Genomic DNA, 56,071 nt, shown 5'->3' on the forward strand with positions numbered 1-56,071 from the left:
TGTTCGCCCAGGGTGGCGGTTTCGTGGCCGCCCGGTGGCAGGGGGTAGGCGCTCACCTCGTCGTAGAGCGCGCGCAGGGGGGCGGAGCGCATCAGGGCCAACTGGCGCTCCATCTGGGAGAACAGGTGGCCGCGCCACTCCCGGAAGTTGCGGATGCGGGGAGCCAGGCCGTCGGGGTGCAGGGTGAGCCGCATGGCGTTCAGCGGCGGCTGCAGCAACGACGGGGCGACGCCCGCCAGCAGCAGGGTGATGCCGCGGTTCGCCGCCTGGACCTGGTAGATCCCGTCGACCACCAGCGCGGGGAACGGTTCGTAGGCGGTCAGCAGGCGTTCCATGCCGGAGCGCAGGGCGGCCATCGACGGGGCGTCCAGCGGGGTCTCCGGGAAGGCCGGGGCGTAGCCCGCCGCGATCAGCAGGGCGTTGCGCTCCCTTACGGGGACGTCGAGGTGTTCGGCGAGCCGGAGCAGCATCTCCTGGCTGGGGCGGGAGCGGCCGGTCTCGATGAAGCTGATGTGGCGGGCGGAGGAGTCGGCGCGCAGCGCCAGTTCGAGCTGGCTGATCCGGCGCCGGTCGCGCCATTCGCGCAACAGCGCGCCCACACCCGTGGTCGTCTCCGGTGACGACGCCGCAGCAGTAGTCATGGGAGGGACGGTAGCTGAGGGGCGGAGGCGGTGGGCGGGGTCGGCAGCCGTGGGGGAGGGGCCGGACGGGCGGGCGCGGGCCTACGGGACCAGAGCCCGGCGGGAAGACACCTAGGGGAGAGCCCCACGGCAAAAGCCCTAAGGGAAAGATGGGGGTCGCGGGCGGGTGTGGTGGGCCGGTCGTCGGGGAGGGTGTGTGTGCCGGGCCGGCATTGCGGGGGAAAGGGGTGTCGGCGTGTCAGGCTGGGAGCGGTGAGGGGCCGCGGCCGGCCGGCGGCGGTGCGGAGGGCGTACGTATCGGGAGCCGGCTCATCGGAGGGCCGGCACACGGCGAGAGGCGGGCGTGATGAATGCTCAGGTGGAACCGCTCAGCGAGAAGGAGATCGAGGAGCGTCTCGCGGAGCTGCCGGGGTGGTCGGTCGAGGGTGAGCTGCTGCGCCGGGAGTACCTCTTCCACGGGCATCTCCCGGCCGTCGCCATGGTCGTCCATATCGCGCAGATCCAGGAGGAGCTGGGACACCACACCGACCTCACCCTGGGCTACAACCGGATCGGCATCGCGGTGAACACCCACAGCGTCGGCGGCCGGATCACCCAGCTCGACTTCGGTCTCGCCCGGCGTATCGAGGACATCGCGCCGGGCCACGGGGTGCGCTGACCCGGCGGGGCGGGTCGCCGCCCACGGGCTCAGCTGCCGGTGCGGGGCCGCACCACCCGCCCCGCACGCGCCAGTTCCACGTTGAACTGGGCGCCGGACAGCAGCGACAGATGGGAGAACCACAGCCAGATCAGGAACACCACCGGCCCGGCGAGCGAACCGTAGAGCCGGTTGAAGGTGCCGACGTACGAGGCATAGAGGGCGAATCCGGCGGAGGAGATCAGCCAGAGGAGCACGGCCACCACACCGCCCGGGGCCGCTCTGCGCACCCCGCGCGAACTGGGCGGTCCGGAACGGAACAGCACCATCGCCAGCACGGTGGCCAGAAGCAGCAGCAGCGGCCACTTCAGCAGGTTCCAGGTCGCCTCGCCGGCCTCCCCGAGACCCACCGCCCGGCCCAGCGCGGTCGCGATCGGCCCGCTCACCAGCAGCGCCACCGCGCTGCTGATCAGCAGCGCCATCAGCAGCAGCGCCGTGCACAGGATGCGCGGTGCCTTGCGCCACGGCGGCCGGTCGTCCTTGGTGCGGTGCATGGCGTGCAGCGCACGGCGGAACACCGCCAGATAGCTGCAGGACGACCACAGCGCACTGACCAGGGCGCCGCCCAGCACCACCCACGCGGCCGTCTGCTGGTGCGCCATCCCGACCAGCGCCCGGTGGACGGCCGGGCCCGAGTCGGCCGGGGCGAGCGAACTGATCTGGTTGATGAGCTGTCCGGTGGCCGGCGGATCGGCGAGGCCGATCAGCGACACCGTGACGATCAGCGACGGCAGCAGCGCCAGCACCGAGTAGTACGTCAGGCTCGCCGCCCAGTCCGTCACATCGTCGTGCCACACGGACAGCGGCGTACGGCGCAGCGCGGTACGGCACTGGGCCAGGGTCGGCAGCGTGGCCGGCTGTCGCGGCCCGACCGCCCCGAGTGCCCGGTCCAGCTGTGTCCGGTCCAGCCCTCGGCGCATCCCGCTCCCGCCCATGTCGTATCCGTCCTCTCCGTCGGTCCGCCCTGCATCATCTCCCGGCCCGGATGCCGTCCACGACACACGGCCGGCCGGTGGCCCGCTCACGTCAGCCCGCGTGCCCGCCTGAACCGCGCCAGCCCGTCCGCCAGATCCACCACCGGCTCCGGGTAGTCGCAGGCCGCACGCTCGGGCCCGGACAGCTTCCACGGCTGGTGCACCGCCGCGCCCGCGAGCCCCGCCAGCTCGGGCACCCAGCGCCGTACGTAGTCCCCCCGGGGGTCGAACCGCCGGGCCTGGACCAGCGGGTTCAGCACCCGGTTGGGCCGGGTGTCGGTGCCGGTGCCGGCCACCCACTGCCAGTTGAGCTGGTTGTTCGCCATGTCGCCGTCGACCAGCAGATCCAGGAAGTGGCGCGCGCCCACCCGCCAGTCCACATACAGCGTCTTGGTCAGAAAGCTCGCCACCAGCATCCGCGCGCGGTTGTGCAGCCAGCCCTCGTACAGCAGCTGCCGCATCCCGGCATCGACCACCGGATAGCCGGTACGGCCCTCCTTCCACGCCGCCACCTCCGCCTCGTCATGGCGCCAGCGGTCGTCCCTGGCGCGGTAGTCGGCGCGCGCCGCGCCGGGGCGGGCCGCCAGCACCTGGTGGTGGAAGTCCCGCCAGGCCAGCTGCCGTACGAACGCCTCGGCGCCGGCGCCGCCCCGGCCGGCCGCCTTGTGCACCAGCTCCAGCGGGGAGAGGCACCCGAAGTGCAGATACGGCGAAAGCCGCGAGGTGGCGTCGCCCGGCAGATCGTCCTGCCGGTCCTGGTACTCGGCCATCCCCGACCGCTGCCAGGCCCCGAACCGGCGGCGCCCCGCCCGTTCGCCGCCCTCCGGCAGGCCGGGCGACGGCGTGCCGTCCGGGCACAGGTCCCGCGCGGACGGCAGCTCCCCGGACCGCACCTCGGCGGGGACCCGTACGGAGCGCGGCGCGGGCAGCACCGACCGCCTCCCCGCGGCCTGCCAGCGCCGGAAATACGGGGTGAAGACCGCGAAGTGGTCCTTGTCCGGGCCGGTGGGCAGCACCGCGCCCGGCGCCAGCGCCGTGATCACCGCGTCATGCACCACCAGCGAACGCCCCGCGGCCGCCAGCTCCGCGGCCAACCGCCGCTCCCTGCGCAGCGCGTAACCGCTCACCCCGGCCGCGAGATGCACCTCCCCGGCCCCGGCGTCCGCCGCCACCCGGCAGGTCTCGGCGACCACGTCCCCCGTACGGATGACCAGCCGACCGCCCCGTTCGCGCAGCCCCGCATCGAGATCCGCCAGCGCGTCGGCCAGGAACGCCGCCCGGTTGGGCACCAGGAACCCGGCGTCAGCGATCCCGGTGTCGACGACGAACAGCGGTACCACCCGGTGCGCGGCGCGCAGCGCGGCATGCAGCACCGGCTGATCGTGCAGCCGCAGATCGGAGCTGAACAGGCAGATCGCTACATCCATGCCCTACGTCTACACGAACCGGCGCGGGGCGAGACGCCCGTAGTGGGCGTCCGCGGTGGGCGCCCGCCCGTCAGGCGAAGGGCAGTCCGCGCCACGGCGAGGCCGGGTCCTGGGTGAGGACGCGGTGGAGATGCACCGCCTCCGCGTACGGCGGCCCGAACCAGCCGTTGTCGAACGCCAGCATCCGGCCCAGGGCGTAGCCCGCGGCGAACTCCTGCCACGAGCCGTACACCTCCCTGGCCCGCGCGGCGGCCTGCTGCACGGCCTGTTCGGCCTGGTGCGGAGCGCACAGCCGGGCGCCCAGGCCCCAGCGGACCAGGTTGACGGCGTGCGCGTGGTCCAGCGCGGCCAGGGACACCACCCGGCCGTCGGCGGGCAGCAGCCCGTCCGCGCGGAACCGCTCCTCGTAGCGGGTCACCAGCTCGGGTACGGCGGGGGCGTCCGCCGCGTCAGCCGGGCCCGCGGTCTCCTGGCCGTTCGCGTCCTTCGTGTCTTTCGCGGCCCCGGCATCCCCGGCCCGTGCCCGTGCGCGCAGCGCCGCCTCGGTCTCCGCCGGGACGAACTGACCGCCGAGCAGCTGGTCCAGACGCTGCTGCCAGCCGGCCGGGTCGGTCACCGACCACTGGTCGCGCAGGGTCTGCGCGTCCGCGGCGTGGTCGAGGAAGGCCGTACCGAGCTCGTTCCACGGCACGCTGTGGTGCACCGCGATCGGCGCACCGCACGCCAGGCCCTGTGCGACGGGGCCGTGCAGCGGACCGCCGTAGTGGGTGACGAGCAGTCCGCCGGGCCGTACGCCGCCCTGGGCGCGGTGCCGCAGCCACCCGGCGCGGTGGGTCCGCGACGCGGGCAGATAGGCGGCGCACGGCGTCCCGGGGTTGACCGCCAGCCGCCACTTGTCGTTCGGCCAGTCCTCCGCCAGCTCCTCGACCGAGACGCGGTCGAAGGACTGCTGCGGCTGCCACAGCGGCAGCATGCCGCGGGTCAGGACGGGAATGCATTTACCGCCCGCCGCCGGGTCGTCGTAGACGGGCAGCGGGTCCTGCCCCTGCTGCGGTACCGCCAGATACAGGTCCTCACCGGCGATCGCCGCGACCTGACCCTCCCAGTCCCCACGCGCCGTTGCTTCGCACAGCCGCCGCTCGGTATCCGTCGGCGGCGCCCATCCCGGAGTAGCCACAGGCCCAGACCCTACGATCACCCCTTCCCGCGCGGGAACCTGGGGCTGCCGGAACGGCACCGGCCAAGGCACGCGCACCACCCGTCACGGAGGCTCGACGGCATGACCGACCACGACCGGCCCGGCCCCGGGCACCAGCATCCGCACGACGGCGCCCACCCCGACTGGGAGGTGCTCGGCCCGCACCTGGAACGGGGCGCCGAGCTGTACCTGCCGCTCTACGAACAGGCCGTGTCCTGGCTGTGCGAGCCGCCCGGCGGTCTTGTCCCCGGCGGGGTGCTGAGGGTGCTCGACATCGGCAGCGGCCCCGGCGTCGTCAGCTGTCTGCTGGCCCGCGCCTTCCCGAACGCCGAGGTGGTCGCGGTGGACGCGACCGGGGCACTCCTGGAGCGGGCCCGCGACCGGGCCGACCGCCTCGGTCTCGGCGACCGGGTCCACACCCACCTCGCCGAGGTCCCCGACGGACTCGACGCCCTCGGCGGCGCCGACCTCATCTGGTCGAGCAGGGCGCTGCACCACGTCGGGGACCAGCGTGCCGCGGTCGCCGCCCTGGCCGGTCATCTGCGCCCCGGCGGACTGCTCGCCGTCGCCGAGGGCGGCCTCCCCGCGCGCCATCTGCCGCGCGACCTCGGCATCGGCCGCCCGGGGCTGCAGTCCCGGCTCGACGCGGCCGGTGAGGAGTGGTTCACGCGGATGCGTGCGGGGCTGCCCGACGCCGCCGGCGAGGCCGAGGACTGGCCGGCCTTCCTCGCTGACGCCGGTCTGCGCGCGCCGTGTTCCCGCAGCTTCCTGCTGGATCTGCCGGCCCCGCTGGGCGCCGCGGCCCGCGCCCATGTCGTGGCCACGCTGGCCCTGGCCCGCGACTTGTACGGCGAGCGCCTCGACGAGGACGACCGCGGGACGCTCGCCCGCCTCACCGACCCCGAGGACGCCGCCGGTGTGACCCGCCGCCCCGACGCCTTCGTCCTCTCGGCGCGGACGGTGCACACGGCGCGGGCGCAGTAGCCCACGGCCCGGACCGGCCGCGCCCGGGTGCCGCCGGTCCGCTGTGCCCGGGTCAGCCCTGGTTCATCGGCTTGGGGTTGATCACGGCGAAGGTCGCGCCCTGCGGGTCGCGCACCACGGCCATCCGGCCGGCGACCATGTCGAAGGGCCGCTGAAGTGCCGCGCCACCGGCCGCCGTCACCTTGTCGACGGTCTCGTCGGTGTCCGCCACCGAGAAGTAGGCGAGCCAGTGTGACGGGGTGTCGGCCGGCATCTGCTCGGACATCGGCTGCATACCGCCCACCGGACGGTCCTGCACCGTCAGGGAGTAGTAGTTGTCGGCGCCTTCCATGGGGGCGCTCTCGATGCCGAGGGCGGTCTTGTAGAACGCGGCCGCGGCGGACGGGTCGGTGGTGTTGAGCTCGTTCCAGATCAGCGCGCCGTGTTCGTTGACGATGCCGGCGCCGGGGAAGTCCCCGGGCTGCCAGATGCCGAACACCGCTCCGGTGGGGTCGGCCGCGATCCCCATCCGGCCGAGCGTCATCACGTCCATGACGGGCAGCAGGACCGTGCCCTCGGCTCCCCGTACCGCCTCGGAGGTGGCGTCCGCGTCGGCGGCGGCCAGATAGGTGGTCCACACGGTCGGCGGCGCGGGCTGGCCGCCCATCGGGACCGCGGCCATGATGCCGGCCACCGGTTTGCCGTTGAGTTCGCAGACCGCGTAGCCACCGGTGTCCGGGGGCCCGATCTCGCCGGTCCACCCGAAGACCTGGGAGTAGAAGTCGATGGCCGCTTGCTGGTCCGGGGCCGCGAGGTCGATCCAGCAGGGCGTCCCGGGCTGGTAGGGAGCTGTGACGTCGGGCATCAAGGCCTCCTCGATGGGGCACCTCCGCCACCCTTGCGGGCACGGCGGAGGAGCGGAACGCGGAGGGGTACCGGCCCCGGTCGGCACGCCTCGGGGACCACCCCACACTCACCCTCCACCCTCACCGCCGTCCGCCGAGCCCGCCACTCGGGTACCGCGCGGCGCCGCCCGTACGAGCGGGCGGCGCCGGAACGGAACGGGGATCAGGCCACGTCGAAGGTGGCCGGGTCCGGGCCGAGGCGGTTGCCGGATTCCAGGCCGGCGAGCGCGGTGAGATCCGCGTCGTCCAGCTCGAAGTCGAAGACGTCGATGTTCTCGGATATGCGCGAGGGGGTGACGGACTTCGGGATGACCACATTGCCGAGCTGGAGGTGCCAGCGCAGCACCACCTGGGCGGGAGTCTTGCCGTGCTTGGCGGCGAGCTCCGCGATCACCGGGTCCGCCAGCAGGCCCTTGCCCTGGCCCAGCGGCGACCAGGCCTCGGTCACGATGTTGTGCCGGGCGTGGAAGGCGCGCGCGGCGGCCTGCTGGAACTGCGGGTGCAGCTCGATCTGGTTGACGGCCGGGACGACGGAGGTCTCGCCCAGCAGCCGCTCCAGGTGCTCGGGGTGGAAGTTCGACACGCCGATGGCCTTGGCGCGGCCGTCCGCCTGGATCTTCTCCAGGGCCTTGTACGTCTCCAGGTAGGTGTCCCGGGCCGGGAGCGGCCAGTGGATCAGATACAGGTCCACGTACTCCAGGCCGAGCTTGGCGAGGGAGGTGTCGAAGGCGCGCAGCGTCGCGTCGTAGCCCTGGTCGGAGTTCCAGAGCTTGGTCGTGACGAACAGCTCGTCACGGTCGATACCGGAGGCGGCGAGCGCCTTGCCGGTGCCCTCCTCGTTGCCGTAGATGGCCGCGGTGTCGATGCTGCGGTACCCGGCGTCCAAGGCGTGGCCGACGGCGGTGGCCGCCTGGTCGTCCTCGACCTGCCAGACGCCGTAGCCGAGCTGCGGCATCGCGACGCCGTTGTTGAGCGTGATGGACGGAACCTTGCTCACGGGGGAATCGATCCTTACGTCGGCTTTCGTCTTCAGGGATGTCAACGATCATCCGCGGTCGCGCATTCCCGGGCAGCCGGACGGAATGCACGGGACGCGGGGTGTTCCGGGGCGGCCGCCATGACCGGGGCAGGGCGGCGGCCCGTGACGGCGGGTGCGGAGCGGGGAACGGCGGTGAGTTCGCAGAGCGCGAACGACCCGGCGCACAGCACCACCAGTCCGGCGCACAGCTCCAGGGCGCCGACCGGACCCGGCAGCCCCTCGGGGACCGCGGAGGCGCCGCGGACGAGCCCGTCGGTCACCGTCTGCCCGAGCCACGGACAGCCCCCGCAGGCGAACGCCGAGGCACTGCCGCACCAGGCCGGGGCCAGCGCGGCACGGACCCGGACCCGGGGCAGCAGACCCGGCAGGACCAGCAACACCAGCCCGGCGGCGCCGGCGAGCGACAGCAGGCCCGCGGCCCAGTGCGACGCGTGGGTGAGGACGGTACGGGCGGCCATGTCCGCCGCCGTGACACCCAGGGCCGAACCCGCGCCCCACAGCACCTGGACGGTGCCCAGCACCGCGAGCAGCGCCGCGGCCGGCAGCAGGAAGATCCGCTGCATCGCCCGGGTGCCGGTGTCCGGCAGCGCGCCCAGCCGCCGCCGCAGCAGGCCGCCCCAGCGCTGGTGCGCGTACAGCGCGAAGGCGCCGAACAGCGTCACCGCCTCGACGGTGAAGCCGCCGTAGACGACGCCGTAGACCCAGGGGGCGAGCCAGTCGCCGGCCGCGACCGGGTGGGGGACGCCGGTGACCAGCGCGGTGACGCTGCCGCCGGCGAGCCCCGTCAGCAGCGGGATGAGCAGTCCGGACGCCATCCACAACGGGAACGTCAGCAGCCAGGCCGGGGCGCGGCGGCCGGCCGGCCGGGTCAGGGTGTGGGCCACCACGGCGGCGACGGCGTCCAGGAGGAACGTAAGGACATTGGCCGCGATCCAGGTGGTGCGGCCGACGCGGGAGGTGTCGACGACGCCGATGTCGAAGCCCAGCACCCACAGCAGCTTGAGCGCGAGATACGGCACACAGGCGACGACCGCGAGCCGGCCGAGGAGAGTGAGACGACGGGAATCCATACCAGGAGCCTCGTCGGGACCGGCGCCGACGGCCTCCGTCCGACGGACGATCCCGCTCCGCCGGACGGGGGAACACCGCCGCGCCGTCCGGCAGCCACGGCCCCGCCCGTCACGTCCGGTACAGCGCGTCCACCTCGACCGTGTAGGCCGTCTCGATCGCCTTGCGCTTGAGCTTCAACGACGGTGTCAGCAGCCCGTGTTCCTCGCTGAACTGGTTGGCCAGTATCCGGAACGTACGGATCGACTCGGCCTGGGAGACCAGCGTGTTGGCGGCGACGACCGCACGCCGGATCTCGGTCTCCAAGTCCGGGTCGCGCACCAGGTCGGTGGGCGGCAGCTCCGGCTTGTCGCGCATGGCCAGCCAGTGGGTGACCGCCTCCGGGTCCAGCGTCACCAGCGCGGCGATGAACGGCCGGTCGTTGCCGACGACGATGCACTGGGCGACCAGCGGATGCGCCCGTACCCGCTCCTCCAGGCCCACCGGCGAGACGGTCTTGCCGCCGGAGGTCACCAGGACCTCCTTCTTGCGGCCGGTGATCGTCAGATAGCCGTCCTCGTCCAGCGCGCCCAGGTCACCGGTGGCGAACCAGCCGTCGTGCAGCACGGCATCGGTCGCCTTGGTGTCGTTGTGGTAGCCGTGGAAGACCTGACCGCCGTACAGCCAGACCTCGCCGTCCTCCGCGATGTGCACGGTGGTGCCCGGTACGGGGGTGCCGACGGTGCCGAAGCGGGTCCGCTCCGGCGGGTTGGCGGTGGCGGCCGCGGTGCTCTCCGTCAGGCCGTAGCCCTCGAAGATCCGCACGCCGGCGCCGGCGAAGAACAGCCCGAGCCGGCGCTCCATCGCCGAGCCGCCCGACATCGCGTGCCGCACCCGGCCGCCCATCGCCGCCCGGACCTTGCTGTAGACGACCTTCTCGAAGAACTGGTGCTGCATCCGCAATGAGGCGCCGGGTCCGGAGCCGGTCCCGAAGGCCTTGTTCTCCTGCGCCTCGGCATAACGGACCGCGACCTCGACGGCCTTGTCGAACGGCCCCACCTTGCCGTCCGCCTCCGCCCGGCGCCGGGCCGCGGCGAAGACCTTCTCGAAGATGTACGGCACGGCCAGGATGAACGTGGGCTGGAACGTCTGGAGGTCGGGCAGGAGCGCACGGGCCGCCAGCTCGGGCTGGTGGCCCAGCTTGACCCGGCCGCGGATCGCCGCGACCTGGACCATCCGCCCGAAGACATGGGCCAGCGGCAGGAAGAGCAGCGTGGCCGCCTCGTCGCCCGGCTTCGAGTGGAAGACCGCCTCGTAGCGCAGCACGATGTTGTCGGCCTCGGCCATGAAGTTGGCGTGCGTGATCAGACAGCCCTTGGGGCGGCCGGTGGTGCCGGAGGTGTAGATGATCGTCGCCGTGGCGTCCGGGGTGACCGCCATCCGGTGGCGGTGCACCACGTCGTCGTCGATGTGCGCACCGGCCGCGGTCAGTTCGGCCACCGGGTCGGCGTCCAGCTGCCACAGCTTGCGCAGCTGCGGAAGCCGGTCGATCACCGAGCCGACGGTCATCGCATGGTCCTCGTGCTCGACCAGGCACGCGGAGACGCCCGCGTTGTGCAGCATCCAGAAGACCTGCTCCGCCGACGAGGTCGGATACAGCGGCACGGACTGGACGCCGATGGACCACAGCGCGAAGTCGAAGAGGGTCCACTCGTAGCGCGTACGCGACATGATGCCGACGCGGTCGCCGAACCGGACACCCTGGGCGAGCAGGCCCTTGGCCAGGGCGAGGACCTCGTCCCTGAACTGTCCGGAGGTGACGTTCTGCCAGTTCCCCGCGTCGTCCTTACGCGCCAGGGCGACGCGGTCGGGGTCGGTTTCGGCGTGCTCGTAGACGGCATCCGCCAGCCCGCCGACCCGGGGCGCGGTCGCCAAAGGCGGGACGGTGAACTCGCGCAATGACCCAGCTCCTCGTGGTGTTGCTCACAAGGCCGCGACCGTACCCCACCGTGACGGCATCCGGCAGGGTCGTACCACGTGGCGAACGCGGCCGCACAGGAACTGGCCAACGGGAGAAAACGGGTGACTCGGGAGAAGCGGGTACACGCGCCAGCTGGTTCAACGCCGGACGATCACGGCGCCGGGACCATATCTGCACCAAATCTCTGCACGTGACAGCGGGTCGGCCGGTCCGCGCCGCGCCCTGCCGACGGTCAGGGCAGCTGCAGGCGGTCGCCGCCCGCGAGGATCGCGTCCGCCAGGGCCACCGCCGGGCCCCGCGCCGCGCGGTCGCGCTGTCCGTACAGAAGAACGAAGTCCACGCCGCCCAGTTCCGGAAGTCCAGCACGTGGCTGAATATGAACCAGACCTGGCGGGATCATGCCCTTCGTATGAGCCATTACGCCCAGGCTCGCCCGAGTTGCGGCAATCAGTCCGTTGAGGCTTCCGCTGGTGCAGGCGATCCGCCACTCCCGCCCCGCGCGCTCCAGCGCCTCCAGCGCCCGGGCCCGGGTCAGCGCGGGCGGCGGGTAGACGACCAGCGGCACCGGGCGCTGCGGATCGAGGCGCAGCCGCTCGGCCCCCACCCACACCAGCCGGTCGCGCCACACCAGCCGTCCGCGTGAGTCCTCCGGGCGCCTTTTGGCCAGCACCAGATCCAGCCGGCCGGCCGCCAGCAGCTCGTGCAGCGTCCCCGACAGCTCGACGGTCAGCTCCAGATCGACCTCGGGGTGGTCCCGCCGGAACTCCTCCAAAACCTCCGGCAGCCGGGTCAGCACGAAGTCCTCGGAGGCGCCGAAGAGGAGCCTGCCGCGCAGCCGGGTGCCCGCGAAGAAGCTCGTGGCGCGCTCGTTCGCCTCCAGGATCGTGCGGGCGAAGCCGAGCATCGCCTCGCCGTCCTCGGTCAGTGCCACGCCATGGGTGTCCCGGGCGAACAGCCGGCGCCCGGCGGCCTCCTCCAGCTTCCGTACGTGCTGGCTCACCGTGGACTGCCGCAGCCCGAGCCGGTGCGCGGCCTGGGTGAAGCTCAGCGTCTGCGCCACGGCGAGAAAGGTGCGCAACTGGGCGGGGTCGAACACGGGCTCTCCGTTCTTGGCCGCGCCGCCGGCCGTCTCCCCGGGCGGGGCTTCGGGAAGCCTGCCGCGGGGCGCTCATCGGACGGTGTCTCTCGGTCGGGGCTCATCGTGCAGTGCGATAACAGTGACCACGGTAAGCGGGGTTCCCGATCGGTGCAGGTCACGGCAGGCTGGGGGAATCCGTTCAGGCCCCGTGCCCCGAGCCGCCGTACGACCGAAGAGAGACCATGCGCCGCCCGCCCCTGCCCCGTTCCCTGTCCCGGCTGCCCGTCGACGGCTACATCCTGGCGCTGGTGGGCACCGTCGCGCTGGCCGCGCTGCTGCCCGCCGGCGGCGTGGCCGCCACCGCCGCCGAGGGAGCCTCCACCGGAGCCGTCGCGCTGCTCTTCTTCCTCTACGGCGCCCGGCTCTCCACCCGCGAGGCGCTGGACGGACTGCGCCACTGGCGGCTCCATCTCACCGTCCTGGCCTGCACCTTCCTCGTCTTCCCGGTGCTCGGCCTGGCCGCCCGCGTCCTGGTACCGCAGATCCTGCCGCCCGCCCTCTACACCGGGCTGCTGTTCCTGTGCCTGGTGCCGTCCACGGTCCAGTCCTCGATCGCCTTCACCTCCGTCGCCCGGGGCAATGTCGCGGCGGCGATCTGCGCCGGCTCGTTCTCCAGCCTCGTCGGCATCGTCGTCACCCCGCTGCTGGCGGGCCTGGTCCTGCACGGGGACGGCGGGGGGTTCTCCGCCGGGGCACTGGTCTCGATCGTCTGTCAGCTGCTGCTGCCGTTCCTCGCCGGGCAGTTGCTGCGCCGCTGGGTCGGGAACTGGCTCACCCGGCACAAGAAGGCCCTCGGTTACGTGGACCGTGGCTCGATCCTGCTGGTCGTCTACGCCGCCTTCAGCGCCGGCATGGTCCAGGGCATCTGGCACCAGGTCTCGGCGCTGCGGCTGCTGTGCCTGCTGGGGGTGGAGGCCGTGCTGCTCGCGGTGATGCTGTCCGCCACCTGGTACGGCTCGCGCAAGCTCGGCTTCCGGCGGGCGGACCGGATCGCGATCACCTTCGCCGGCTCCAAGAAGAGCCTGGCGTCCGGTCTGCCGATGGCCAGTGTCCTCTTCGGCGCGCAGGCCGGGCTCGCGGCGCTGCCGCTGATGCTGTTCCACCAGATGCAGTTGATGGTGTGCGCGGTCCTCGCCAAGCGCCTCGCGGCCTCCGCGGCCCCGGAGCCGGCGGTGGCGGGCGCCGCTGCGGGAAGTGCCGGGCCGGCGGAGGCCGCGGGGGACGCGGACGCGGTGGCGGGCGGGCAGCGGCGTTAGCGGAGCCTCGCGGTTCGGCTGACGCACTCCCGTCCCGTACGGGGGAGTTGTGTGCGCCCAGCCCAGCCCAGCCCAGCCCAGCCGGGCGTCGCGGACCGCCCCGCCCGCAAGACGCCCTCGGCCCGCCCGGACGCGAACGCGCCGGGCGGGCCGAGGGCGTCGTCCGTCGTGCCGCTCAGTTCCTGGCGCCCCCGCGCACCCGGTCCAGCGACAGCCCCAGGACCAGCGGGCCGTTCACCGGGGCGTTGTCGGTGCGTACGCGGGACAGCTCGGCGTCGGTCAGCGCCCGCCGGTAGACGCGTACCTCGTCCAGCGCGCCGGTGAACTGGGCGCGGCTGTCCGGCTTCTGGCCGAGGTGGACGCCGAAGACCGAGCCACGGCTGGCCGACCCCGGGACGTCGGGGGCCACGGTGGTCTCGCCCCCGTCCACGGTGAGCAGCAGCCGGCCGCCACTACGGCGCAGCGCGAGATGGTGCCAACCACCGTCGTTGTGGGCGGCGTTGGTCACCGCCTGGGCGGTGGCGGCCGGCCGGGCGCCGTCGACGGCCGTGCGGCGGGCGACGACCCGGTGGTGGGCGGGGTCGCCCGCGACCGAGATCTGCGGGGAGCGGGTGCCCACCCCGCCCATCCACAGCAGCGGCTGTTCGCCGGTGGTGGCCTCCGAGCGGAACCACAGGCTGCAGGTGAAGTCGTCGCCGCCCAGGGGGAGCGAGCCGCGGAAGGGCAGGCGGACCGCGTCGTCGGCGCCGTCGAAGGACAGGGCCTGCCCGAAGCGGCCGCCGGTGCCACGGGCGCCGCCCAGGACGAGCGCGGGCCGGGCACCGGGGGCGGTGTCGCGGGTCGTCGGGTCCGGGGCGCGCCGCGGACCGAGCCAGTCCTCGGTGAAGCGGGCGAAGCGGATCTCGTCCCGGGCGTCGGCCGCACCGCCCTCGTACATCAGGCCGGTGACCTCACGGGAGACGGCGACCAGGTCGGAGTAGCCGGACCAGTCGGTGGCGACCCGGGCGCCCCGGTCGACGCCCTCCCAGGTGCGGCCCTCGTCGTAGGAGGAGCGGAGGGTCATGGTCCGGCGCCGGTCGGGGTCGGCGGGCGCCGCGAACAGCGTGCGGCCGGTGCGCGAGCCCGGCAGACGCAGCGCCGAGCCCTGCACCATCGGGGTGTAGAGGCCGGGGAGGGCGCGGAACGGTGCGGCGAAGGAGCCGCCGCCGTCGCGGCTGACCGCCGCGGTGCGGTGGCCCAGATCGGTGCCGTCCTGTTCGCGGCCGTTGACGTAGACCGAGCCGTCGGAGCGTTCCAGGAGGGTCATCTCCGAGGGCTTCTGACGGAACGTCCCGTCGGCGGCGACCGGCCAGCTGTCCAGCGCGCCGACCTTCCAGGTGGTGCCGCCGTCGTCGCTGTGGACCAGCGCGGCGTGGTTCGCGGTGACCCGTCCCTCCGCGTAGCTCTCGGCGTTCATGCTGAACAGCAGCCGGCCCGCGTGCCGTCCGTGGGTGAGCTGGATGCCGTGCACCGGACCGGTGGCGTACCAGGAGTTCCACCGCGGGGGGCGGATGCTCGCGGTCAGGTCCCGGGGCGGGGACCAGGTCGCGCCGTCGTCGTCGCTGTACTGGAGGTGCGGGGTGCGGTCACAGGGGACGTCGCAGCTGAGGCCGTCGGTGCGGCCCTTGTTGTAGGTCTCGGCGAGGACGATCCGGCCGGTACGGCGGTCCACGACGGGCGCCGGGTTGCCATGGGTGTCGCCGCCGCCGCGGTTGATGACCTGGAGCGGGCCCCAGGTCCGGCCGCCGTCGGCGGAGCGCTTGAGGACGAGGTCGATATCGCCCGCGTCGCCGCAGTCGTGCCGCCGGCCCTCGGCGAACGCGAGCAGGGTGCCGTGGGTGGACCGCACGACGGCCGGTATACGGAAGCAGTGGTAGCCCTGCTCCTGGGACGCCTTGAAGAGGACCTGCTGCTCGAATCCGCCTACGGGGGCGGCGGTTCCCGGCGCACCGTGCGGCGCGGCCTGGGTGGGGACGGTCGGGAGGAGGGCGAGGGCGGTGGCGGTCAGCGCGGCGAGCAGGGCCACGGCGCGGCGGCGCCGGGGTCTGCCGCGGGGGCTGGGGTGTGCGCGGAGAACTGACGTCATGGTCCGGCCTGCCCTTCGAGGCATCGGCGTCGGGTCATCAGGACATCCCACGTCCTATGTGCATCGCGACGGAAGCTACTGCCGTGCGCGGACCGCGACAAGGAGCGTGCGGCGCTTCTCCGTGCCGCACCCGGAATTCACTCTCCCGGCCCGCAGGAACTGCGCCGGGTGCGGCAGATGCGGCGGATGCGCCGCCGGGGCCGGGAGGGCTGGATGCGCCGGGTGCACCGGATGTTCCGTACCGGCCCGCCCGGCCTCACGGCCGCAGCACCACCTTGCCGAGGTTGGCCCTGGCCTCGATGATCTCGTGGGCCTTCGCGGCCTCCGCCAGCGGCAGTTCGGCATGGACGGCCGCCCGCAGTCGGCCGGCGCCGGCCAGCTCCCACAGCCGGGTGCGGTGCTCCTCGTACAGCTCCCGGTGGACGGTGGAGAAGTGGCGCATCGTCAGCCCGGTGATGGTCTTGGCGCCCGCCAGCAGCTCATACGCCGGAACCGTGCCGCCGCCCGAGTTGAAGAAGACCAGTCGCCCGCCGGGGGCCAGCGCGGCCAGCGCGCGGGGCAGCAGATCGCCGCCGACACCGTCCAGGACGATATCGGCCGGCGCGCCCCAGGACTCCTGGTCGTAGGTCACCACCTCGTCGGCCCCCAGCTCACGGAGGAACTCCGCCTTGGCAGCCGAGCTGACGGCGGCCACCACCCGCGGCACCCCCTGGAGCTTGGCCAGTTGGACGGCGAGATGCCCGGTGCCGCTGGCCGCGCCGGTGATCAGCACGGATTCGCCGTCCCGCGGTGCGGCGGTACTGAGCGCGGCGAGCGCGACCTGCCCGCTGCGCACCAGCGCCACCGCCGCCACCGCGCCCGCCCCGTCCGGGACCGGGCTCGCCAGGAAGGCGGGCGCGAGGGCGAGTTCGCTGTAGGAGCCGGTGAGGGTGAGGGAGGTGACGCGGTCACCGAGGGCGAAGCCGGTGACGTCCGGGCCGAGCGCGACGACCGTACCGGCGATCTCGCCGCCGGGCGCCCCGGGCAGCGGATCGCCACCGCCCTTGCCGTCGCCCCGCACCCGCCGGACGCACGGCAGGGTGACGCCGATCGCCTCCGTACGGACGAGGAGTTCCCCCGGACCGGGCACCGGAGCCGCCGCGTCCTCTTCGACGCGCAGCACCTCGGGACCGCCGTAGGTATGGAATCGGACACGGCGCATGGGCGGGCACCTCCGGGGTTCGAGGGCCGGCGGGCGTCGGCCGGATTTCATTGGGCTTCCCAACGATAGCCAGACTTCATTGGCGCCACCAACGATTTTTCGTTGGGTGCGCCAATGGATTTCTCGATACCGTGACCGCATGGCCGACACCCCGTACGCCCCCAGCCGTATCCGCGCGCTCCCCAGCTGGCTGCTGGGCCGCGCCGCCGCCCGTGGACACCGCCTGGTCGCCGAGGCCCTCGCCGCCGAAGGCCTGCGGATGACGCATCACGCCGTGCTCGCGGCGGTCGCCGAACTCGGCCCGGTCTCGCAGGCGGAACTCGGCCGGACGCTGGCCATCGACCCCAAGGACATGGTCGCGGTCGTCAACGACCTCCAGCGGGACGGACTCGTGACCCGCACCCCCGACCCCGGCGACCGGCGCAAGAACGCCGTCGAGATCTCCGCCGACGGCCGGCGGCGGCTGCGCCGCACCCAGCGGCTCGGCGACGAGGCCAACGCGGAGCTGACCGCGGCCCTGACCCCGGCCGAACGCGCGCAGTTGATCGACCTGCTGACCCGGATCGCGCGGCCGGCGGAGTGACGCGGCCGGCCGGTGCGCGGGCCGCCGCCTCAGCCGGTGGCGGCCGCCGTGTCGTCCAGGGCGAGCCGGTGCTCACCCGCGTACACGTTCATGGAGCTGCCGCGCAGAAAACCGACCAGGGTCAGTCCGGTCTCGACGGCCAGATCGACGGCGAGCGAGGACGGCGCCGACACCGCGGCCAGCACGGGGATGCCCGCCATCACCGCCTTCTGCGCCAGCTCGAACGACGCCCGGCCGGAGACCATCAGCACACAGGAGGACAGCGGCAGCCGCCCCTGCTGCAGCGCCCGTCCGACGATCTTGTCGACGGCGTTGTGCCGCCCCACGTCCTCCCGGACGTCGAGCAGTTCGCCGTCCGTCGTGAACAGCGCCGCGGCATGCAGGCCGCCCGTCCGCTCGAACACCCGCTGGGCGGCCCGCAGTCGGTCGGGGAGGGCGCTGAGCACCTCCGGTCCGATCCGGACCGGAGTGCCAGGGGAGGTGTCCAGGGACCAGCGGGCGGTGGTGCGCACCGCGTCCAGACTGGCCTTGCCGCACAGCCCGCACGACGAGGTCGTGTAGACGTTGCGCTCCAGGCTGATGTCCGGGACCGGGACCCCGTCAGTGAGCCGGACGTCGACGACGTTGTAGGTGTTCTGCCCGTCCTCGGTGGCCCCCGCGCAGTAGACGATGTTCGCCAGGTCGCCGGCCTCCGCCAGGACGCCCTCGCTGACGAGGAAGCCGGCGGCGAGCGCGAAGTCGTCACCGGGGGTGCGCATGGTGATCGCCAGCGGCTTGCCGCCGAGCCGGATCTCCATCGGTTCCTCGGCGACGAGGGTGTCCGGGCGGGTGCTCACGGCACCGTCGCGGATGCGGATGACGCGGCGTCGCTCGGTGACCCGTCCCATGTCTGATCATTCCCGTCCGCACCGGGCCGGCGCCGCCCCGGTGCTGTGTGTGCCGAGGGCCGCAACGGCCCTTGATGCGGATCGCCGCGAACCACCGGCCGAAGTGGGGCGCGGTGACCTTGGCGTTCCCATTCTCCTGTACGAGGCAGGCGGGGCGGTGCGCCGGGGACGGTCGGCGCACGGCGGTCGGCGGGGCACCTTCTCGCCGGAGTTTTCCCTGTTCGGACGCGGTCCGTACGGCGGGGCAGTGGTCCGGATCTCGGGAAAATCGAGGAGTGGAAGAGGGATGGGCGGGGTGTGGGGTGGGTAGGTGCCTGAGCCGGGGCCGGGTCAGGCGCCCGGATCATCCGGGGCCGGCCGACCGCCGCGGCCCGCGAGGTATGGCCCGGTGTCGGGATCTGTGGGGGATTCCGCCACCGGGCGTACCGAAGAACCAGCCCGCCCCTACGGGCACGACGAGGGGCTGTCACCCGTACCGGCGACTCCGGCCACCGCCACCGGGACCGCGCCGAACTCCTCCGCGCCCCGGCCCTGTTCACCCCTTCCGGCCTTCTCGACGGCTCCGCCGCCGTTCGGTCTCCCCTGACCTGGTCGCCTCCGGTCCGGCCGGCCCGGCACCCTCCCCGTGGCCGAATCCGGATCACCCCGTTCCGATCCGCGAGACCAGCCCGGGCCGTCGGCTGTCGTCCGGGTAATGTGCAGACGATCACGCAGGACGTACCCGAAGCACCCCACCGCACCGGGCACCCGACCGAGCACGAATGGCGAGACGCACATGAGCGAAGGGACAGCACCGGCGGGCGGCGAAGCGGCCTCCGTCGCCGACGAGGCGGCCCGGGAGCGGCTGCTCTATCTGCGCGGCAGCATCGACAACCTCGACGCCGCCCTGGTGCATCTGCTCGCCGAGCGCTTCAAGTGCACCCAGCAGGTCGGCGAGCTCAAGGCCCGGCACAGCCTGCCGCCCGCCGACCCGGCCCGGGAGGCCGCGCAGATCGAGCGACTGCGCCGGCTGGCCGAGGACGCCAAGCTGGACCCGGCCTTCGCCGAGAAGTTCCTCAACTTCATCATCGGCGAGGTCGTCCGCCACCACCGGGCGATCGCCGACCGTACGCACGAGGAGACGGCGGAACCGGCACGACCGGCCGGACCCACCGCGGGCTGAGCCCCGTACGCACGACGGACGGCGGGGCACCGCCCGCGCGACAGCACCCGCGTGGGCGCCCCGCGTTCCGCTGCACGGCCGGCAGCGCGCCGGCCGCAGGGCGCAACGCACAACGCACGGAAACGCCCCGGCGGGCGCGCCCCTGCCGCACCCTCGCGCGGAGCCCGGCGGCGCCCCGCGCGAAGAATGGCGCGGCCCGTCCTTGACCGCCGTACCCCACGGTCGCCTCACCCAGCTGGCCCCGCCGCGGGCGCCGAGTGACACTCGCCATATCTGACGCCGGACCGTCCCGCAGTGTCGCCGCGCCCACTACCGTCCAGTAACACGGTTCCTCCGGGAGCCGCACGAGCGCCACCACCCTGCCCCTCCGGCCGTGCACCGAGAGCGGAGACACCTGATGGCCACCACCCCCGCATCCCCCGCCGACCCGGGGCGCAGCGCCCGCCCCGCGCCCGCCCCGACGCTCAGCCTGAAGCCCGGTACGTCCTGGCAGGACGCCTGGCAGCGCAGCCTGGCCGCGGCCCCCGAGGCGTTCCGCGACGACCAGGCCCTCAACCTCTGGGGCGCCGCCTGGCATCCGGACGGTCACCCGCTGCCCGCCACCAGCCCCGTCGACGGCAGCCCCATCGCCGGCCCGCCCCGGCTCGACGCGGACGCCGCGCTGCACGCCGTACGCGCCTCCCTCGACCAGCACCGGGAGTGGCGCCACGTCCCGCTGACCGAACGCAAGGCGCGGATCTCGGCCACTCTCGACGCGCTGACCGAGCACCGCGAACTGCTCGCCCTCCTCCTCGTCTGGGAGATCGGCAAGCCCTGGAAGCTGGCACAGGCGGACGTCGACCGGGCCATCGACGGGGTCCGCTGGTACGTCTCCGAGATCGACCGGATGCTGGTCGACCGGTCGCCGCTGCCCGGCCCGGTGAGCAACATCGCGAGCTGGAACTACCCGATGTCCGTCCTGATCCACGCCATGCTGGTGCAGGCGCTGGCCGGCAACGCGGTGATCGCCAAGACCCCCACCGACGGCGGGCTGGTCTGTCTCACCGTCGCCTGCGCCCTGGCCGTACGGGAAGGCGTCCCGGCCACCCTCGTCAGCGGCAGCGGCAGTGAACTCTCGCCCTCCCTGGTCCGCTCCCCGGAGATCGGCTGCGTCTCCTTCGTCGGCGGCCGGGACACCGGTGCCCGGGTCGCCACCGCGGTCGCCGACCTCGGCAAGCGTCACGTCCTCGAACAGGAGGGCCTCAACACCTGGGGCATCTGGAACTTCACCGACTGGCAGGCCCTGACGCCGCTCCTCCGCAAGACCTTCGACTACGCCAAGCAGCGCTGCACCGCCTACCCCCGCTTCGTCGTCCAGCGCGAGGCCTTCGCCGACTTCCTCGCCACCTACCTCCCCGCCGTGCGCAGCGTCCGTTTCGGCCACCCGCTGGCCGTCGCCGACCCCGCCGACCCGCTGCCCGAACTCGACTTCGGCCCGCTGATCAACGCCGCCAAGGCCAAGGAACTCGCCGATCTCACCACCGAGGCGATCTCCCGGGGCGCGGTCCCGCTGCACCGCGGCAGTCTGGCGGACGGGCACTTCCTGCCCTCCCAGGACACCTCGGCCTACTTCCCGCCGACGACGCTGCTGGCCCCGCCGCCGTCCTCCCCGCTGCATCACGCCGAGCCCTTCGGCCCCGTCGACACCCTCGTCCTCGTCGACACCGAGGCGGAACTCCTCGCCGCCATGAACGCCAGCAACGGCGCCCTGGTCGCCAGCCTCTCCTGCGACGACCAGGAGGCCTACGACCGCCTCGCGCCGCAGATCCGCGCCTTCAAGGTCGGTCATAACAAGCCCCGTTCCCGGGGCGACCGGGACGAGCTGTTCGGCGGCTTCGGCAACTCCTGGAGCGGTGCGTTCGTCGGCGGTGAACTCCTCGTCCGCGCGGTCACCGAGGGCCCGCCGTCCGAACGCCTGCCGGGCAACTTCCCCGACTACCACCTGATGCCGTAGCCAGGGCCCGGACCGGCTGCCTCAGCCGATCCCCTGCCGGTCGGGGGACGAGGCGAACCGCCGGTCCGGGGCCGCCGGCACCGCACGCTCCACCGCCTGGAGCAGGAGGGTGCGGTGCCGCACCAGCGGTTCCCGCCGCGGCTTGGGTGCGAGCCGCAGCAGATCGTCGATCCCGGCCAGCATCCGCCGGGTGACCTGCGGACTGTGCACCGCGGCCGCCCGGATCTCGGTCAGCCCCAGGTCCACCAGATCGGTCCAGGCCGGAACGTTCTGCACCAGCCGCACCGCACCCCGGCGGTCCCGGTGCTGCACCGCCCCGAGCGGCCGCCCCACCACCACCGCGAGAATCTGCACGATCCGGTCCAGGCACTGCACGGCCGTCGTCGGATCGTTCACCGCCGGCGACAGCGCCCGCAGCGCGATGTCCGACAACTGCCGCAGCCCCAGGCCGAGATCCTGGTGAAAGGTGCGCTCGACCCCCACCGACACCGTGCGCCGCAGGGCCCACCGGGGCGGCGCCGTCCCACCGTGCACCGCCAGCACCGGCGTCCCCGGCAGCACGAAGTCCCCGACCCGCGGCAGCAGCCGCAGCACCACCCCCTGCCGCCGCGCCACCCGCACCAGCCGCGCCACATGCACATCCAGCACGACCCCGGCCCGGCCGGTGTGCGCGACGCGGACCGTCTCGGGCGCCAGGGAGCCCCCGTCCTCCGGCTCCTCCCCGCCGGTGCCCTGCCGGGCCAGCATCCGCAGGTTCTCCCGGGTGATCCGGTCGACCACCGGCCCCACCTGCATCAGCCGCAGCGTGGCCGACACATACGCGATGAACAGCACCAGGCTGAGCCCCACCAGCACCATCGTCAGCAGGTTCTGCACCACGGGCACCGAGGTGATCTGCCGGACGTTGGTCTCGCTCTCGTACGAGGTGAGCACCAGCAGCGAGAACAGGAAGGTCGCCAGGAAGACGGTGAGCGTGATCTTGCTGATCCGGCTCCGGACGAAGATCCGCACCACCCGCGGGGTGAGCTGACCGCTGGCCATCTGCACCGCGACCAGCGAGATGCTGAAGACCACACCGATGAAGGTCATCATCGCCGAGCTGATCGTGGTCACGATCGTCTTGGTGTCCTCGGCGATCGACACCAGCTCCCGGACCGCCGCGTACTCCTTCTCCCGCTGCAACAGCGCGATGATCTCGAGGTCCAGCCTCGACGCCCCCCACCACAGCAGCACCGCACACAGCAGCCCCGCCGACGGTGCGAACCAGAAGGTGTCCCGCAGATGCTCCCGCAGCGGCGACAGCGCACGTGGCCTGCGCGGACCGGCAAGATGCACGACATGTCCCTCATTGCCCATAAATCGAGGTTATGTGGGCGACGGATACGCAGGTGAAGGGCACTCCGAAAGCTTGGTATTGTTGTCCATGTCGCCGCGGGGAACGCCCCGCGACGATCACACCTAGTCCGGGTGGCGGAATGGCAGACGCGCTAGCTTGAGGTGCTAGTGCCCTTTATCGGGCGTGGGGGTTCAAGTCCCCCCTCGGACACCAGCGAAACCCCTGCTCAGCAGGGGTTTTCTGCATTTCTGGGGCAACGGGGCAAGTGATGTCCAAAATGCCTGTTCTATTCCCTTTGGTTGGGAGTATCCTGAAGACCGGCCTACGGGGCGAGCGAGGGAGTTCGACCGGACTGGCCTCGGAGAAGGGAACTCTGGTTCTCGCCGGGGACAAGAGGAAAGGTCGGGCTGAGAGGCCGGAAGGTCGTAAGACCGGACGGCGACCCCCAAGCACCTGATCCGGACAATGCCGGCGAAGGGAGCCCACCTCGTAGGTCTTTGGTGTGCGCGGGGCGGGTCAGCCGCCGCGCATCATCTCCGCGCACTTCTCCCCGATCATCATCGTCGTGATGCAGGGGTTCACCGCCGGCAGGAACGGCATCACCGAACCGTCGGCCACCCGCAGACCCGTGACGCCCTTGACGCGCAACTGCGGGTCGAGTGGCGTCGCCTGGTCGTCGGCGGCGCCCATCCGGACCGTGCAGGCCGGGTGGTAGACGGTGTTGTGGGTGGTGCGGATGTAGTCGAGGAGTTCGGAATCGGAGTGGGCGGAGGGGCCCGGGGCGAGTTCGGTGCCGGCCCAGGCGGCCATGGCGGGCTGGGAGACGATCTCGCGGGCGAGCCGGAGACCGTGGGTCATCACGCGGATGTCGTGTTCGTCGGTGAAGTAGCGCGGGTCGACCCTGGGCTTGTCGCGGAAGTCGCGGGTGCGCAGCCGCACGGTGCCCAGGGAGCGGGCGCGGGTGACGTTCGGGGTGAGGCAGAAGGCGTTCTCCGAGGTGGGGTAGCCGCGGCGGTAGGTGTTCATGTCGAAGGGCACCTGGCCGTAGTGGAACATCAGGTCCGGGCGGTCCAGCCCCGGCTCGGTGTCGGCGAAGATGCCGATCTCCCACCACTGGGTGGAGGAGCGGACCATGGGCCGCTTGGCGTCCCACATGATCACGCCCTCCGGGTGGTCCTGGAGGTTGGCGCCGACGCCGGGGGAGTCGACGAGCGGTTCGATGCCGGTGGCCCGCAGGTGGGTGGCCGGGCCGATGCCGGAGAGCATCAGGAGCTTCGGGGTGTCGATGGAGCCGCAGGAGACGACCGTCTCGCGGCGGGCGGTGACGGTGCGGGTGTGGATCAGGTCGGGGGCGAGGTAGTCGACGCCGGTGCAGTGCCGTGCGGAGTCGAAGTTCAGCCGCCTGGCCTGGAGCCCGGTGCGGACCTCCAGGTTCTTGCGGGTGCCCATGACCGGGTGGAGGTAGGACACCGAGGCGGAGGAACGGGTGCCGTCGGGGCGGCAGTTGATCTGGAACCAGTTCGCGCCCCGGATCACGGTCCGGCCGGTGTTGAAGGCGGTGGTCGGGATGCCGGCCGCCGCGCAGGCCTCCAGGAGGGCGACCCCGCACGGGTCGTCCGGCGGGACGCTGCGCAGGACGACCGGGCCGGTGCGGCCGTGGTGGTCCCCGGGGCCGTCGTTGCTCTCCAGCCGCTGGAAGAGCGGGAAGCAGTCGGCCGCGCTCCAGCCCGTACAGCCCATCGCGGCCCATTCGTCGAGGTCCTCGGCCGGGGTCCAGAAGGCGATACAGGAGTTGTGCGAGGAGCAGCCGCCCAACACCTTGGCGCGGGCGTGCCGCAGGAAGCTGTTGCCGTTCTCCTGCGGCTCGACCGGATAGTCCCAGTCGTAGCCGGACTCCAGCAGTCCCATCCAGCGGTCCAGGCGCAGCACGTTGTCGTCGCCGACGTCGGAGGGGCCGGCCTCCAGGAGGCAGACGGTGGCCGTCGGGTCCTCGCTGAGCCGGGCCGCCACGACGGAACCGGCCGTACCGCCGCCGACCACGACGTAGTCGAACTCGTCCACAGGTGCCTCTTCGGACATCGTGCCGTCTCCAGGTTCAGGGGGTGGGGTTGCCGGTGTCGCCGGAGGTCTTGCTGTCCGGGTGGACGGCGGCGTGCATGGCGAGGACGCCGGTGCGCTTGCGCTGGACGAACCAGTAGTAGGTGAAGCCGCCGATCGCCACGACGCCGATGAACAGGAAGGCGCCCCAGCGCAGATACCAGTGCTGCGGGCCGGTCGCGTTGTAGACGGCGGCGCGCGGCCAGGCGAGGTTGAGGGACATGCCCAGGCCCCAGAGCACCGCCAGGACGTTCACCGGCAGGCCGAACCTGCCCAGGGAGAACTTCCCCTTGGCCGGCGTCCAGTTGCCCCGCAGCCGCTGGACCAGCATCGGCAGGGTGACCGACAGGTAGGCGAGGTAGATCATGATGATCGCGATGCTGGTGATCACCGAGAAGATCTGCGGCTGGTTGACGTTGATGACCAGGATGCCGATCGCCACCAGGCCGATGATGACGGCCGGCAGCACCGGCGTCTGGAAACGCGGGCTGACCTTGGCGAGCAGGGAGGCGGCCGGGAGGTTGTTGTCCCGGGCCATCGCGAACGCGAGGCGGATGCCGGCGGTGTGCACCGCCAGTTCGCACACGGTGATCGCGATGACCACACACCAGAGCACGATCTGCCCGATGGTCGAGCCGAGCGTGGAGAGCACCACGTACTGGAGACCGTCCACCTTCAGCTGTTCGGCCTGGAGGTCGGGCACGGACATCAGGGCGAACAGCAGGATCAGACCGCCGATGAGGAAGGACGCGATCAGCGCCCGGAGGATCGCGCGGGGGGCGTTGCGGCCGGGGTCCTTGGACTCCTCGCCGAGTGACGAGGCGGTGTCGAAGCCGTACATGACATAGGCAGAGGCCAGCGACGCGGTCAGGAACGCACCGAAGTAGCCGAGGTTCTCGCCCGCGCCCAGACCGAAGGTGTCGGTCACGACGTCGGGGCCGCGGGTGACATGCGCCGCGAGCAGCAGGATCAGAATGATGGCGGCGATCAGCTCGATCGCCACGCCCGCGGAGTTGATCCGAGCCATGAGCTTGACGCCGAACGCGTTGACCAGCGTGGTGAAGGCGATCAGTACGGTGCCGAGCAGGACGGCGTTCTCGGCCGCGGACTTGCCGGTGCCGTCGCCGATGAACTGGAACCACGACGAGATCTGCGGCAGCGTCACCTGGTAGGCCAGCGCCACCGCGGACAGCGAGACCATGGTCGCGGTCAGCATCATCCAGCCGCCGAGCCAGCCGATGTGCGGGCCGCCGAGCTTCTTGGCCCAGTTGTAGACCGATCCGGCCACCGGGTAGCGGGCGGCCAGCTCACAGAAGCACAGCGCCACCATCAGCTGTCCGACGAAGACCATCGGCCAGGACCACCAGTACGCCGGGCCGCCGTGGGCGATGCCGAAGTAGAAGAGCTGGAAGGTGCCGGTGAGGATGGAGATATAGCTGATACCGGCGGCGAAGGTGTGGAAGTTGCCCAGGGTGCGCTTGAGTTCCGGCTTGTAGCCGAGCTCGGCGAGCGAGTCGTCGTCGTGTGATCCGTCCGCCCGGGTGCCGGGGCGGGGGGACTCGGGGCCGGTCACTCGAACCACCTCTGGGGTCGTGGTGCGGTGTTGCGCCAGATGTGCTTGGCCTCCTGGTACTCGGCCAGCCCCGCGGGTCCCAGCTCGCGGCCCACGCCGGACTGCTTCATGCCGCCCCACTCCGCCTGCGGCACATAGGGATGGAAGTCGTTGATCCACACCGTGCCCGCGCGCAGCCGGGCGGCGACCCGGTGGGCACGTTCGCTGTTCTGCGTCCACACCGCCCCGGCCAGCCCGTACACCGTGTCGTTGGCGAGCGAGACCGCCTCGTCCTCGTCCCGGAAGCGCTCGACGGTCAGCACCGGTCCGAAGCTCTCGTCGCGGACGACGGACATGTCCGGGGTGCACTCGTCCAGCACGGTCGGCAGGTAGTAGAAGCCGTTCGCCAGCGAGGGGTCGTCGGGCGGGGCGCCGCCGCAGAGCAGGACCGCCCCCTCGTCGAGCCCGGCCGCCACATACGCCTCGACCTTGGCGCGGTGCGCGGCCGAGATCAGCGGGCCGGTGCGGGCGTACTCGTCGAGCGGCCCGCCGAGCCGGATGCGCTGGGCGCGGGAGACCAGTTCGTCGACGAAGGCGTCGTGCAGCTCCTCCTGGACGAGCAGCCGGGCGCCCGCCGAGCAGACCTGCCCGGAGTGCAGGAAGACCGCCATCAGGGCGTAGTCCACCGCGGTGTCGAAGTCGGCGTCCGCGAAGACGATGTTGGGGTTCTTGCCGCCCAGCTCCAGCGCGATCTTCTTCACGGTGGGCGCCGCCGCGGCCATGATGCGGCGGCCGGTGACCAGGCCGCCGGTGAACGAGACCATGTCCACCCGCGGGTCCTCGGTCAGCACCGCTCCGACGGACGGGCCGGTGCCCAGCACCAGGTTGGCGGCGCCGGCGGGCAGCCCGGCCTCCGCCAGCAGCCGCATCAGATGGACGGCGGTGTGCGGGGTCAGCTCACTGGGCTTCAGGACGAAGGTGTTGCCCGCGACCAGACAGGGGGCGACCTTCCAGGCGGTCTGGAGCAGCGGGTAGTTCCACGGAGTGATCAGCGCGCAGACGCCGACCGGCTCGTGGCGCACCGTGCTGTCGATCTCCGCGGCACCGGCGTCCACCACCCGGTCGGTGCCCCCGGCCGCGCCGAGGTTGCCGAAGTGACGGAAGCAGTTGGCGATGTCGTCCATGTCGTAGCCGCTCTCGACCAGCCGCTTGCCGGTGTCCAGCGACTCCGCCTTGGCCAGGACGTCGCGGTCGCGCTCCAGCAGCTCGGCGACGCGCAGCACCAGACGGCCGCGCCCGGCCACCGGTGTGCGGGGCCAGGACCCGTCGTCGAAGGCCGTACGGGCCGCGGAGACCGCCGCTGCGGCGTCCTTCGGCCCGGCCTCGTCCACGGTCGCGACCAGCGTGCCGTCCGCCGGGCAGCGGATCTCGCGCACCTGCCCGTCGGCCGCTGCGGTCCACTGACCGCCGATGAACAGCTCCGGCATGGTGGTGCCTCCGGTCTCCGGGCTCGTACGAGGCGGCCGCGGTGGGCGCGGTGCCCTGGCCGACGGTGTCGGGCCGCCGGTCGGCCCGCCGCCGTGCGGACCTTCGGTGACGATCACTGCACCGAGAGTAAGGCGGCCGGTGCGGCTCCGCACGGTGCGAGGGGCCGGGGGAGAGGGGAGCGGCGCCGGGTGGGGCCGACGGAGTGAGGCGTCAGGACGGGCGGGAGAATGGGCGGATGGGCAGTGAGCTGGGCCGGGAGCGGCAGCCGGAGCGGGAGCGGGACGAGCCGGCCGCGGGGCCGTACCCCGTCCCCGATGTGGCGGCGTACCTCACCGGCCGCTGGCGCATCGAGCGCACCGTGTCCGACCTGCGGTCCGGCGCCGAGGGCAGCTTCCGCGGCACCGCCGAGTTCCGGCCAGGACCGGCGGGCGAGGGGCTGCTGCACCACGAGGAGGGGCAGCTCAGCTGGGGCGGGACGGTGCATCCGGCGTCCCGCACGCTGCGCTGGCGGCCCCGCCCGGACGGCACCGCCGCGATCGACTTCGCCGACGGCCGGCCCTTCCACGACCTCGACCTCAGGCCCGGCCGGTGGACCGCCGTCCACCCCTGCGCCGCGGACCGGTACGAGGGGACCTTCACCGCCGTCGGGCCGGACACCTGGCGGCTGGAGTGGCGGGTCGGCGGACCGGCCAAGGACCAGGTGCTGCGCTCGGTGTACCGGCGGCTGGGGTGACCCGCGGCCGGACCGGCCCGGCCGCCACAGCGCACGGCACCCCCGGGGACATGCTGTCCCCGGGGGTGCCGGTGCCGGTCGGGAGCGGGATCAGGCGGGGGGCAGCTTCCCCCGTCCGAAGAGCTTCCGCTCGTCGTGCAGGGCGAACGGCGTGGTCCGCAGGTCCGCGATCGTGATGCCGAAGATCTTCAGTTGCAGCATCAGCTCGGTCTTCAGGTCGTAGCCCGCGCTGAGCGCCCACGCCGGGGCACCGCCGTCGGACGCCCCGGCGGCCCGCCCGGTGAGATGGACGGACAGATCACCGCCGACGCCCGCGGTGTCGTAGAGGAACACCTCGGCGTGCGCCCCGACACGGGCCGTCGCGGTGGCCGCGCCCGCGACCCGCGGAGCCCCGCCCTTCGTCTGCTGCCGCGCCTCGTGCAGCGGCTTCCACCCGCCGTGGTCGCGGTCGTAGGTCGCGCCGACGGCGAACGAACCGGCGGTGCGCTGGTCGGCGTCGAGCACGATGCGGCCGTCCGCGGTGAAGCGGTAGGTGAAGGTGACCTCGGTGCTGACCACGACGGGAACCGGGCCCACCCAGAAGACATGCCGTCCGGTGACCGCCGCGAGCGGCACCGCGACCTGCCCGGTGTCCGCCTTGCCCTTGACCTTGCCGTGCACCTGCCAGCCGTAGCCGTAGGAGCCGCCCAGGCCGATGGCCGCGCGCTGCGGCAGCAGGTTCAGCCCGCCGCGCTTCTCGTACTGGAAGATCAGCTCGGGAGTGAACGAGACCTCGCCGGACAGCCGGGCGGGGGACTTGGCGGTCGCCTGTACGCCCTTGGGCAGCGGCACGTTGACGCCCAGCCGCAGGGTGGTGAGCGCCTTCCGCGCCTCGGGCGACAGCGCGCTGCCGGACGAGCCGGGGGTGGGGCGGACCGCGGACGGGGCGAGCTGGGTGCGGACGCCGGAGGAGCCGGACGCCGAGGGGCTCGGGGAACCGGAGGCGGTGGCGTCCGGGCTGCCGGACGGCGTGCCCGGACCGTCGGACGGAGTGGCCGGGCCGCCGCTGTCCGAACCGGCGCCGGAAGCGGGCTTCTTGACGGTGACACCCGAGGAGAGCGGCCTGACCGAGACCTCACCGGGCCGCAACGCCGCGCGCTGGTCCACCTTCTGGTCGCCGAGCAGCTCCGAGAGCGTGGCGGGGGCGGTGGTCACCCGCACCTTGCCGTCGCGGGAGCCGGTGACCTTGCCGACCTTGAACAGCGCACCCGAGGGGGCGTGCCGGTTGGGCGCGGCGGCGATCACATCACCGGTCCGTACGGTCCTGCCGGCCGACGGCTTGAGTTCCGCCTGCTTGCGCTGCGCGTCGTACGACGAGAGCTGCACGGAGACCGAGTTGCCGGAGCGGGTCGGCGCGTCGGACGGCCGGGCCACCGCGGCGGTGCCCTCCGGGCCGGAGGCGCGGGCATCGTCGGGCACGGCACCGGGGGCCGTCGGCCCGGCGGCGGGTATGCCGGCCGAGGACGTGCGCGGCTCGTCGGGGCCCGAGAGCAGGGCGTGGGTGCCGAGGGCGGCGGGGACGAGCACGCCGATCGCGGCGGCGGGCACCGCGATACGGCGCCAGGAAACAGCCATGGAATTCCTCAAGGGTGCGGGGGACGGGGGAGGACAGCGGGGCCGCGCACCGAACGCCGGGACGAGTCAGGACGGCTGGGGAAAAGTCATCCAACGTCGAACATCTGTAGGGGTTCGGGCGGCTTCCTCGTAGCATGGCGACGAATGATCGCTTTCGCCATGGGGAAAGACACCGAGTCGGGAGGGGACGGGTGGAGACTTCCACAACGGTGCCGGATTCCGCCGCCGCGCTGCACGACGGCATCGACGCGCTCACCGACGAGGTCATCGACGGCCTGCGGGCCCAACTCCCCTCCTACGCGGCGGTGCCGGCGGACGTGCTCCGGCCCCGGGTGCTGGCCTCCCTGCGCAACGGCCTCTCGCTGGTGGAGCGCTGGGCCGAGGAGCGGCGGACCGCACGGGAGACCGGCCGTGACGACGTCCCGGCGAACGGCATCCCGGAGACCCATCTCGACGAGGTGAGCGCCCTGGCCCGCTCGTTGCCCGTCGAGGACATCATCTCGGCCTACCGGATCGGTACGGACATCGTCTGGCGGCGGTTCGGTGAGGAGATGACCGGCCGGGGCGGGACCGCCGAGGACCTGCTGCCGATCGCCGAGACCCTGCGCGCCTGGGTCGACGCCAACACGCTGCGGATCGTCCGCGGTTGCCGGGTCGGGCTCCAGGGCGACGACCCGGCGGCGGACCGCCGGCATGCGGCCATGGTGCGCGCCCTGCTGCTCGGCGAGGTGCGGTGGGACACGTCCCCGGCCGGCCCCGGGGCCCGGGGCGCCGCGTTCACCGGCGACGGTCCGGACGGTGGGTACCGGCCCGAGCGGCCCGCCGACGACGCGGCGGCGGGGGACGGCGCCTACGGGCACCGCACCCTCCGCCTCCCGTTCCGCGCACGACTGCCCGATGTCTCCCCGCCCGCCAGGCCGGACGGTGCCGCCGCGGACCACGCCGGACCCGGCGACCCTGCCTTCCACCGGATCGTCGGTCTGCTCCGTCCCTGGCTCGCCCTGGACGAGGCGGGCCGCCCCCTGGTCACGACCGTGGACGGGGACGTGGCCGGACTGCTGCTCGGGCGCCCGGCCGGGCTGTGCCGCAGTCTGATGCTGGGACTGGGTGCCCCGGTGCCCGCGTCCGGTGTGGCCACCGAATTCACCCGCGCCACCCAGGCGCTGCGGGCCGCCGCCGGATTCGGGCTCGTCGGGGCGTTCACCCGCGAGGAGCTGGGGCTGCGGGCCACGGTCGTGGCGCTGCCGGCCGTGGGGGAGCAGCTGGTACGGCTCCGGCTGGCGCCGCTGGCCGAACGGGGCGAGGACGGCGCCCAGTTGGAGGAGGCCGCGGCCGCCTATCTGCGGCAGGGGCTGCGTCTGGAGGCCGCCGCGCGGACCCTCTACGTCCACCCCAACACCCTGCGCAACCGCCTCCGCCGCTTCGAGGAGATCACCGGCACCAACCTCCGCGACCCGGCGGATCTGGCCGAGGTCTGGTGGGCGCTGACCCACCGCCGGTTCCACGGGCCGACGGGCTGAGAACGGAGGCCCGCGGACCCCGCCGGCCCCGGCGCCCGCGAGGCCCGGGACCGGACGGGGAGCTCCGCCGCCTCAGCGCTTGACCGCCCGCAACGCGTACAGCAGCGGGACGATCGGCTGCGACGGCGGCAGCCGCCACCAGCCGTTCTCGGCCGGGACCATGGTGTCGAACCGCTTCCAGGGCAGCAGCTCGGTCTCCCGCACCAGTTCGACGGTCAGCCCCGCGCCGATCACGGCGGAGATGACCTCCCCGAGACCGTGCCGCCACTCATAGCTCGTCGTGGCGCCCTGCACCGGCGGCCCGTCGGTGTACGTGCACGGCGTGTCGCTCCGGAGGGGACCACGGCCCCCTAAGTAGTCGTTCCGCAGCCGGAGATCCTGCTGGTCCGGGCCGCCGGCCGGGCCCAGCGAGTCGAGCAGCGGATGGAACTCGACCAGATAGAACGTCCCGCCGGGCCGCAGCAGTGAGCTGACGATGCCGGCCCAGGTGGTCAGATCCGGCAGGTAGCAGAGCGCCCCCTTGCCGGTGTAGATCACATCGAACCGCCGCGCACCGAGCGCCTCCGGGGCCCGGTGCACATCCGCCTGGACGAACTCCATGCTCCGGCCGGCCTCCGCGGCGAGCCGCCGGGCCTCCGCGACCGCCGCCGCGGAGAAGTCCAGCCCCACCGTGTGTGCCGCGCCCCGTTCGGCGAACGCGGCCGTCTCGGTGCCCAGATGGCACTGCAGATGCAGCACGTCCCGCCCGGTCAGCGCGCCGAGGTCGGTCCACTCGAAGGGCGCGAACCAGTCCTCGGCGGTGCGCGAGCCGTCCAGCCCGTAGAAGGCGCTGGCCACATGGACCGGGGTGCGGGCGTCCCAGTTGGCCTGGTTGGCCAGGACCATCTCCTCGGCGGTGGCCGGGATTCCCGTAAGGGGCGTCAGTTGACTCTCGTTCATGGTCATCCGTCCCTTCTACCCACCGGGCCGGGGCGCCCGCCAGTAGGGGACGGAGATCGGCTGCCCCTACCCCTCCTCGGCCGGTGTCGTCCACACCTCCCCGTCGAGGACGTTGCGCATCCCCACCCACACCATGTTCATCAGCCGCAGGGTGATCCGCTCCGGGGGCTCCTCGGGATGGAGCGCCATCCAGTCGGTCAGCGAGTCCGCCGCCCCGACCAGGGTGTACGCCACGAAGTCGGCCTCGTCGTCGGGGCAGGCGGCACCGGCGCCGTCCGCCCCGCAGGTCCGGACGAGCCCGGAGACCTCGCCGAGCAGCGCCCGCCGGGTCCGCGCCAGCTCCGCCGCTATCGCCGGGGTCAGCTCCGACGCCTGGCGGTGCAGCACCACCCAGCTGTCCGGGTGGGCGGTGACGAAGGTGAAGAACGCCAGCAGCCCGGCCCGCAGGCGCAGCTCGGGGGAGGGCGCGGGGCCCGTGGTGGCCCGGAACGCGGCCACCAGGCGCTCGGCCTCACGACGCAGGCAGGCGAGGAACAGCCCCTCCTTGGAGTCGAGATAGAGATAGACCATCGGCTTGGTGATCCCGGCGAGTTCCGCGATCTCGTCGACCGAGGAGGCGTGGTAGCCGCGCTTGGCGAAGACCCCGATCGCCGCGTCGATGATCAGCTGTTCCCGGACCGGCCGGGGGACGCGTCGCCTGCGTATATCGCTCATCCATGGAGCTTATCCCAGCATTACTCGTGGGTAAGTTTACGTCGGGGTCAGGTTGTTGGCGGACGGAGTCGCTGGTCCGGGTCGTCTTCGGCAGGTGTAAAGCGGGGTGACGGTGGTAGGCGCCCTCATGCAACGCTCCCTTCCGCAACGGCAGTTGTCCGGGTGGCTGCCGAGGCGGCCGGATGCGGCCGGGTCCGAGATGTTCCTGGGCGGGCCCGGACCGCGCGGGGGCGTGCCCGGCGTTGGGTGTCGCCGGAAAAATGGAACGGGCCGCCGCCTGTGAGTGGCGTGGCGGCGGCCCGTACCCCCGCGTCGGCCGGCCTCTCGCCCCCGTCCGATCGCGCCTTATGGCGTCCCGACAACTCTCAAAGGACATCGGGGAACACGGCCGCTCGTCCGCAACAACCGCCCTCCGCTAGGTATGTTGGGGACTGCGGGGCGTGGTCGTACAATCACGCAACGATCGGCCGCTGCCCCCTGGCTGATGGCTGCCGAAGCGACGGGAAAGTGTGGAATGAGCCAAGAAACGCGACCGCAGTCCAGCGCCGTCGACGTCAGCATCCCGAGTGTGGCGCGGATGTACGACTACTACCTCGGCGGCAAGGACAACTACGCCGTCGACCGCGAGGCCTGCGACGAGCTGAGCAAGGTCGTACCGAGCACCCAGGTGCTGGCGATCAACAACCGGCGCTTCCTGCAGCGGGTGGTCCGCTGGCTGGCCCGGGAGCACGGCATCCGGCAGTTCGTCGACCACGGATCAGGCCTGCCGACCCAGGACAACGTCCACCAGGTCGCCCAGCAGGTCGACCCGAAGTCCCGGGTGGTCTACGTCGACAACGACCCCATCGTGCTGGCCCACGGCCGGGCCCTGCTGGAGGAGAACGCCAACACCGCCGTCATCCAGGCGGACATGCGGGACACCGACGGCATCTTCGGCAGCCCCGAGGTCGAGCGGCTGATCGACTTCGACCAGCCCGTCGCCGCGCTGTTCGTCTCCGTGCTCCACTGCATACCGGACGCCGACGACCCGGCCGGTCTCATCAAGCGGGTCGCCGACCGGCTGGCGCCGGGCAGCTTCCTGGTGGTGTGCCAGCTGGTCAGCGAGGACGCCGCGACCCGCGACTTCGTCACCGAGTTCATGCGGGTCTCCACCCACGGCCAGTGGGGCCGGGTACGGCAGGCGCACGAGCTGGCCGGCTTCCTGGACGGCCTGGAGATCCTGGAGCCGGGCCTGGTGGAGGTCTCCACCTGGAAGCCGGACGCGGACATCGGGCCCAAGCAGCTCACCCAGGAGTGGATCGAGTACGGCGGCGTGGCCCGCAAGTCGTAGGACCCGCCGGGTGGATGCCCCGTCGGCCGGATGCCCCGGCCCACGGGAGCGGGGCGGGGCACCCCGGTGGGTACCCCGCCCCGCTCGCCGCGCCGGCGCCGTGCGCTCAGCTCTCCTGCTTGAGCAGTCGCTCCAGGATCGTCACGGACTCGCGCGGCGACTCGGACTGTGCGCTGAGCCGGTCCATCACCGCGAGGTAGTGGTCCACGTCATCGCGCTTGTCCAGATAGAGCGCGCTGGTGAGCTGCTCCAGATAGACGATGTCCGGCAGATCCGGCTCCAGGAAGCGCAGGATCGTGATCGGACCACCGGCCGCCGCCAGTCCGCCGAGGCTGAACGGCGCGATCTGAAGCGTGACGTTCGGCAGCTCGGTCATCTTCAGCAGATGCCTGAGCTGCCCCGTCATCACCTCGGGGCCACCGAGCGGGCGGCGCAGTGAGGCCTCGTCGATCACCGCCCACACCCGCGGCGCGTCCGGGACGGTCAGCAGCTCCTGACGCTGGACCCGCAGCCGCACCCGGCGCTCGATCTCCTCGGGCGAGGAACGCGGGTGGCCGAGCTGCGCCACCGCACGGGCGTAGTCCGCGGTCTGCAACAGGCCCGGCACGAACTGGACTTCGTAGGTGCGGATCACGGAGGCGGCCTCTTCGAGGCCGATATGCGTCTCGAACCAGCCGGGCAGCACATCGCCGTACTGGTGCCACCAGCCGGGGCTGCTGGTCCGGCGGGCCAGGTTGAGGAAGTCGTCGCGGACCGCCTCGTCCGTGACGTGGTAGAGCGTCAGCAGATCGGCGACATCGCGCTCCTTGCAGCTCACCCGGCCCAGTTCCAGACGGCTGATCTTGGCGTGTGAGCCGCGGATGGCGTCCCCGGCGGCCTCCCGGGTGATGCCCGCCTCTTCCCGCAGCCGGCGGAGCTGGGTGCCCAGCACGATGCGCAGGACGGTCGGGCCGCCCCGGGGGTGGTCGAGATAGCGGCGCAGGGACGGACCGCTGCTGGGCTGCGCGGCACTCATGCCGAAACCTCGCTTCGCCGGGCCCCGCGTTCGCGAGGCGCGCACCTCTTCACGTGTCTCCCCCGACCTCCGGCCGAGGAGGTTCCCCTGCGGCGCTCGCTCATCCTGACTCCCCTGGGTGGTCGGGCGAGCGCCCAGTGTCCCATCGCGCCAACTCCCCGTACAGCCGGGGGGACTATCCGGTCGACATATGCGCCACTCGTGGCCGCCTCCGCGTCAGTCCGTGCCGACGAGATCGTCGAAGTCGCCGTCCTTGGCGCCCTGGACGAAGGCCGCCATCTCGGCGCGGGTGTAGACGAGTGCCGGACCGGAGGCGAACCGGGAGTTGCGCACCGCCACTCCGCCGTCCGAAAGAACCGCCAGTTCAACGCAGTTGCCACTGGGGTTGCTGCGGCGGCTCTTGCGCCAGACGGCGCCTTCGATGCTGGTCGCCTGCATGCCGTTGCTCACCGACTCCATCACGACTGCTCCCTTGCTGGAGGGCATTCCTCCGACCGATGCCGGGCCCGCGCTCACCTTGGCGTGATCGAGCCCCTGGGGCGCCGTCCTTACCGATGTAATTGCAGATGCACTTGCACCGGGCGACGACTGCCGAGGATATTAGCCCTCCGAGGCAGTCCGGCCCAGCCCGAAATCCCCTTCGCGGAGATGGTGATGACCACACATCCGGCAGAGACCGTGCACGACGCGCTTCGGGAGGAACCCTGTGAGGACGTGGGGTGGCTGCCCGCCCCCGACGGATTCGCCGCCTGTGCCCTCAGCAGCTCCGCACGCACGGTGCCGGAGGCCCGCCGCTTCACCCGGGCGACCCTCGAAGGCTGGCAGGTGTGTGCCGGTCTCGCGGACGACGCGGTGCTGGTCGTCTCCGAACTCGTCAGCAACGCCCTGCGCCACGGCTTCCGGGAGCCCGGCCCGGACGGGGAGGACGCCGCGGCACCCGCACCCTTCTGCAACGCCTGGCTCGCGCTGACCCGGCAGGAGACCACCGTGCTGTGCGCGGTCTCGGACGCCGGCCCCGGCGCGCCCGTCATCCGGCCCCGCAGCGACCTCGCGGAGTCCGGGCGCGGCCTGCAGATCGTCGACACGCTGAGCGAATCCTGGGGCTGGACGCCCCCCGACCGGTCGGGGAAGACGGTCTGGGCGGCGATGTCGGTGCGCGGCTGAGGTCCGCCCGTACGGTGCCCCGGGCCCGCCGGTGGAGCGGGCCGCGCGCCTGCCGTGTGTGACGATGCGCGGGTCACCGTCACCCGAGCGGAAGGCCCGCGACACCGATGGACCTGCTGTCCCTGCGCTACTTCCGGGCGGTCGCGCGCCGGGAGCACATCAGCCGGGCCGCCGAGGAACTACGGGTGGCCCAGCCCTCGGTGAGCCGGACCATCGCCCGGCTGGAGGCCGAACTGGGCGTACCGCTCTTCGACCGGCACGGCCGCGCCATCCGGCTCAACCGCCATGGCGCGGCATTCCTGACCCGGGTCGAGCGGGCGCTGGACGAACTCGACGACGCCAGGCGGGAGTTGGCCGACGCGGCCGGGCTGGACCACGGCGGGGTCGCCGTCGCCGCCGAGACCCTGCTGCCCCTCACCGAGCTGCTGGCGGGATTCCGCGCCGCCCACCCCGGGGTCACCATCCGCTGCTTCCAGTCCACCCCCGAGGCGATGCGGGAACAACTGCGGTCCCGGGAGGTGGACTTCTGCGTCGCCTCGCAGCCGCTGCCCGGACCCGGTCTGGGCGCGGTGCGGCTGTTACGTGAGGAGGTGCTGCTCGCGGTCCCCGTCGGGCACCGGCTGGCCGGCCGGGACCGGGTCACGGTCGAGGAGCTGGCGGAGGAGGCCTTCATCACCACCCGGCCGGGCCACTGGCAACGGGAGCTGCTGGAGCGGCTGTTCGCCGGAGCCGGCCGCCGCCCGGTGATCTCCTGCGAGGGCGACGAACCGGGCGCCACCCACTTCCTGGTCGCCGCCGGTCTCGGCATCGGCCTGATGCCCGCCCTGGCCCGCGCCGAACTCGCCTCGGTGCCGCTCGCCTGGCTGCGCCTGGACGCCCCCGGCTGCGAGCGGACCCTGAGCCTGGTCCGGCGCGAGGACGGCTACCTCGCCACCGCCGCCGCGCGCTTCCGTGACCTGGCCGTCGCGCACTTCGCCGAACGGGGGCGGCGCGCCGTCGCGGGCGTCGAGAGCGTGCCGTGGCCCGGCCGGAGGTGACCGGGGAGTGCGGCGGCTCAACATCTCCAAGGGATCAATCGGAATATTCCGGGGCGACTGATCCTAAAGTGGCGTGATGAACGGTGGCCGGAAGCTCCAGAAGCTACGGGACGACGAGGGGAGCGCGGACCGGCTCCTTGCCTTGTCCGACGGCGTGTTCGCCATCGCGATGACGCTGCTGGCGCTGGACATCGCGCTGCCCGACGGGCTGGACTCCGCCGGATTCGCGCAGGCCCTGCGGGACGTGATGCCCAAGGTGTGGGCGTACGCGCTCAGCCTGGTGGTCATCGCGGCGTTCTGGCGCGGCCACTACCAGCTCTTCCAGTGCGTACGGGAGGTGGACGGGGCGGTCATCAGGCTGGTGCTGTTGGGCCTGGGGCTGGTTGCCCTGATGCCCTTCCCCACCACCCTGCTGGCCGAGTACGGGGACCTGCCGCAGGCGGTGGCCGTCTACTCCGGCGCCGTCGCGGTCATGGGGGCGGTCCAGCTCGCGCTGACGCTGGTGCTGTGGAAACGGCCGTGGCTGGCGAGCGAGGCACTGCCCGACCGCATCGTGCGCAACGACGTCATCGACCTGGCGGGGACGGTACTGGTCTTCGTCACCGCCGTACCGCTCGCCTTCGTCTCGCCGACGGACGCGAAGCTGTGGTGGGCGGTGCTGATCCCGCTCCGCGCGGTGACCGGCAGACGGGACAGACGGCTGCGCATGGAGGCGCAGAGGGGTGCGGACAGCCCCTGAGGGCACTCCTTCCGGACGTGCGCCTGCGTGGCGAGGCGTGTCCGGAGGGAGTGCCCTCAGGGAGGTCCGTCTAGTCCGCCGCCGGCCCGTTCTCCGCCAGGCCGAACGCCGTCAGCAGTTGTTCGGCGGCCAGCGTCGCGGTGATCTCGCCCGCCCGCACCGCACGTTCGACCCCGGGGCCGACCCGGCGCACCTCGGGGTGTTCCTGGAGCCGGTCGATCAGCCGCTCGCGCACCATCGACCAGGTCCAGTCGACCTGCTGGACCCGGCGCCGCTCGGCCAGTGCCCCGGAGGACTCCAGCAGCGTGCGATGCTGCTCGACCCGCTCCCAGACGCCCTTCAGGCCCGTGCCCTCCCGGGCGCTGCAGGTGAGCACGGGTGGTGTCCAGGCGGCGTCCTGGGGCTGCAACAGCCGTAGCGCGCCGGAGAGTTCGCGGGCCGCGGAGCGGGCGTCGCGCTCGTGCGGACCGTCGGCCTTGTTGACGGAGACCAGGTCCGCCAGTTCCAGCACGCCCTTCTTGATGCCCTGGAGCTGGTCGCCGGTGCGCGCCAGGGTCAGCAGCAGGAAGGTGTCGACCATGTTGGCGACGGTGGTCTCGGACTGGCCGACCCCGACCGTCTCCACCAGGATCACGTCATAGCCGGCCGCCTCCATCACCACGATGGACTCCCGGGTGGCCCGCGCCACCCCGCCCAGCGTGCCGGACGTCGGGGACGGCCGGACGAACGCGGCCGGGTCGGTCGCCAGCCGCTCCATCCGGGTCTTGTCGCCCAGGATGGAGCCGCCGGTACGGCTGGAGGACGGGTCGACGGCCAGCACCGCCACCCGGTGCCCCATCCCGGTCAGCAGCGTGCCGAGCGCGTCGATGAAGGTCGACTTGCCGACGCCCGGCACCCCGCTGATGCCGACTCTGCGGGCCGCGCCGGAGTGCGGCAGCAGTTCGACCAGCAGCCGCTGGGCCGCCGCCCGGTGGTCCGGGCGGGTGGACTCGACCAGGGTGACGGCGCGGGCGATCCAGGCGCGGGAACCCGCCCGGACCCCCTCGGCGTACCGTTCGACATCGATCGTCGCAGGCATGACCCCCCGCTCAGAGCTCGTGGCCGAGGGCCGACGCCAGGTCCCGCACCAGATCGTGGGCGGCCTCGGGAATGACCGTGCCGGGCAGGAAGACCGCGGCGGCGCCCATGTCCCGCAGCGGCTGCACATCCTGCGGCGGGATCACCCCGCCCACCACGATCGTGATGTCCTCACGGTCCTCGGCGGCCAGTGCCTCCTTCAGCGCGGGCACCAGGGTCAGGTGTCCGGCCGCCAGCGAGGACACCCCGACGATGTGGACGTCCGCCTCCACCGCCTGGCGGGCGACCTCGGCCGGGGTCTGGAACAGCGGGCCGACATCGACGTCGAAGCCCAGGTCGGCGAAGGCCGTGGCGATCACCTTCTGGCCGCGGTCATGGCCGTCCTGGCCCATCTTGGCCACCAGGATGCGCGGCCGGCGGCCCTCCGCGCGCTCGAACTCGGCCACCAGGTCCCGGGTGCGCTCCACGCCGGAGGAGGGGCCCGCTTCGTCTCGGTACACACCGGAGATCGTACGGATCTGGCCGGAGTGCCGTCCGTAGACCGTCTCCAGTGCGTCGGAGATCTCACCGACCGTCGCCATCGCGCGGGCCGCGTCCACCGCCAGCGCCAGCAGATTGCCCTCCAGCCCCTCGCCGGGACCGGCCTCGGCCGCCGCGGTGAGCGCCCGCAGCGCCGCCTGGCAGGCGTCCTCGTCCCGCTCGGCGCGCAGCCGCTTGAGCTTCTCGATCTGCTGGGCGCGCACCGAGGAGTTGTCGACCTTGAGGACCTCGATCTCCTCGTCGGTCTCCACCCGGTACTTGTTGACGCCGATCAGCGCCTGCCGCCCCGAGTCGATCCGCGCCTGGGTACGGGCCGCGGCCTCCTCGACGCGCAGCTTGGGGATGCCCGCGTCGATGGCCTTGGCCATCCCGCCGGCCGCCTCGACCTCCTCGATGTGCTGCCAGGCCCGCTGCGCCAGATCGTGGGTGAGCTTCTCGATGTACGCGCTGCCGCCCCACGGGTCGATGACCCGGCAGGTGCCCGACTCCTGCTGCAGGAACAGCTGGGTGTTGCGGGCGATCCGGGCGGAGAAGTCGGTGGGCAGCGCCAGCGCCTCGTCGAGGGCGTTGGTGTGCAGCGACTGGGTGTGGCCCTGGGTGGCGGCCATCGCCTCCACACAGGTGCGGGTGACGTTGTTGAACACGTCCTGCGCGGTCAGCGACCAGCCCGAGGTCTGCGAGTGGGTGCGCAGCGACAGGGACTTGGGGTTCTTCGGCTCGAAGCGCTGCACCAGGCGCGCCCACAGCAGCCGGGCCGCGCGCAGCTTGGCGATCTCCATGAAGAAGTTCATGCCGATCGCCCAGAAGAACGACAGGCGCGGTGCGAAGGAGTCCACGTCCATGCCCGCCTCGATGCCCGCGCGCAGGTACTCCACCCCGTCGGCCAGGGTGTACGCCAGCTCCAGGTCGGCCGTCGCGCCCGCTTCCTGGATGTGGTAGCCGGAGATCGAGATGGAGTTGTAGCGCGGCATCTTCTGCGAGGTGTACGCGAAGATGTCGGAGATGATCCGCATCGAGGGCTGCGGCGGATAGATGTAGGTGTTGCGGACCATGAACTCCTTGAGGATGTCGTTCTGGATGGTCCCGGCCAGCTTCTCGGGCGGTACGCCCTGTTCCTCGGCGGCCACGATGTACAGCGCCAGCACGGGCAGCACCGCGCCGTTCATCGTCATCGACACCGTCATCTTGTCCAGCGGGATGCCCTCGAAGAGCTGCCGCATGTCGTAGATCGAGTCGATCGCGACGCCCGCCATGCCGACATCGCCGGTCACCCGGGGGTGGTCGCTGTCGTAGCCGCGGTGCGTGGGCAGGTCGAAGGCGACCGACAGGCCCTTCTGGCCGGCCGCGAGGTTACGGCGGTAGAAGGCGTTGGACTCCTCGGCGGTGGAGAAGCCGGCGTACTGCCGGATCGTCCAGGGCTGGTTGACGTACATCGTCGGGTACGGGCCGCGCAGATACGGCGTGATGCCCGGGTACGTCCCCAGGAAGTCCAGGCCGTCGAGGTCCGCCTCCGTGTAGAGCGGCTTGACGTCGATGCCCTCCGGGGTCTCCCACGTCAGATCCGCCACGCCCTTGCCGGTGGCCTGCTGGACGGCCGCGGCCCACTCCCCGGTGTCACCGGCGGCGTCCGCCGTGACCGGGGCGCCCAGCTCGACCGTGCTGAAGTCCGGGATGGCGCCCGCCTGTTGTGTCGTGTCGTTCATCACGCCACCTCCATGACATCCAGGGCCGAGGACAGCACCTCGACCGCGTCGCAGCCCGTGAAGACGAAGGAGTCCACACCGGCCGCTGCGAATTCGTCCCGCCGCTCGCCCGGCTTGCCGGCCAGGTGCACCCGCAGCGCCCCCGCCGACGTCAGCGCGGCCGCCACCGCAGCCGCCTGCTCGCCGTACACCGTGTCGCTCGCACACAGGCAGGCGACCTGCGCGCCGCTGCGGGCGAAGGCCTCGGCGGCCGACTCGGCATCCACCGGGGCGGGCTCGGTGACCGTCTCGATGCCGCCCGCCTGGAACAGGTTGGCGGCGAAGGCCACCCGCGCGGTGTGCGTGGCGACCGGGCCCAGCGCGGCGAGGAAGACCTTCGGGCGGGCGCCGTGCGCCGCCAGATGAGCGTCGGAGCGCGCCCGCAGCCGCTCGAACGCGTCGTCCCTGCGCACCCGCGGCAGCCCTCCGCCGATCGGCGCGGGCGCCGGCTCGCGGTGGACCGGCGGCTCGGCGAGGTGCGGGAACTCGCTGACCCCGGTGACCGGTTCGCGCCGGTGGGCGAGGTCAGCGGTCCGGCGCTCCCAGGTGTCGGCCAGCCGGCCGGCGATCATCCCGGAGCGCAGTGCCGCGGCCTGGCCGCCCGCCCCCTCGATCTCCTGGAACCACGCCCAGGCGGCACGGGCCAGCTCGTCGGTGAGGCTCTCCACGTACCAGGAGCCACCCGCCGGGTCGATCACCTTCGACAGGTGCGACTCCTCCAGCAGCACGGACTGGGTGTTCCGGGCGATCCGGCGGGCGAACGCGTCCGGCAGGCCCAGCGCGGCGTCGAACGGCAGCACCGTCACCGCGTCGGCGCCGCCCACTCCCGCGGACAGCCCGGCGACCGTGGTGCGCAGCATGTTCACCCACGGGTCCCGACGGGTCATCATCACCGTGGAGGTGACGGCGTGCTGACGCTGCGCCGACGCGTCGGGGGAGGCCCCGCAGACCTCGGCGACCCGCGCCCACAGCCGGCGGGCCGCGCGCAGCTTGGCGATCGTCAGGAACTGGTCAGCGGTGGCGGCGTAGCGGAACTCCAGCTGCCGGCAGGCGTCGTCGATGCCGAGACCGGACTCGGTCAGCTGCCGCAGATAGGCGACACCGGTGGCGAGCGAGGTGCCCAGCTCCTCTGCGGCCGAGCCGCCCGCCTCGTGGTACGGCAGCGCGTCGACGGCCAGGGCCCGCACACCGGGTGCGTCGGCGGTGCAGCGTGCGGCCATCCGGGCGGCCGACTCCAGCTGGACGCGCAGCTTGGCGTCGTCACCCGTACGGGCCAGCAGCCCGAGCGGGTCGGCGCCCAGGCAGCCCGCCGCCTCGCGCAGCGGCGCTCCGGACGCGGTGTACAGCCGCAGCAACTCCTCGGCGGCCGCCGCGAAATCGGCGCCCGCGTCCAGCACCACCGCGGCCAGGTCCAGATAGACCCCCTGCAGCGCCCGCTCCAGACCGGTCACCGGCACCCCGCCGTCGCCGACGGTCAGCCAGACCGAGGTGACGCCGTTCTCCAGATCGGCCAGGACCGACTCATTGGCGCGCTCGGGATCGGTGTGGACATGGCGCTGGCGTACGTCCCACCCGGCGACGGTGGTGCCCTCGGGCCGCCCGGCCCGTACGAACGGGGGGAAGCCCGGATGGCCCAGGGCGGCCGTGCCGTCCTCGGCGGTATAGAGCGGGCGGACGCGGATGCCGTCCTGGAGGTCGGTGGCCAGCGCGTCCTCGGCGGCGTCGCCCGTTGCTTCTGCGGCGCCCGATTTGCGCAGCACGCCTTCGACGAGACGCTGCCACTGTGCGCGGTCGGCATCCGGGAAGGCTGCGGCCAGGGGGAGTTCGGGGGACTCGGCGGTCATGGCAGCAGGCTAAGCGAACGACCGTTAGCTGGAGCAGGGGCTCCAGCTGTGACCTTGCACTCGTTGACCAGGCAGAAATGTTGATATCCATGGGCCGGATGGGGCAGGTGGGGCGGGTCGCCCGTATCACGAGGAGTCGCCACGGGGATCGCGGGACGCGTCGGCCGGGGGCGTCGGCGCAGGTTCAGTACGGTGGGCGCGGCACCCTCCCCCAAGCTCTTAAGGAGCAGGGGGTACCCCCAGAGGAGCGCGATGCCCAAGGCGCCGACGACCCGGACTGTGACCGCCGCCACGCTCCTGCTGGCCGTCGCCGTGCTCCTGTGGGCGCTGCCGTGGTCCGTCGGACCGGGTCGCGCGGCGGACTGCACCGGACGCCGGATCGCCTCCTGGGCCGCCGATTCCCGGCATACCGCCGAATTCACCCGATACGGCAATGACAACACCCGGACGGATGACTGGACCGGCGGCGACGGCACCCACTCGGTGCGGCTCCCCGACGGCCGGACGCTGTGGCTCTTCTCCGACACCTTCCTCGACCGCGTGCAGAAGCCGCCCAACCCGCAAGGGGAGAACCGCCGTTGGCGCACCGCAGACACCGGCGGCACCCCGTACCTGCGGCACAACTCCGCCGTGGTGATGTCCCGTTCGGGCCGTCTGGAGCGCACCCTGACCGGCGGCACCGCGGCCGCGCCCGGACCGTTCTTCCCCGACCCGCCCGGCGGCGGCTGGCGCTGGCCGGTCCGCGCGAGCGTGGAGCCCCGCGGCCCGGGATCGGCCGAGAAGGTGGTCCGGGTCCTGCTGTGGAACCGCACCCCCGGCACCGGACCGTGGATCTTCGGCGTGCCGCACGGCACCGAGGTCGCCACGCTCTCGCTCCCCGGCCTGCGCCTGGAAGGCATCACCCGGACCGTGGGCCCGACCTCGGCGGACCCGGGCCGGCGGGTCCTCTACGGCGCGGCGGCGGTCCGCGACGGCGGCTGGACCTATGTCTTCGGCAGCGACGACCCGCCGGCGTCACCGGCCTCCCGCGCCTATCTCGCACGGGTCCCGGCCGGGCGGCTCGGGGACCGCGGAAGCTGGCGGTTCTGGGACGGGGCCCACTGGCAGCGGCGGGCCGGACGGGCCGCGCCGGTGCTGCGGGACGGCGGCCGGCGCGGCGTGGGCAGCGCCTTCACCGTCGTCCGCGACGGCCCCGCCTGGGTGCTGATCACCATGGACACCGGGGGCGGCGGCGCGGCCGGGATGCGGTCCCTCACCAGCTACTGGTCCTGCTCACCCCACGGCCCCTGGCACGGACCGAACGGCCGGCTCACCCCGCCCCGCCCGCCGGCCCCCGACCCGCAGTACGTCGCCGCCTACAACCCGCAGGCACACCCCGGACTCACCGCGGACGGCTCGCTCGTGCTCAGCTACGACATCAACTGGCTCGGCCCGCCCGGCGTCCCGGCCGACCCCCGGCTCAACGGCGATGTGGACCTGTACCGGCCGCGGTTCCTGCGGGTACGGCTGGGCCCCACTGGGCCGTGACCGCACGGCGGGGCCGCCGGCCGGGCGGCCGGACGCCCTCGTTCAACTCCCGTGCCGCTCACGCCACTCACGGGCGGCCGCGTCGATGTCGAACGGGACGAGGTTCAGCGGAGGGCCTTCCAGCGGGGTGCGCAGCGCCGCGCTGATGCGCTCGTTGACCGCCGTCAGGATGCGGCGCAGCGCCGCCTCGGTGGGAGCGGCGGCCGCGGCCTCCCGGGCCTCCTCCGCCTCCTTGCGCAGGGCGAGGGACGGCGGCAGATAGGAGAGGTGCTCCCGGTGCACCTTGTCCTTGAGCCACCACATCTCGTCATACGGCTGGTCGAGGTGGGGGAGCGGCTTACCGGCGCCCTTGAGGCCGGCGAACTCGCCGCGCTCCGTCGCCTCGCGGATCTGCCTGTCGACCCAGGTCTCGAAGGTGACACCGGGGGGTTTGCGCTCGGTCATCGCGTGCGTCTCCCGAGGTTCGGGGCCGGTCGGCCGCTTCTCCGGACGGGGTGCGGGCAGGACCGCACCCGCCTTCACGGTAACGCGGAGCCGGGGCGCGACGGGGCGGTTCACGACGGGCGGTCCGCGGCGGTTCAGCCCGTCGGGCCCGGCTGCGGACCGGAGCCGCCGGTGCCGCTCCCGCCGCCGGTGCCGGATGCGGTGCCGGTCGGGCTCGGCTCGACGACGGGAAAGGCGTTGTTGCCGCCGCACACCATGGGGCCGATCCGGTCGGACTTGCTCACCAGCGTCACGGCGACCTCCTCGGACGGCTTGTTCCCCGGCACCCGGGCGTTGGCCGCGGTGCACACCAGCTGGTTCAGCGACCCGGAGTCCAGCCGGGTGGCGACCACCGGCAGGGTGATCACCACGGCGCCCTCTCGGGGCTCGGCGCTCGGCACACCGAGGGACTTCGGCAGGACACTGGTCAGGCCGCGCATCCGCTCCGCGTGGTTGGGGCCCTTCATGAGCAGCTCCAGGGCCTGTTCCGGGTCGACCGGGGTCTTCGCCGGCCGGGTCGCGGAGCGCAGCCCGGAAGGACCGTAGAAGAACAGCTGGACATCGGCCTCGGGCTGGCCCGGGGACCGCACGCCGGTGGCCGGCTCCCCGGCGTCGATGACATCGGTGGGGGCGATCCCGCAGCCGGCCAGCGCCCCGGACAGGGCGCAGGCCAGTGCCCCGGTGACGGCACCTCCCAGGACGAGCCGCCGGGCCCGCGCCGTACGCGGGGTGTGCCGGACGTCGCTGACGCTCATACGTGGCTCTCCTTTCCGGGCTTTGCGGCCTCGGGGTGTGCGTCGCCCCGGTCGTCGTCCGGTGCCTGCTCGGTCTCCCACGGGCCGTCCGGTGCGTCCGTCGCCCCCTCGGCCGCCGTGTCGTTCGTCCCGTCGTGGCCCAGCGGCAGATCCACCGTGAACACCGCACCGCCCTCGGGGGAGTTGGCGGCCCGCATGACGCCGCCGTGCAGCCGTACGTTCTCCATCGCGATGGCCAGCCCCAGGCCGCTGCCCTCCGAACGGGCGCGGGCGGAGTCCGCTTTGTAGAAGCGCTCGAAGACATGCGGCAGGACCTCGGGGTCGATCCCGGGCCCGCTGTCGGAGATCTCGATCAGCAGCCGCTCGGCGTCCGGCTCGGGGGCGTGCAGCCGCACCCGGACCGGCTCACCGCCGTGGTGCAGGGCGTTGCCGACCAGGTTGGCGACCACCACGTCGAGCCGCCGTGGATCGAGCCGGGCCCGTACGCCGGCCGGCAGCTCCGCCGTCACCCGCTTCTGCCAGGCCCTGGCCTGGAGGGTCTTGCGGATGGTCTCGGCGACGTCCACCTCGTCGAGATGGAGCGCCGCGGCCCCCGCGTCGAACCGCGAGACCTCCATCAGGTCCTCCACCATCCGCGCCAGCTTCCCGGTCTCCTGGCTGATCAGCCGGACCGCGGAGGCGGTGTCGGGGTCGAGGGAGTCGGCGTCCTCGTCGAGCACGTCGGTGACCGCGGACATCGCCGCGAGCGGGGTCCGTAGCTCGTGCGAGACATCGGCCGCGAACCGGCGGGCGTTGGACTCCAGCCGGCGCAGCTCGGCCATGCTCTCCTCCAGCCGGGCCGCCATGTCGTTGAACGTCCGGGACAGGTCGGCGAGTTCGTCGCCGCCCTTGACCTCCAGCCGGGTGTCCAGCTTGCCCTCGGCGATCCGCCCGGCGGCCTGCCGCAGCCCCCGTACGGGCCGGAGCACCCCGCGCGCGGCGAGCAGCGCCGGGATCACGGTCAGCACCAGCACCGGCAGCGCGCCCCGCTGGGCGGCGCTCACCAGCGCCTCGACATTGGACTCCTCGGCGTACAGCGGGAGCTGGGCGTACACGGACAGCGCGGAGGCCTCGCCGTCGGACTGCCGTACCGGCATCCCGATCAGCAGCCAGGGGTCCCCGCCCCGGTCCACGCGCTGGAAGACCGGCACATGGCGCTTCTCCACCGACCCCTTGAGGCCGGCCGGGATCTCGACGTCACCGCGCAGACTCCCGTCACCGCTGTCGCGGACACCCCGGTAGTGCACCGAGATGTCCCAGTCCCGGGACTTGCCGGAGCGCTCCAGCTGGACCCGGAAGGAGTCCAGATCGGCCTGCGACGGCGGCACCGGCAGCTCCGGTGCCAGTGAGTTGACCTGTGCCCGAAGATCGTTGACGGCGATGTCCTGGGAGCGCTGGAGGATCGCGTTCCGGGCCTCCTGGTAGGTGAGCAGCGCGGTGGTCAGCGCACTGACCGCGGCGACCACCAGGAACCCCACGACGAGCCGGGCCCGCAGCCCACGCAGCAGCTGGGCGTTCCCGCGCCGGAGACGGGGGAGGTCCGCCCAGCGGCGGGGGCGCTTCACAGGGGCCCGAAGCGGTAGCCGAAGCCGCGCACGGTCTGCACGTAACGGGGGCTGCGCGGGGTGTCCTCTATCTTCGTCCGCAGCCGCATCACACAGGCGTCCACCAGCCGCGCGTCGCCGTGGTAGCTGTGCTCCCAGACCTGCTCCAGCAGCTGCTGGCGGCTGAAGACCTGCCCCGGGGTGGCGGACAGGAACAGCAGCAGTTTCATCTCCGAGGGGGCCAGCGCCAGGTCCTGGCCGCCCTTGCCGACGACCAGCCCGGCGCGGTCTATGGCCAGTTCACCGTAGGTCTCGACCGGGGCCGGGCCCGGCTCGGCGGCGGCCGGGGTGCCGTCGGCCGGCAGCGCGGTCCGGCGCAGCACCGCGCGGATGCGCGCTTCGAGGACCTCGCCACGGGCGGGCTTGACGATGTAGTCGTCGGCCCCGGCCTCCAGTCCGAGCACCACATCGAGATCGTCGCCACGCGCGGTGAGCATGATGATCGGGAGCTGCCGGTCGGCGCGGATCAGCCGGCAGACCTCGAAGCCGTCCTTGCCGGGGAGCATCAGGTCCAGCAGCACGATGTCCGGGCGGAAGCCCGGCAGGACGTCGAGGCCCTCCTCGCCACTGGCCGCGGCGGCCACTTCATGGCCGCGCCGCCGTAGCGCGAGGGTCACTCCGTCCCGTACGGCGGCGTCGTCCTCGATCAGAAGTACACGTGGCATGGGGTCCAGTATCAATAAGTTTCATGATGGATCGGTAACAGGAGCAGCCTGTCCGGTCCCTGACGCATCTGTCCCGGTGCAGGGCGGTGCGTGCACAGCATCCACCGCCCTTCGGAACGCACAAGGACACGGTACGAGGGACGGGATCGGGAATGGCACGGGGCTTCGGTAAAGAGAGCGGCATCATCGGAGTGACCGCGGCGGCTGTCGTGGCACTCGCGGCAGCGGGGGCGCTCATCTTCTCCGGAGCCGGCTCGGACTCCAGCGCGGCGGACGCCGCCAAGCAGCCGAAGAAGGCCCCCCGGGTCGTCGACTCCTCGATCGTGCACTCCTCGGACCGCCCCGGCCGCAGCCTGAACATCACCATCGACGACGGCCCGGACCCGGTCTGGACGCCGAAGGTGCTGGAGGTGCTGAAGCGGCAGAACGTCAAGGCGGTCTTCTGCATGGTCGGCCCGCAGGCCAAGGCACACCCCGACCTGGTCAAGCAGGTGGTGGCCGCCGGGCACAAGCTCTGCGACCACACCATCAGCCACAACACCGGTATGGATCACCAGCCGGAGAGCTACCAGTCGCAGCAGATACTCGACGCGCAGAAGATGATCGAGGACGCGGCGGGCGGCGCCCAGGTCGAGTACTACCGCGCCCCCGGCGGCGCCTTCACGCCCTACAGCCGCAAGCTGGCCGCCGAGCACGGCATGCGACCGCTGGGCTGGAACGTCGACAGCAAGGACTTCGAGGGCGGCGGCGTCGAGATGATCGAGTCCACGGTGCGCCGCGAACTCCCCAACGGCCCGACGGTCCTGTTCCACGACGGCGGCGGCGACCGCTCCCGGACCGTCGACGCGCTGGACCGCCTGCTGCCGTGGATGAAGCAGCAGGGCTACGGGTTCGGGTTCCCGAAGCGCTAGGTGCGTTGTCCGCGAAGTCCCGGGCGTCCCGTCCGGGGCTTCGGCGGCCCGCCGGGCGCAGAGATCAGTTGAGGGCGGCCTCCGGGCCGCCCTCAACCATGTTCCGGGGGACCGGCGTCCCGCTCCCTCTCATGCCGCGCCGAACAGCTCCGCGAGGTCGCGCTCCATGCCGAGGTGGGCCGACTCGGCGCCCGCGGGCACCGCCTCATAGGAGCGGGCGAGGAACCGCCGTACATCCGCGGTCCTCAACTGGACCATGGCGACGCCCTCGTCCGCGTGGAACTCCATCACCGTGCGGTCCGGGCCGGACGGCCGCACCCGCACATCGCCCCGCCCGGCCGGCACCCGCAGGCCCTCGTCGAGCAGCTCGCGGGCGAAGGCCCAGTCCACCGCCGAACCGTCCAGCGAGATCTCCGGCGGGAAGGACATCCGCACGGCCAGCGGATCGGCCGGCTGGTACTGCAGCACCGCGGGGACCGGGTGCGGGCCGGGGGCGGTGGCGATGAGGCGGACCTGGACGGCTTGGTCGATGACGGGATTCATCGCGCTGCTCCCTCACGGCTATCGGGACATGGGCAAAGGCTCGTCCAGTTAGACGCTGCGCCCGGCCCCGTCGTGCACGTGACGCGGGTGTGAGGTGTCTCACGTTGCGGCGGTGTCGGGCACGCCCGCTGCCGTGCACGGCAGCCACCGACGGCGCCTGCGGTCCTGGGCGGCGCCCCGGGCCCCGCCCCAACGGCCCGGCAGACCCCACGTGTTCCCGCGAGCAGCCGCTACCGCGGCCGCTGTCCCGGAAGGTGCTCGGCCCCCGGGTGCACCAGGAACTCGTCCAGGATTCCCGGGGCCGCCGCCGTGGCGAAGGCCGGGGCCCCGGTCGCCGGGAGGTCCGGGATGCGGTAGCCGTCCTCGCCCGCCGCGACCGCGGCGGTGAGCGTGACGAGACCGGCCCGGCGGGTGAACGGCGAGGTCGAGAACGTCCAGGCCGCGACGGCCTCGCGCTGCAGGGCGACGGTGTCACGGCTGAAGGTGCCCGAGCGGGCGACCAGATACGGGCCGTGCACCCCGTGTCCCAGATTGCGGTACGCGTCCCGGGCCAGCCACAGGGTCATCGCCGTGGTGAGCACCGCGTAGATCCAGGCGCAGTGCAGCAGGACGGGAGTGAACGCCAGGCCGAGGCCGGCGAGCACGGCGGTGCCCGGAAGGACCGCGAACAGCAGGCCACGCACCCGGCGTCGGCGCAGGGCGACCCGGGGGTGCGGTGTCAGTGCCGCCGGTGCGGTGCTTCCCGGGAAGGGTGAGCGCAGGGCGCCGCCCGCCACCCGCAGCGCATCGGCGCGCGGCGCCGGCGGCAGCAGCCCGCTGCGCTTGCGGTTCTCCTCGCGGTTGCCCAGACCGCCGGCCACCGCGCGCACCAGCGCGCCGCCGCCGGCCCGCAGCAGCAGCGGCTCCCGCAGCACCACCCCGCGCAGCCGGGCCCGTTCGATGGTGACCGCACGGGTGGTGAACAGCCCGCGGCGCACCCGCAGGGTGCGTGCGTCGGTCCACTCCAGGCAGTAGTTCCACCAGTTCTCGACGTACATGACCACGGCGCCGACCGAGCCGAGGGCGAGGACGGCGAGCAGCGCCGCCGGGATCGTCAGCCAGAGCGCACTGGCACCGAACTCGGTGAACGCCCGCTGGACGATGCCGAGTTTCCAGGGCTCGATGCCGATGCCGTCCAGCACCCGGTAGATCCCTCCGGCCACCACGAACACCCCGCCGACGACCCAGAAGGTCAGCGGGGCATAGCGCAGCCAGCGCCAGCTGATACGGGCCACCACCGGGTCGTTCGCGACCGCCTCGGCATCGGCGTACGCGAGCAGCTCGGTCCGCAGCCGCTCCGCCTCGGGGGCCGCGAGCGCCTCCAGCGACAGCTCGCTGCCACCGTCCCCCGAGCCCGCCGTACCCGCCCGCAGCACGGTGACGCCCAGCAGCCGGTGCACCGGTGTCGCGGTCAGGTCGACGGTGCGGATGCGGTGCAGCGGCACGCTGCGCAGCCGCCGGGTCAGCAGGCCGCTGCGCACGTCGAGGGTGGGGGAGCCCCCGCCCGGTCCGTCCACCGTGGTGATCCGGAACTCCGTACGGGCCCACCGGATCAGGCCGATCGTGGTGACGACCGCGAACGAGGCGGCGATGGCGGCGAGCGTGATCCAGGCCCGGGTGGTGATCCGGCCCCCGGTGGCCAGCGCCGTCAGCGCCAGCGAACCGAGGGGCGCCGCCATCCAGCCGCAGTGCACCAGCAGGGTGCGCGGATCGAGCCGCCGCCACGGCGTCCCCTCCAAGGGGGCGCCGGGTGCGGTGCCGAGCCCGGGGCCGGCGGAGGCGTCGGGGCGTATACCGGGCGTACCGGGTTCCCGTGGTGTGCTCATGCGGCATCACCCGGCACGTCCTGGGCGGCCTCACCGATCCGCCGGGACAGCTCCTCGGCGTCCGCGTCGGACAGTCCGGCGATCTTGATGTCGCCCGCGGTCGAGGCGGTGGTGACGGTCACCGTCGCCAGCCCGTACCGCCGCTGGAGCGGGCCGCGCACGGTGTCCACCGTCTGCACCCGGCTGAGCGGCGCGATCCGCCGCTTCTGCCAGAACCAGCCGCCCGCCGCGTAGACCGCCCGGCCGCCCAGTTCCCAGGCGTGCACCGCGTACCGCCACCGCGGCATCACCAGCAGATAGCCGAGGGCCGGCAGCACCAGCACGACCAGCAGCAACGGGCCCAGCCACGGCAGCGCACCCGGGAAGAAGAGCAGGGAGAGCACCGCCAGGGTGAGCGCGGTGAGCAGCATCGGTCCGCTGAGCGTCAGCAGTGCCTGCAGCGTCCACCAGCGGCGGGCCCGGGGATCGACACGGTGGCGGGGTGGTCGCAGCAGCGGGGCGGCGTGCTCGGGCATGAGGGGCACCGGTTTCCAAGTCAAGTGTATTGAGTAGCGGTACGTTATAACGGTACAAGCGACTTGTAAAAGCGGGCCGGGGTCGCGAAGTCGACCCCGCGCGCGAGAAACCGCGCCCCGCACGAGGGAGGTCATCCGTGCCCAAGAAGGTGGACCACGAAGCCCGGCGCCAGGAGATCTCCGAGGCGCTGTGGCGGATCGCCGGCACCCGTGGTCTGGACGGGGTGAGCCTGCGCGATGTCGCCGCGGAGGCCGGCATCTCGCTCGGCCGGTTGCAGCACTACTTCCGCACCAGGGACGAGATGCTGCTCTTCGCCCTCCGGCACATCAACCGGCTCGCCGGGGAGCGGATCAGGGAACGCATCGAGGCGCTGGCCGGGGAGCCGACGCCCCGTGAGGTGCTGCGGGCCTGTCTGTCGGGCATGCTGCCGCTGGACGACAGGAGCCGTGTCGGGCTGCTGGTCGGCGCCGCGTACTACGCCCGCGCCATCCATGACGAGGCGCTGCGCGGCGAGGCCAGGCACGGTATCCCCCAGCTCCGCGCCTTCTTCGCCGATCAGCTGCGGCGGGCCGCGGACCGCGGCGAACTGCCGCCGGAGCGCGCCACCCAGGACGAGGCGATGCTGCTGATCGGCGTGGCCGACGGGCTCGCCACCTATGTCCTGCTGGACGTGCACAGCCCCGAGACCGCACTGCGGCTGCTGGATCTGCACCTGGCGCAACTCTTCGGCACGGAGCGGCCGGCGGAGGCGGGGGAGCCGGTGAAGGCCGGTGCCGGGTCGGTGGAAGCCGGGTGAGGTGTGCGGCGGAAGACCGGGGCGGGGGCGGAGCCGGGTGACGGGAGCCGGGCGGTTCCGGCGCTGACGGTGTGGCTCAGGCCTCGCGCAGCAGGGCGGCGAGATCGGCCTCGACGTCCAGGTGCCGCGCCTCGTCGCCCTGCGCGACGAGCTCGTACGACCGCGTCAGAAAGGTCCTCAGTTCCCGTGTCTCGAACTGCACCACCGCCATGCCGCCCGCCGCGTGGAACTCCACCACCACGGCATCGGCGTCGTACGGCCAGATCTGCACGTCCCCCGCACCGGCGGGCTCACGGAGCCCCTCCTCCAGCAGTTCGCGCCCGAACGTCCAGGTCACCTCCGCGCCGTCCAGCGACGCGGCCGGCGGAAAGACCAGCCGCACCGCGAACGGGTCGGTGCGGTCGTAACGCAGGCTCGCCGGAATCACCTGCGACCGGGGAACGGTCGCGATGAGACGGGCCTGAACGGCTTGTTCGATGACGCTGGACATCGCCGGCTCCCTTGCATGCGGTGGGTGCGGTTCATTGAGGCTTCGACTAGTAAGACGCACGGGCCATCGCGCCAGGTGCATTGGATTCCTACGTGACCTGCATCACGGGCCTTTGAATGTACGTATATGCCCTCTTTGCTGGGGCTCCGGAGTGCGGGATCGGCGCTCGGAGCCTCGAAGTGACCGCCCGTCAGGCGTGTGGGGCGGTGACGGCCGCACCGCGGTCGCCACCGAGGGCGCATCAGAGGATGCGGGCAGTGACGGGTGAGGGGCCCGGTGGTGAGGGGCGGTGGTCTGGACGGCGCGGTCGGGCTGGGCTAGCTTCCAGCCCACAACCGGAGCGGGGTGGGGCGAAATGCAGCGCATGGGGCGTTTGTTGTGTACGGGGTCGGACCGGGGGGCGGACGGGAGGCCGCGAACTCGCAGCGCCGGACACCGGGCGGCCCTCACGGCCGGTGCCGCGGCCCTCGCCATGATGGCGGCCGGCCCCGCCGCCGCGGCCCGTCCGGCGGACACCCCCAGGGACGCGGCCTCCTCCACCGCCCCCTCCGTCTCGTCCTACGCGAGGACGCCCGCTCCGCTGTCGGCGGCCGCACTCACCACCCCGCACGCCGGCTGGCGGCTCAAGGACAGCGGCAGCACCGCCCGCTTCCGCGGTCTGGCGGCGGTCAGCCGTACGACCGCCTGGGCCGCGGGCACCGCCGGCACCGTGCTGCGCACCCGCGACGGCGGCAAGCACTGGAGCGACATCTCCCCACCCGGCGCCGGGGCACTGGAGTTCCGCGACATCGAGGCGTTCGACGCCCGCCGCGCCGTCGTCCTCGCGATCGGGGAGGGCGCGGCCTCCCGGGTCTTCCGCACCGACGACGCGGGCGCCACCTGGACCGAGAGCTTCCGCAACCCCGACCCCCGTGCCTTCTACGACTGCCTGACCTTCTTCGACCGCCGGCACGGCATCGCGCTCAGCGACCCCGTGGACGGCAGGTACCGCATCCTGTCCACCGCGGACGGCGGCCGCAGATGGCGGGTGCTGCCGTCGGACGGCATGCCGCCGGCCCAGCAGGGCGAGGCCGCCTTCGCCGCCAGTGGCCAGTGCCTGGTCTCCTCCGGCAGCCGGGACGCCTGGATCGCGACCGGCGGCGCGGCCACCGCCCGCGTCCTGCACACCGCCGACCGCGGGCGCACCTGGTCGGTCAGCGACACCCCGGTCCCCGCGGGCGACCCGGCGCGCGGCGTCTTCGCGCTCGCCGTCCGCGACCGCGCCCACGCCCTCGCGGTCGGCGGCGACTACCGCCCCGACCAGCCCTCACCCCGTGCCGCCGCGGTCAGCCACGACGCCGGCGCCAGCTGGACGCCGGCCACCGCACCCCCGAAGGCGTACCGCTCCGGCGCCGTCTGGCTCCCGCACTCCCGCCACCTCGCCCTCGCGGTCGGCCCGTCCGGCAGCGATCTGACCCTCGACGGCGGCCGTACCTGGCGCACCTTCGACAACGGTTCGTACGACACCGTCGACTGCGCCCCCGACCTGGGCTGCTGGGCCGCGGGCGAACGGGGCCGGATCGCCCGGCTGGAACCGTGACAGCGGGCGGGACGCGGGGCCTTGCGCGGGGACGTACGGGGTCTCGGGCCGGGCCGGCCGGCCGGACGAGGCGGGCCCGCCGCTCCTGCTCGCGCCCGCTGCCTCTGCTCGCGCCCGGCGCTCCTGCCGGGGGTCACTCCCGTCGGGCGTCCGTCGCTCCTGCCCGGGGGCGCTCGTCGGCGGCCGCCGCCTCACTCCAGCAGGCTGCCGAGCCGCCCCTCCAGCACCACCAGCAACTCGCCCAGCGCCGTGGAGAGTTCCTCCTGCCGCTGCGCGCCGATGCCGTCGAGCAGCGACGCCTCGTACCGGAGCTGTTCGGGCAGCAGCCGGTCGATGGTGTCGCGCCCCTCGTCGGACAGTGAGAGGTGGCTGACGCGGCGGTCGCGTTCGTCGGGGCGGCGGACGATCAGCCCCCGCTCCTCCAGCTGACGCACCCGCTTGGTGACCGCGGCACCGGAGGCGAAGGTCTCGCGGGCCACCCGTCCGGGGGTCAGCTCGCGGTCCATCCGGCGCAAGGTGCCGAGGATGTCGAACTCGGGACGGGTGAGTCCGGCCGTCCTCAGGGGCGCGTCGGCCGCCTGCTGCAGCAGCGCGGAACAG

Annotated in this window: 49 protein-coding genes and 1 tRNA gene (2 of these 50 cut by a window edge); 17 read left to right on the plus strand and 33 right to left on the minus strand. The window is 72.9% G+C overall.

Going from position 1 to position 56,071, the window contains the following annotated elements:
• Positions 1-641, minus strand: partial view of a helix-turn-helix domain-containing protein gene (locus ACWC9R_RS08050; RefSeq protein WP_450729531.1) — the 5' portion only. The gene continues 175 nt to the left of window position 1, outside the view; only the first 641 of its 816 coding nucleotides appear in the window; it begins with the start codon at positions 639-641; the stop codon falls past the left edge of the window.
• Positions 642-987: 346 nt separating this feature from the next.
• Between ACWC9R_RS08050 and ACWC9R_RS08055 the strand changes: the two genes are divergently transcribed.
• Complete coding sequence (locus ACWC9R_RS08055; RefSeq protein ID WP_362601133.1) at positions 988-1,299, plus strand: 4a-hydroxytetrahydrobiopterin dehydratase; 312 nt, start codon at positions 988-990, stop codon at positions 1,297-1,299.
• Positions 1,300-1,328: 29 nt separating this feature from the next.
• Here ACWC9R_RS08055 and ACWC9R_RS08060 read toward each other — a convergent pair whose 3' ends face one another.
• The 3 genes from ACWC9R_RS08060 to ACWC9R_RS08070 form a co-directional block, all read right to left on the minus strand.
• Complete coding sequence (locus tag ACWC9R_RS08060) at positions 1,329-2,273, minus strand: YihY/virulence factor BrkB family protein (protein ID WP_450729532.1); 945 nt, start codon at positions 2,271-2,273, stop codon at positions 1,329-1,331.
• Positions 2,274-2,359: 86 nt separating this feature from the next.
• On the minus strand, positions 2,360-3,739 hold the full coding sequence (locus ACWC9R_RS08065) for a cryptochrome/photolyase family protein (RefSeq protein ID WP_450729533.1): 1,380 nt from the start codon (positions 3,737-3,739) through the stop codon (positions 2,360-2,362).
• A gap of 70 nt (positions 3,740-3,809) precedes the next feature.
• Positions 3,810-4,916: a DUF1266 domain-containing protein gene (locus ACWC9R_RS08070; RefSeq protein ID WP_450729534.1), complete on the minus strand. Its 1,107-nt coding sequence runs from the start codon at positions 4,914-4,916 to the stop codon at positions 3,810-3,812.
• Positions 4,917-5,018: 102 nt separating this feature from the next.
• Between ACWC9R_RS08070 and ACWC9R_RS08075 the strand changes: the two genes are divergently transcribed.
• A complete protein-coding gene (locus ACWC9R_RS08075) occupies positions 5,019-5,921 on the plus strand; it encodes a class I SAM-dependent methyltransferase (protein WP_450729535.1) in 903 nt (300 codons plus the stop codon).
• A 52-nt stretch (positions 5,922-5,973) separates the two neighbouring features.
• On the opposite strand, the gene ACWC9R_RS08080 is transcribed toward ACWC9R_RS08075, so the two are convergent.
• The 5 genes from ACWC9R_RS08080 to ACWC9R_RS08100 form a co-directional block, all read right to left on the minus strand.
• Positions 5,974-6,765 (minus strand): VOC family protein, encoded by a 792-nt coding sequence (locus ACWC9R_RS08080; RefSeq protein WP_450729536.1) that lies wholly within the window; start codon positions 6,763-6,765, stop codon positions 5,974-5,976.
• 203 nt (positions 6,766-6,968) lie between these two features.
• Positions 6,969-7,802 (minus strand): aldo/keto reductase, encoded by an 834-nt coding sequence (locus ACWC9R_RS08085; RefSeq protein WP_450729537.1) that lies wholly within the window; start codon positions 7,800-7,802, stop codon positions 6,969-6,971.
• A 41-nt stretch (positions 7,803-7,843) separates the two neighbouring features.
• On the minus strand, positions 7,844-8,914 hold the full coding sequence (locus ACWC9R_RS08090; RefSeq protein WP_450729538.1) for a hypothetical protein: 1,071 nt from the start codon (positions 8,912-8,914) through the stop codon (positions 7,844-7,846).
• Positions 8,915-9,023: 109 nt separating this feature from the next.
• A complete protein-coding gene (locus tag ACWC9R_RS08095) occupies positions 9,024-10,850 on the minus strand; it encodes an AMP-dependent synthetase/ligase (protein WP_450729539.1) in 1,827 nt (608 codons plus the stop codon).
• 254 nt (positions 10,851-11,104) lie between these two features.
• Positions 11,105-11,968 (minus strand): LysR family transcriptional regulator, encoded by an 864-nt coding sequence (locus ACWC9R_RS08100; protein WP_450729540.1) that lies wholly within the window; start codon positions 11,966-11,968, stop codon positions 11,105-11,107.
• 224 nt (positions 11,969-12,192) lie between these two features.
• Here ACWC9R_RS08100 and ACWC9R_RS08105 point away from each other — a divergent pair, with 224 nt between their 5' ends.
• A complete protein-coding gene (locus ACWC9R_RS08105) occupies positions 12,193-13,266 on the plus strand; it encodes a bile acid:sodium symporter family protein (RefSeq protein ID WP_450729541.1) in 1,074 nt (357 codons plus the stop codon).
• Positions 13,267-13,441: 175 nt separating this feature from the next.
• Here ACWC9R_RS08105 and ACWC9R_RS08110 read toward each other — a convergent pair whose 3' ends face one another.
• Together ACWC9R_RS08110 and ACWC9R_RS08115 are read right to left on the minus strand one after the other, a co-directional pair.
• On the minus strand, positions 13,442-15,391 hold the full coding sequence (locus tag ACWC9R_RS08110; protein WP_450729542.1) for an exo-alpha-sialidase: 1,950 nt from the start codon (positions 15,389-15,391) through the stop codon (positions 13,442-13,444).
• 256 nt (positions 15,392-15,647) lie between these two features.
• Complete coding sequence (locus ACWC9R_RS08115) at positions 15,648-16,592, minus strand: quinone oxidoreductase family protein (RefSeq protein ID WP_450729543.1); 945 nt, start codon at positions 16,590-16,592, stop codon at positions 15,648-15,650.
• Between the two features lie 139 nt (positions 16,593-16,731).
• Between ACWC9R_RS08115 and ACWC9R_RS08120 the strand changes: the two genes are divergently transcribed.
• Positions 16,732-17,175 (plus strand): MarR family winged helix-turn-helix transcriptional regulator, encoded by a 444-nt coding sequence (locus ACWC9R_RS08120; RefSeq protein WP_450729544.1) that lies wholly within the window; start codon positions 16,732-16,734, stop codon positions 17,173-17,175.
• 29 nt (positions 17,176-17,204) lie between these two features.
• Here the strand turns inward: ACWC9R_RS08120 and fdhD are convergent, their stop codons facing one another.
• Positions 17,205-18,062 carry a formate dehydrogenase accessory sulfurtransferase FdhD gene (gene fdhD / locus ACWC9R_RS08125; RefSeq protein ID WP_450729545.1) on the minus strand — a complete coding sequence of 286 codons (858 nt, stop codon included), beginning with the start codon at positions 18,060-18,062 and terminating at the stop codon, positions 17,205-17,207.
• Positions 18,063-18,837: 775 nt separating this feature from the next.
• Here fdhD and ACWC9R_RS08130 point away from each other — a divergent pair.
• Positions 18,838-19,224, plus strand: a complete 387-nt coding sequence (locus ACWC9R_RS08130; protein ID WP_362601099.1) for a chorismate mutase — start codon at positions 18,838-18,840, stop codon at positions 19,222-19,224.
• Between the two features lie 397 nt (positions 19,225-19,621).
• Positions 19,622-21,217 carry an aldehyde dehydrogenase family protein gene (locus ACWC9R_RS08135; RefSeq protein WP_450729546.1) on the plus strand — a complete coding sequence of 532 codons (1,596 nt, stop codon included), beginning with the start codon at positions 19,622-19,624 and terminating at the stop codon, positions 21,215-21,217.
• 21 nt (positions 21,218-21,238) lie between these two features.
• On the opposite strand, the gene ACWC9R_RS08140 is transcribed toward ACWC9R_RS08135, so the two are convergent.
• Complete coding sequence (locus ACWC9R_RS08140) at positions 21,239-22,573, minus strand: DUF2254 domain-containing protein (RefSeq protein WP_450729547.1); 1,335 nt, start codon at positions 22,571-22,573, stop codon at positions 21,239-21,241.
• 105 nt (positions 22,574-22,678) lie between these two features.
• Between ACWC9R_RS08140 and ACWC9R_RS08145 the strand changes: the two genes are divergently transcribed.
• Positions 22,679-22,766, plus strand: a tRNA-Leu gene (locus ACWC9R_RS08145).
• 303 nt (positions 22,767-23,069) lie between these two features.
• On the opposite strand, the gene ACWC9R_RS08150 is transcribed toward ACWC9R_RS08145, so the two are convergent.
• From ACWC9R_RS08150 to ACWC9R_RS08160, 3 genes are read right to left on the minus strand one after another with little or no spacing between them, the layout of a single operon-like run.
• Entirely contained in the window at positions 23,070-24,632 is a 1,563-nt protein-coding gene (locus ACWC9R_RS08150; protein WP_450729548.1) for a GMC family oxidoreductase, read from the minus strand.
• 16 nt (positions 24,633-24,648) lie between these two features.
• A complete protein-coding gene (locus ACWC9R_RS08155) occupies positions 24,649-26,232 on the minus strand; it encodes an APC family permease (RefSeq protein ID WP_450729549.1) in 1,584 nt (527 codons plus the stop codon).
• Positions 26,220-27,689 carry an aldehyde dehydrogenase family protein gene (locus ACWC9R_RS08160; protein WP_450729550.1) on the minus strand — a complete coding sequence of 490 codons (1,470 nt, stop codon included), beginning with the start codon at positions 27,687-27,689 and terminating at the stop codon, positions 26,220-26,222. The genes ACWC9R_RS08155 and ACWC9R_RS08160 overlap by 13 nt, the downstream gene beginning before the upstream one ends.
• A gap of 236 nt (positions 27,690-27,925) precedes the next feature.
• Between ACWC9R_RS08160 and ACWC9R_RS08165 the strand changes: the two genes are divergently transcribed.
• A complete protein-coding gene (locus ACWC9R_RS08165) occupies positions 27,926-28,423 on the plus strand; it encodes a DUF6314 family protein (RefSeq protein WP_450729551.1) in 498 nt (165 codons plus the stop codon).
• A 90-nt stretch (positions 28,424-28,513) separates the two neighbouring features.
• Here the strand turns inward: ACWC9R_RS08165 and ACWC9R_RS08170 are convergent, their stop codons facing one another.
• The gene (locus ACWC9R_RS08170; RefSeq protein WP_450729552.1) at positions 28,514-30,037 is read right to left on the minus strand and encodes a hypothetical protein; all 1,524 of its coding nucleotides are present in this window, start codon (positions 30,035-30,037) and stop codon (positions 28,514-28,516) included.
• A 191-nt stretch (positions 30,038-30,228) separates the two neighbouring features.
• Here ACWC9R_RS08170 and ACWC9R_RS08175 point away from each other — a divergent pair, with 191 nt between their 5' ends.
• Positions 30,229-31,557, plus strand: a complete 1,329-nt coding sequence (locus ACWC9R_RS08175; protein ID WP_450729553.1) for a PucR family transcriptional regulator — start codon at positions 30,229-30,231, stop codon at positions 31,555-31,557.
• Between the two features lie 72 nt (positions 31,558-31,629).
• Here ACWC9R_RS08175 and ACWC9R_RS08180 read toward each other — a convergent pair whose 3' ends face one another.
• Together ACWC9R_RS08180 and ACWC9R_RS08185 are read right to left on the minus strand one after the other, a co-directional pair.
• On the minus strand, positions 31,630-32,502 hold the full coding sequence (locus tag ACWC9R_RS08180; protein WP_450729554.1) for a class I SAM-dependent methyltransferase: 873 nt from the start codon (positions 32,500-32,502) through the stop codon (positions 31,630-31,632).
• A 60-nt stretch (positions 32,503-32,562) separates the two neighbouring features.
• A complete protein-coding gene (locus tag ACWC9R_RS08185) occupies positions 32,563-33,210 on the minus strand; it encodes a TetR/AcrR family transcriptional regulator (protein ID WP_450729555.1) in 648 nt (215 codons plus the stop codon).
• Between the two features lie 514 nt (positions 33,211-33,724).
• Here ACWC9R_RS08185 and ACWC9R_RS08190 point away from each other — a divergent pair.
• A complete protein-coding gene (locus ACWC9R_RS08190) occupies positions 33,725-34,540 on the plus strand; it encodes an SAM-dependent methyltransferase (protein ID WP_450729556.1) in 816 nt (271 codons plus the stop codon).
• A 106-nt stretch (positions 34,541-34,646) separates the two neighbouring features.
• On the opposite strand, the gene ACWC9R_RS08195 is transcribed toward ACWC9R_RS08190, so the two are convergent.
• Both ACWC9R_RS08195 and ACWC9R_RS08200 read right to left on the minus strand, forming a co-directional pair.
• Positions 34,647-35,555 (minus strand): helix-turn-helix domain-containing protein, encoded by a 909-nt coding sequence (locus tag ACWC9R_RS08195; protein ID WP_450729557.1) that lies wholly within the window; start codon positions 35,553-35,555, stop codon positions 34,647-34,649.
• 216 nt (positions 35,556-35,771) lie between these two features.
• Positions 35,772-36,014: a DUF397 domain-containing protein gene (locus ACWC9R_RS08200; RefSeq protein ID WP_450729558.1), complete on the minus strand. Its 243-nt coding sequence runs from the start codon at positions 36,012-36,014 to the stop codon at positions 35,772-35,774.
• Between the two features lie 195 nt (positions 36,015-36,209).
• Here ACWC9R_RS08200 and ACWC9R_RS08205 point away from each other — a divergent pair, with 195 nt between their 5' ends.
• From ACWC9R_RS08205 to ACWC9R_RS08215, 3 genes are all read left to right on the plus strand, one after another.
• Positions 36,210-36,719 (plus strand): ATP-binding protein, encoded by a 510-nt coding sequence (locus ACWC9R_RS08205; RefSeq protein WP_450729559.1) that lies wholly within the window; start codon positions 36,210-36,212, stop codon positions 36,717-36,719.
• A 107-nt stretch (positions 36,720-36,826) separates the two neighbouring features.
• A complete protein-coding gene (locus ACWC9R_RS08210; protein ID WP_450729560.1) occupies positions 36,827-37,756 on the plus strand; it encodes a LysR family transcriptional regulator in 930 nt (309 codons plus the stop codon).
• Between the two features lie 76 nt (positions 37,757-37,832).
• Positions 37,833-38,495, plus strand: a complete 663-nt coding sequence (locus tag ACWC9R_RS08215) for a TMEM175 family protein (RefSeq protein ID WP_450729561.1) — start codon at positions 37,833-37,835, stop codon at positions 38,493-38,495.
• Between the two features lie 70 nt (positions 38,496-38,565).
• Here ACWC9R_RS08215 and meaB read toward each other — a convergent pair whose 3' ends face one another.
• Genes meaB through ACWC9R_RS08230 form a run of 3 tightly spaced genes read right to left on the minus strand, consistent with a single transcriptional unit; the run spans position 38,566 to position 43,698 of the window.
• Positions 38,566-39,573 carry a methylmalonyl Co-A mutase-associated GTPase MeaB gene (meaB, locus tag ACWC9R_RS08220; RefSeq protein WP_450729562.1) on the minus strand — a complete coding sequence of 336 codons (1,008 nt, stop codon included), beginning with the start codon at positions 39,571-39,573 and terminating at the stop codon, positions 38,566-38,568.
• A 10-nt stretch (positions 39,574-39,583) separates the two neighbouring features.
• Positions 39,584-41,815 carry a methylmalonyl-CoA mutase gene (gene scpA / locus ACWC9R_RS08225; RefSeq protein WP_362601056.1) on the minus strand — a complete coding sequence of 744 codons (2,232 nt, stop codon included), beginning with the start codon at positions 41,813-41,815 and terminating at the stop codon, positions 39,584-39,586.
• Positions 41,815-43,698: a methylmalonyl-CoA mutase family protein gene (locus tag ACWC9R_RS08230; RefSeq protein ID WP_450729563.1), complete on the minus strand. Its 1,884-nt coding sequence runs from the start codon at positions 43,696-43,698 to the stop codon at positions 41,815-41,817. Before ACWC9R_RS08230 ends, scpA begins: the two co-directional genes overlap by 1 nt.
• Before the next feature lie 252 nt (positions 43,699-43,950).
• Between ACWC9R_RS08230 and ACWC9R_RS08235 the strand changes: the two genes are divergently transcribed.
• Entirely contained in the window at positions 43,951-45,225 is a 1,275-nt protein-coding gene (locus ACWC9R_RS08235; protein ID WP_450729564.1) for a DUF4185 domain-containing protein, read from the plus strand.
• 42 nt (positions 45,226-45,267) lie between these two features.
• Here the strand turns inward: ACWC9R_RS08235 and ACWC9R_RS08240 are convergent, their stop codons facing one another.
• From ACWC9R_RS08240 to ACWC9R_RS08255, 4 genes are all read right to left on the minus strand, one after another.
• Positions 45,268-45,669, minus strand: a complete 402-nt coding sequence (locus ACWC9R_RS08240) for a DnaJ family domain-containing protein (RefSeq protein ID WP_450729565.1) — start codon at positions 45,667-45,669, stop codon at positions 45,268-45,270.
• A 134-nt stretch (positions 45,670-45,803) separates the two neighbouring features.
• Positions 45,804-46,463 carry a hypothetical protein gene (locus ACWC9R_RS08245; RefSeq protein WP_450729566.1) on the minus strand — a complete coding sequence of 220 codons (660 nt, stop codon included), beginning with the start codon at positions 46,461-46,463 and terminating at the stop codon, positions 45,804-45,806.
• Complete coding sequence (locus ACWC9R_RS08250; protein ID WP_450729567.1) at positions 46,460-48,067, minus strand: ATP-binding protein; 1,608 nt, start codon at positions 48,065-48,067, stop codon at positions 46,460-46,462. Before ACWC9R_RS08250 ends, ACWC9R_RS08245 begins: the two co-directional genes overlap by 4 nt.
• On the minus strand, positions 48,064-48,771 hold the full coding sequence (locus tag ACWC9R_RS08255) for a response regulator transcription factor (protein ID WP_362601041.1): 708 nt from the start codon (positions 48,769-48,771) through the stop codon (positions 48,064-48,066). Before ACWC9R_RS08255 ends, ACWC9R_RS08250 begins: the two co-directional genes overlap by 4 nt.
• 152 nt (positions 48,772-48,923) lie before the next feature.
• Here ACWC9R_RS08255 and ACWC9R_RS08260 point away from each other — a divergent pair, with 152 nt between their 5' ends.
• Positions 48,924-49,682, plus strand: a complete 759-nt coding sequence (locus ACWC9R_RS08260; RefSeq protein ID WP_450729568.1) for a polysaccharide deacetylase family protein — start codon at positions 48,924-48,926, stop codon at positions 49,680-49,682.
• 129 nt (positions 49,683-49,811) lie between these two features.
• Here the strand turns inward: ACWC9R_RS08260 and ACWC9R_RS08265 are convergent, their stop codons facing one another.
• From ACWC9R_RS08265 to ACWC9R_RS08275, 3 genes are all read right to left on the minus strand, one after another.
• A complete protein-coding gene (locus ACWC9R_RS08265) occupies positions 49,812-50,225 on the minus strand; it encodes an SsgA family sporulation/cell division regulator (protein ID WP_450729569.1) in 414 nt (137 codons plus the stop codon).
• Positions 50,226-50,455: 230 nt separating this feature from the next.
• Positions 50,456-52,090 (minus strand): PH domain-containing protein, encoded by a 1,635-nt coding sequence (locus ACWC9R_RS08270; RefSeq protein ID WP_450729570.1) that lies wholly within the window; start codon positions 52,088-52,090, stop codon positions 50,456-50,458.
• A complete protein-coding gene (locus ACWC9R_RS08275) occupies positions 52,087-52,605 on the minus strand; it encodes a PH domain-containing protein (RefSeq protein ID WP_235468003.1) in 519 nt (172 codons plus the stop codon). Before ACWC9R_RS08275 ends, ACWC9R_RS08270 begins: the two co-directional genes overlap by 4 nt.
• Before the next feature lie 137 nt (positions 52,606-52,742).
• Between ACWC9R_RS08275 and ACWC9R_RS08280 the strand changes: the two genes are divergently transcribed.
• Positions 52,743-53,402, plus strand: a complete 660-nt coding sequence (locus ACWC9R_RS08280) for a TetR/AcrR family transcriptional regulator (protein ID WP_450729571.1) — start codon at positions 52,743-52,745, stop codon at positions 53,400-53,402.
• A gap of 76 nt (positions 53,403-53,478) precedes the next feature.
• Here ACWC9R_RS08280 and ACWC9R_RS08285 read toward each other — a convergent pair whose 3' ends face one another.
• Positions 53,479-53,892 carry a spore wall synthesis regulator SsgD gene (locus tag ACWC9R_RS08285; RefSeq protein WP_362601028.1) on the minus strand — a complete coding sequence of 138 codons (414 nt, stop codon included), beginning with the start codon at positions 53,890-53,892 and terminating at the stop codon, positions 53,479-53,481.
• A gap of 475 nt (positions 53,893-54,367) precedes the next feature.
• Between ACWC9R_RS08285 and ACWC9R_RS08290 the strand changes: the two genes are divergently transcribed.
• Complete coding sequence (locus tag ACWC9R_RS08290) at positions 54,368-55,471, plus strand: WD40/YVTN/BNR-like repeat-containing protein (protein ID WP_450729572.1); 1,104 nt, start codon at positions 54,368-54,370, stop codon at positions 55,469-55,471.
• 191 nt (positions 55,472-55,662) lie between these two features.
• On the opposite strand, the gene ACWC9R_RS08295 is transcribed toward ACWC9R_RS08290, so the two are convergent.
• Positions 55,663-56,071: the 3' portion of a MarR family winged helix-turn-helix transcriptional regulator gene (locus tag ACWC9R_RS08295; RefSeq protein WP_450729573.1), read on the minus strand. 98 nt of this gene lie beyond the right edge of the window; 409 of the gene's 507 nt are visible here — the last part of the coding sequence; the start codon falls outside the window, past its right edge — the gene reads right to left on this strand; it ends in the stop codon at positions 55,663-55,665.

It is taken from the genome of Streptomyces sp. NPDC001219 (assembly GCF_053597915.1).

Bases quoted from the DNA above. Each gene is read 5' to 3' on its own strand.
- ACWC9R_RS08055 (WP_362601133.1), top strand. From the start codon at position 988: ATGAATGCTCAGGTGGAACCGCTCAGCGAGAAGGAGATCGAGGAGCGT.
- ACWC9R_RS08060 (WP_450729532.1), bottom strand. From the start codon at position 2,273: ATGGGCGGGAGCGGGATGCGCCGAGGGCTGGACCGGACACAGCTGGAC.
- ACWC9R_RS08065 (WP_450729533.1), bottom strand. From the start codon at position 3,739: ATGGATGTAGCGATCTGCCTGTTCAGCTCCGATCTGCGGCTGCACGAT.
- ACWC9R_RS08075 (WP_450729535.1), top strand. From the start codon at position 5,019: ATGACCGACCACGACCGGCCCGGCCCCGGGCACCAGCATCCGCACGAC.
- ACWC9R_RS08080 (WP_450729536.1), bottom strand. From the start codon at position 6,765: ATGCCCGACGTCACAGCTCCCTACCAGCCCGGGACGCCCTGCTGGATC.
- ACWC9R_RS08090 (WP_450729538.1), bottom strand. From the start codon at position 8,914: ATGGATTCCCGTCGTCTCACTCTCCTCGGCCGGCTCGCGGTCGTCGCC.
- ACWC9R_RS08105 (WP_450729541.1), top strand. From the start codon at position 12,193: ATGCGCCGCCCGCCCCTGCCCCGTTCCCTGTCCCGGCTGCCCGTCGAC.
- ACWC9R_RS08110 (WP_450729542.1), bottom strand. From the start codon at position 15,391: ATGACGTCAGTTCTCCGCGCACACCCCAGCCCCCGCGGCAGACCCCGG.
- ACWC9R_RS08115 (WP_450729543.1), bottom strand. From the start codon at position 16,592: ATGCGCCGTGTCCGATTCCATACCTACGGCGGTCCCGAGGTGCTGCGC.
- ACWC9R_RS08120 (WP_450729544.1), top strand. From the start codon at position 16,732: ATGGCCGACACCCCGTACGCCCCCAGCCGTATCCGCGCGCTCCCCAGC.
- fdhD (WP_450729545.1), bottom strand. From the start codon at position 18,062: ATGGGACGGGTCACCGAGCGACGCCGCGTCATCCGCATCCGCGACGGT.
- ACWC9R_RS08130 (WP_362601099.1), top strand. From the start codon at position 18,838: ATGAGCGAAGGGACAGCACCGGCGGGCGGCGAAGCGGCCTCCGTCGCC.
- ACWC9R_RS08135 (WP_450729546.1), top strand. From the start codon at position 19,622: ATGGCCACCACCCCCGCATCCCCCGCCGACCCGGGGCGCAGCGCCCGC.
- ACWC9R_RS08140 (WP_450729547.1), bottom strand. From the start codon at position 22,573: ATGGGCAATGAGGGACATGTCGTGCATCTTGCCGGTCCGCGCAGGCCA.
- ACWC9R_RS08150 (WP_450729548.1), bottom strand. From the start codon at position 24,632: ATGTCCGAAGAGGCACCTGTGGACGAGTTCGACTACGTCGTGGTCGGC.
- ACWC9R_RS08160 (WP_450729550.1), bottom strand. From the start codon at position 27,689: ATGCCGGAGCTGTTCATCGGCGGTCAGTGGACCGCAGCGGCCGACGGG.
- ACWC9R_RS08165 (WP_450729551.1), top strand. From the start codon at position 27,926: ATGGGCAGTGAGCTGGGCCGGGAGCGGCAGCCGGAGCGGGAGCGGGAC.
- ACWC9R_RS08170 (WP_450729552.1), bottom strand. From the start codon at position 30,037: ATGGCTGTTTCCTGGCGCCGTATCGCGGTGCCCGCCGCCGCGATCGGC.
- ACWC9R_RS08180 (WP_450729554.1), bottom strand. From the start codon at position 32,502: ATGACCATGAACGAGAGTCAACTGACGCCCCTTACGGGAATCCCGGCC.
- ACWC9R_RS08185 (WP_450729555.1), bottom strand. From the start codon at position 33,210: ATGAGCGATATACGCAGGCGACGCGTCCCCCGGCCGGTCCGGGAACAG.
- ACWC9R_RS08190 (WP_450729556.1), top strand. From the start codon at position 33,725: ATGAGCCAAGAAACGCGACCGCAGTCCAGCGCCGTCGACGTCAGCATC.
- ACWC9R_RS08195 (WP_450729557.1), bottom strand. From the start codon at position 35,555: ATGAGTGCCGCGCAGCCCAGCAGCGGTCCGTCCCTGCGCCGCTATCTC.
- ACWC9R_RS08200 (WP_450729558.1), bottom strand. From the start codon at position 36,014: ATGGAGTCGGTGAGCAACGGCATGCAGGCGACCAGCATCGAAGGCGCC.
- ACWC9R_RS08205 (WP_450729559.1), top strand. From the start codon at position 36,210: ATGACCACACATCCGGCAGAGACCGTGCACGACGCGCTTCGGGAGGAA.
- ACWC9R_RS08210 (WP_450729560.1), top strand. From the start codon at position 36,827: ATGGACCTGCTGTCCCTGCGCTACTTCCGGGCGGTCGCGCGCCGGGAG.
- ACWC9R_RS08215 (WP_450729561.1), top strand. From the start codon at position 37,833: ATGAACGGTGGCCGGAAGCTCCAGAAGCTACGGGACGACGAGGGGAGC.
- meaB (WP_450729562.1), bottom strand. From the start codon at position 39,573: ATGCCTGCGACGATCGATGTCGAACGGTACGCCGAGGGGGTCCGGGCG.
- scpA (WP_362601056.1), bottom strand. From the start codon at position 41,815: ATGAACGACACGACACAACAGGCGGGCGCCATCCCGGACTTCAGCACG.
- ACWC9R_RS08230 (WP_450729563.1), bottom strand. From the start codon at position 43,698: ATGACCGCCGAGTCCCCCGAACTCCCCCTGGCCGCAGCCTTCCCGGAT.
- ACWC9R_RS08235 (WP_450729564.1), top strand. From the start codon at position 43,951: ATGCCCAAGGCGCCGACGACCCGGACTGTGACCGCCGCCACGCTCCTG.
- ACWC9R_RS08240 (WP_450729565.1), bottom strand. From the start codon at position 45,669: ATGACCGAGCGCAAACCCCCCGGTGTCACCTTCGAGACCTGGGTCGAC.
- ACWC9R_RS08245 (WP_450729566.1), bottom strand. From the start codon at position 46,463: ATGAGCGTCAGCGACGTCCGGCACACCCCGCGTACGGCGCGGGCCCGG.
- ACWC9R_RS08255 (WP_362601041.1), bottom strand. From the start codon at position 48,771: ATGCCACGTGTACTTCTGATCGAGGACGACGCCGCCGTACGGGACGGA.
- ACWC9R_RS08260 (WP_450729568.1), top strand. From the start codon at position 48,924: ATGGCACGGGGCTTCGGTAAAGAGAGCGGCATCATCGGAGTGACCGCG.
- ACWC9R_RS08265 (WP_450729569.1), bottom strand. From the start codon at position 50,225: ATGAATCCCGTCATCGACCAAGCCGTCCAGGTCCGCCTCATCGCCACC.
- ACWC9R_RS08270 (WP_450729570.1), bottom strand. From the start codon at position 52,090: ATGAGCACACCACGGGAACCCGGTACGCCCGGTATACGCCCCGACGCC.
- ACWC9R_RS08275 (WP_235468003.1), bottom strand. From the start codon at position 52,605: ATGCCCGAGCACGCCGCCCCGCTGCTGCGACCACCCCGCCACCGTGTC.
- ACWC9R_RS08285 (WP_362601028.1), bottom strand. From the start codon at position 53,892: ATGTCCAGCGTCATCGAACAAGCCGTTCAGGCCCGTCTCATCGCGACC.
- ACWC9R_RS08290 (WP_450729572.1), top strand. From the start codon at position 54,368: ATGGCGGCCGGCCCCGCCGCCGCGGCCCGTCCGGCGGACACCCCCAGG.